General features: G+C 64.5%; 52 protein-coding genes, 1 rRNA gene, 1 pseudogene and 1 riboswitch (1 of these 55 cut by a window edge). Of the genes and pseudogenes, 22 read left to right on the forward strand and 32 right to left on the reverse strand.

The window, feature by feature from the left end:
- A 16S ribosomal RNA gene (locus tag Q0687_RS32995) occupies positions 1-311 on the reverse strand; the annotation flags it as partial.
- A 1,009-nt stretch (positions 312-1,320) separates the two neighbouring features.
- Here Q0687_RS32995 and Q0687_RS33000 point away from each other — a divergent pair.
- Positions 1,321-3,384, forward strand: a complete 2,064-nt coding sequence (locus Q0687_RS33000) for a M23 family metallopeptidase (RefSeq protein ID WP_298886191.1) — start codon at positions 1,321-1,323, stop codon at positions 3,382-3,384.
- Positions 3,385-3,468: 84 nt separating this feature from the next.
- Here the strand turns inward: Q0687_RS33000 and clpB are convergent, their stop codons facing one another.
- Positions 3,469-6,108 (reverse strand): ATP-dependent chaperone ClpB, encoded by a 2,640-nt coding sequence (clpB, locus tag Q0687_RS33005; protein ID WP_298886194.1) that lies wholly within the window; start codon positions 6,106-6,108, stop codon positions 3,469-3,471.
- 243 nt (positions 6,109-6,351) lie between these two features.
- On the opposite strand from clpB, the gene Q0687_RS33010 reads away from it, so the two are divergent.
- Positions 6,352-7,155: an MOSC domain-containing protein gene (locus Q0687_RS33010; RefSeq protein WP_298886197.1), complete on the forward strand. Its 804-nt coding sequence runs from the start codon at positions 6,352-6,354 to the stop codon at positions 7,153-7,155.
- A gap of 152 nt (positions 7,156-7,307) precedes the next feature.
- On the opposite strand, the gene Q0687_RS33015 is transcribed toward Q0687_RS33010, so the two are convergent.
- Positions 7,308-7,949: a TIGR02594 family protein gene (locus tag Q0687_RS33015; protein ID WP_298886200.1), complete on the reverse strand. Its 642-nt coding sequence runs from the start codon at positions 7,947-7,949 to the stop codon at positions 7,308-7,310.
- 216 nt (positions 7,950-8,165) lie between these two features.
- On the opposite strand from Q0687_RS33015, the gene Q0687_RS33020 reads away from it, so the two are divergent.
- On the forward strand, positions 8,166-9,029 hold the full coding sequence (locus Q0687_RS33020; protein ID WP_298886203.1) for an alpha/beta hydrolase: 864 nt from the start codon (positions 8,166-8,168) through the stop codon (positions 9,027-9,029).
- An 87-nt stretch (positions 9,030-9,116) separates the two neighbouring features.
- Here Q0687_RS33020 and metW read toward each other — a convergent pair whose 3' ends face one another.
- Complete coding sequence (gene metW, locus Q0687_RS33025; protein ID WP_200471627.1) at positions 9,117-9,779, reverse strand: methionine biosynthesis protein MetW; 663 nt, start codon at positions 9,777-9,779, stop codon at positions 9,117-9,119.
- A gap of 2 nt (positions 9,780-9,781) precedes the next feature.
- Positions 9,782-10,999, reverse strand: coding sequence for a homoserine O-acetyltransferase (locus Q0687_RS33030; protein WP_298886216.1), 1,218 nt, complete (start codon positions 10,997-10,999; stop codon positions 9,782-9,784).
- Positions 11,000-11,092: 93 nt separating this feature from the next.
- Positions 11,093-11,172: riboswitch (SAM riboswitch) on the reverse strand.
- Positions 11,173-11,365: 193 nt separating this feature from the next.
- On the opposite strand from Q0687_RS33030, the gene Q0687_RS33035 reads away from it, so the two are divergent.
- From Q0687_RS33035 to Q0687_RS33045, 3 genes are read left to right on the forward strand one after another with little or no spacing between them, the layout of a single operon-like run.
- A complete protein-coding gene (locus tag Q0687_RS33035) occupies positions 11,366-12,214 on the forward strand; it encodes a chorismate mutase (RefSeq protein WP_298886219.1) in 849 nt (282 codons plus the stop codon).
- A gap of 35 nt (positions 12,215-12,249) precedes the next feature.
- Complete coding sequence (hisC, locus tag Q0687_RS33040) at positions 12,250-13,344, forward strand: histidinol-phosphate transaminase (RefSeq protein WP_298886221.1); 1,095 nt, start codon at positions 12,250-12,252, stop codon at positions 13,342-13,344.
- On the forward strand, positions 13,341-14,282 hold the full coding sequence (locus Q0687_RS33045; RefSeq protein ID WP_298886224.1) for a prephenate/arogenate dehydrogenase family protein: 942 nt from the start codon (positions 13,341-13,343) through the stop codon (positions 14,280-14,282). The genes hisC and Q0687_RS33045 overlap by 4 nt, the downstream gene beginning before the upstream one ends.
- Here the strand turns inward: Q0687_RS33045 and Q0687_RS33050 are convergent.
- Positions 14,279-14,722 carry a hypothetical protein gene (locus Q0687_RS33050; protein WP_298886227.1) on the reverse strand — a complete coding sequence of 148 codons (444 nt, stop codon included), beginning with the start codon at positions 14,720-14,722 and terminating at the stop codon, positions 14,279-14,281. The genes Q0687_RS33045 and Q0687_RS33050 overlap by 4 nt on opposite strands.
- Positions 14,723-14,739: 17 nt before the next feature.
- Positions 14,740-16,311: a hypothetical protein gene (locus Q0687_RS33055; protein ID WP_298886230.1), complete on the reverse strand. Its 1,572-nt coding sequence runs from the start codon at positions 16,309-16,311 to the stop codon at positions 14,740-14,742.
- Between the two features lie 52 nt (positions 16,312-16,363).
- Here Q0687_RS33055 and Q0687_RS33060 point away from each other — a divergent pair, with 52 nt between their 5' ends.
- Entirely contained in the window at positions 16,364-16,804 is a 441-nt protein-coding gene (locus tag Q0687_RS33060; RefSeq protein WP_298886233.1) for a hypothetical protein, read from the forward strand.
- 140 nt (positions 16,805-16,944) lie between these two features.
- Here the strand turns inward: Q0687_RS33060 and Q0687_RS33065 are convergent, their stop codons facing one another.
- A complete protein-coding gene (locus tag Q0687_RS33065) occupies positions 16,945-18,132 on the reverse strand; it encodes a DUF2125 domain-containing protein (RefSeq protein WP_298886236.1) in 1,188 nt (395 codons plus the stop codon).
- A 110-nt stretch (positions 18,133-18,242) separates the two neighbouring features.
- Here Q0687_RS33065 and Q0687_RS33070 point away from each other — a divergent pair, with 110 nt between their 5' ends.
- The gene (locus tag Q0687_RS33070) at positions 18,243-18,854 is read left to right on the forward strand and encodes a gamma-glutamylcyclotransferase (RefSeq protein WP_298886239.1); all 612 of its coding nucleotides are present in this window, start codon (positions 18,243-18,245) and stop codon (positions 18,852-18,854) included.
- On the opposite strand, the gene Q0687_RS33075 is transcribed toward Q0687_RS33070, so the two are convergent.
- The 4 genes from Q0687_RS33075 to ftsE all read right to left on the reverse strand — a co-directional run bounded on the left by Q0687_RS33075 (position 18,851) and on the right by ftsE (position 22,197).
- Complete coding sequence (locus Q0687_RS33075) at positions 18,851-19,624, reverse strand: lysophospholipid acyltransferase family protein (protein WP_298886242.1); 774 nt, start codon at positions 19,622-19,624, stop codon at positions 18,851-18,853. The genes Q0687_RS33070 and Q0687_RS33075 overlap by 4 nt on opposite strands.
- Before the next feature lie 11 nt (positions 19,625-19,635).
- Complete coding sequence (locus tag Q0687_RS33080; RefSeq protein WP_298886244.1) at positions 19,636-20,340, reverse strand: YdcF family protein; 705 nt, start codon at positions 20,338-20,340, stop codon at positions 19,636-19,638.
- Between the two features lie 236 nt (positions 20,341-20,576).
- Positions 20,577-21,545, reverse strand: coding sequence for an ABC transporter permease (locus Q0687_RS33085; protein ID WP_298886247.1), 969 nt, complete (start codon positions 21,543-21,545; stop codon positions 20,577-20,579).
- Positions 21,538-22,197: a cell division ATP-binding protein FtsE gene (gene ftsE / locus Q0687_RS33090; protein WP_128954174.1), complete on the reverse strand. Its 660-nt coding sequence runs from the start codon at positions 22,195-22,197 to the stop codon at positions 21,538-21,540. Before ftsE ends, Q0687_RS33085 begins: the two co-directional genes overlap by 8 nt.
- 197 nt (positions 22,198-22,394) lie before the next feature.
- On the opposite strand from ftsE, the gene Q0687_RS33095 reads away from it, so the two are divergent.
- Positions 22,395-23,273 carry an MJ0042-type zinc finger domain-containing protein gene (locus tag Q0687_RS33095; protein WP_298886252.1) on the forward strand — a complete coding sequence of 293 codons (879 nt, stop codon included), beginning with the start codon at positions 22,395-22,397 and terminating at the stop codon, positions 23,271-23,273.
- 36 nt (positions 23,274-23,309) lie between these two features.
- Positions 23,310-23,684 (forward strand): response regulator, encoded by a 375-nt coding sequence (locus Q0687_RS33100; RefSeq protein ID WP_128954176.1) that lies wholly within the window; start codon positions 23,310-23,312, stop codon positions 23,682-23,684.
- A 240-nt stretch (positions 23,685-23,924) separates the two neighbouring features.
- Here the strand turns inward: Q0687_RS33100 and Q0687_RS33105 are convergent, their stop codons facing one another.
- Positions 23,925-26,567, reverse strand: coding sequence for a TIGR02302 family protein (locus Q0687_RS33105; protein WP_298886262.1), 2,643 nt, complete (start codon positions 26,565-26,567; stop codon positions 23,925-23,927).
- Between the two features lie 168 nt (positions 26,568-26,735).
- On the opposite strand from Q0687_RS33105, the gene Q0687_RS33110 reads away from it, so the two are divergent.
- The 3 genes from Q0687_RS33110 to Q0687_RS33120 all read left to right on the forward strand — a co-directional run bounded on the left by Q0687_RS33110 (position 26,736) and on the right by Q0687_RS33120 (position 30,103).
- Positions 26,736-27,119, forward strand: coding sequence for a carboxymuconolactone decarboxylase family protein (locus Q0687_RS33110; RefSeq protein WP_014491654.1), 384 nt, complete (start codon positions 26,736-26,738; stop codon positions 27,117-27,119).
- A gap of 224 nt (positions 27,120-27,343) precedes the next feature.
- Positions 27,344-28,252: an NAD(P)-dependent oxidoreductase gene (locus Q0687_RS33115; protein ID WP_298886277.1), complete on the forward strand. Its 909-nt coding sequence runs from the start codon at positions 27,344-27,346 to the stop codon at positions 28,250-28,252.
- A 126-nt stretch (positions 28,253-28,378) separates the two neighbouring features.
- The gene (locus tag Q0687_RS33120; RefSeq protein WP_298886279.1) at positions 28,379-30,103 is read left to right on the forward strand and encodes a tannase/feruloyl esterase family alpha/beta hydrolase; all 1,725 of its coding nucleotides are present in this window, start codon (positions 28,379-28,381) and stop codon (positions 30,101-30,103) included.
- Between the two features lie 39 nt (positions 30,104-30,142).
- Here Q0687_RS33120 and lysA read toward each other — a convergent pair whose 3' ends face one another.
- The 3 genes from lysA to argH form a co-directional block, all read right to left on the reverse strand.
- Complete coding sequence (gene lysA, locus Q0687_RS33125) at positions 30,143-31,408, reverse strand: diaminopimelate decarboxylase (protein WP_298886283.1); 1,266 nt, start codon at positions 31,406-31,408, stop codon at positions 30,143-30,145.
- Between the two features lie 26 nt (positions 31,409-31,434).
- Positions 31,435-31,719 carry a lipoprotein gene (locus tag Q0687_RS33130; RefSeq protein WP_298886286.1) on the reverse strand — a complete coding sequence of 95 codons (285 nt, stop codon included), beginning with the start codon at positions 31,717-31,719 and terminating at the stop codon, positions 31,435-31,437.
- 93 nt (positions 31,720-31,812) lie between these two features.
- Positions 31,813-33,210, reverse strand: a complete 1,398-nt coding sequence (gene argH, locus Q0687_RS33135) for an argininosuccinate lyase (protein WP_298886289.1) — start codon at positions 33,208-33,210, stop codon at positions 31,813-31,815.
- A gap of 101 nt (positions 33,211-33,311) precedes the next feature.
- Here argH and Q0687_RS33140 point away from each other — a divergent pair, with 101 nt between their 5' ends.
- The gene (locus Q0687_RS33140) at positions 33,312-33,977 is read left to right on the forward strand and encodes a TlpA disulfide reductase family protein (protein ID WP_298886292.1); all 666 of its coding nucleotides are present in this window, start codon (positions 33,312-33,314) and stop codon (positions 33,975-33,977) included.
- Here Q0687_RS33140 and Q0687_RS33145 read toward each other — a convergent pair.
- From Q0687_RS33145 to Q0687_RS33170, 6 genes are all read right to left on the reverse strand, one after another.
- Positions 33,974-34,168, reverse strand: a complete 195-nt coding sequence (locus Q0687_RS33145) for a putative motility protein (RefSeq protein ID WP_212234002.1) — start codon at positions 34,166-34,168, stop codon at positions 33,974-33,976. The genes Q0687_RS33140 and Q0687_RS33145 overlap by 4 nt on opposite strands.
- Before the next feature lie 88 nt (positions 34,169-34,256).
- Positions 34,257-35,138, reverse strand: coding sequence for a 3-hydroxybutyryl-CoA dehydrogenase (locus tag Q0687_RS33150; protein WP_298886302.1), 882 nt, complete (start codon positions 35,136-35,138; stop codon positions 34,257-34,259).
- Positions 35,139-35,347: 209 nt separating this feature from the next.
- Positions 35,348-36,298, reverse strand: a complete 951-nt coding sequence (locus tag Q0687_RS33155) for an FAD-binding protein (RefSeq protein ID WP_298886305.1) — start codon at positions 36,296-36,298, stop codon at positions 35,348-35,350.
- Positions 36,298-37,047, reverse strand: coding sequence for an electron transfer flavoprotein subunit beta/FixA family protein (locus Q0687_RS33160; RefSeq protein ID WP_188099936.1), 750 nt, complete (start codon positions 37,045-37,047; stop codon positions 36,298-36,300). The genes Q0687_RS33155 and Q0687_RS33160 overlap by 1 nt, the downstream gene beginning before the upstream one ends.
- Positions 37,048-37,190: 143 nt before the next feature.
- The gene (locus tag Q0687_RS33165) at positions 37,191-37,763 is read right to left on the reverse strand and encodes a cob(I)yrinic acid a,c-diamide adenosyltransferase (protein ID WP_298886310.1); all 573 of its coding nucleotides are present in this window, start codon (positions 37,761-37,763) and stop codon (positions 37,191-37,193) included.
- Between the two features lies 1 nt (position 37,764).
- Complete coding sequence (locus Q0687_RS33170; protein ID WP_057746671.1) at positions 37,765-37,959, reverse strand: twin transmembrane helix small protein; 195 nt, start codon at positions 37,957-37,959, stop codon at positions 37,765-37,767.
- 172 nt (positions 37,960-38,131) lie between these two features.
- Between Q0687_RS33170 and Q0687_RS33175 the strand changes: the two genes are divergently transcribed.
- Positions 38,132-39,025, forward strand: a complete 894-nt coding sequence (locus tag Q0687_RS33175) for a YihY/virulence factor BrkB family protein (protein ID WP_298886329.1) — start codon at positions 38,132-38,134, stop codon at positions 39,023-39,025.
- Here Q0687_RS33175 and Q0687_RS33180 read toward each other — a convergent pair.
- A complete protein-coding gene (locus tag Q0687_RS33180) occupies positions 38,952-40,247 on the reverse strand; it encodes an ATP-binding protein (RefSeq protein WP_298886332.1) in 1,296 nt (431 codons plus the stop codon). The two genes, Q0687_RS33175 and Q0687_RS33180, sit on opposite strands and share 74 nt — an antisense overlap.
- 90 nt (positions 40,248-40,337) lie before the next feature.
- On the reverse strand, positions 40,338-41,210 hold the full coding sequence (gene gluQRS / locus Q0687_RS33185) for a tRNA glutamyl-Q(34) synthetase GluQRS (RefSeq protein WP_298886335.1): 873 nt from the start codon (positions 41,208-41,210) through the stop codon (positions 40,338-40,340).
- A gap of 169 nt (positions 41,211-41,379) precedes the next feature.
- Between gluQRS and Q0687_RS33190 the strand changes: the two genes are divergently transcribed.
- The 5 genes from Q0687_RS33190 (at position 41,380) to Q0687_RS33210 (ending at position 46,789) form a co-directional block, all read left to right on the forward strand.
- On the forward strand, positions 41,380-42,117 hold the full coding sequence (locus Q0687_RS33190; RefSeq protein ID WP_298886337.1) for a DNA-3-methyladenine glycosylase: 738 nt from the start codon (positions 41,380-41,382) through the stop codon (positions 42,115-42,117).
- Positions 42,114-43,199 carry a DUF2855 family protein gene (locus tag Q0687_RS33195; protein ID WP_298886340.1) on the forward strand — a complete coding sequence of 362 codons (1,086 nt, stop codon included), beginning with the start codon at positions 42,114-42,116 and terminating at the stop codon, positions 43,197-43,199. Before Q0687_RS33190 ends, Q0687_RS33195 begins: the two co-directional genes overlap by 4 nt.
- Before the next feature lie 55 nt (positions 43,200-43,254).
- A complete protein-coding gene (locus Q0687_RS33200; RefSeq protein WP_298886342.1) occupies positions 43,255-45,024 on the forward strand; it encodes an NAD(P)/FAD-dependent oxidoreductase in 1,770 nt (589 codons plus the stop codon).
- Between the two features lie 16 nt (positions 45,025-45,040).
- The gene (locus Q0687_RS33205) at positions 45,041-46,018 is read left to right on the forward strand and encodes a peptidyl-alpha-hydroxyglycine alpha-amidating lyase family protein (protein WP_298886345.1); all 978 of its coding nucleotides are present in this window, start codon (positions 45,041-45,043) and stop codon (positions 46,016-46,018) included.
- A gap of 213 nt (positions 46,019-46,231) precedes the next feature.
- Complete coding sequence (locus tag Q0687_RS33210) at positions 46,232-46,789, forward strand: HNH endonuclease (protein ID WP_271599034.1); 558 nt, start codon at positions 46,232-46,234, stop codon at positions 46,787-46,789.
- Positions 46,790-46,802: 13 nt separating this feature from the next.
- Here the strand turns inward: Q0687_RS33210 and Q0687_RS33215 are convergent, their stop codons facing one another.
- Complete coding sequence (locus tag Q0687_RS33215; protein WP_298886355.1) at positions 46,803-48,284, reverse strand: GH1 family beta-glucosidase; 1,482 nt, start codon at positions 48,282-48,284, stop codon at positions 46,803-46,805.
- Positions 48,285-48,286: 2 nt separating this feature from the next.
- Positions 48,287-49,288: a glycoside hydrolase family 16 protein gene (locus Q0687_RS33220; protein WP_298886582.1), complete on the reverse strand. Its 1,002-nt coding sequence runs from the start codon at positions 49,286-49,288 to the stop codon at positions 48,287-48,289.
- 323 nt (positions 49,289-49,611) lie between these two features.
- On the opposite strand from Q0687_RS33220, the gene Q0687_RS33225 reads away from it, so the two are divergent.
- Entirely contained in the window at positions 49,612-50,868 is a 1,257-nt protein-coding gene (locus Q0687_RS33225) for a glycosyltransferase family 87 protein (RefSeq protein WP_298886358.1), read from the forward strand.
- Positions 50,869-51,005: 137 nt separating this feature from the next.
- Positions 51,006-51,227, forward strand: a complete 222-nt coding sequence (locus tag Q0687_RS33230) for a dodecin (protein ID WP_298886361.1) — start codon at positions 51,006-51,008, stop codon at positions 51,225-51,227.
- A gap of 47 nt (positions 51,228-51,274) precedes the next feature.
- On the opposite strand, the gene Q0687_RS33235 is transcribed toward Q0687_RS33230, so the two are convergent.
- The 6 genes and pseudogenes from Q0687_RS33235 to Q0687_RS33260 form a co-directional block, all read right to left on the reverse strand.
- Positions 51,275-52,522 carry an MFS transporter gene (locus Q0687_RS33235; RefSeq protein WP_298886364.1) on the reverse strand — a complete coding sequence of 416 codons (1,248 nt, stop codon included), beginning with the start codon at positions 52,520-52,522 and terminating at the stop codon, positions 51,275-51,277.
- A 64-nt stretch (positions 52,523-52,586) separates the two neighbouring features.
- Entirely contained in the window at positions 52,587-53,555 is a 969-nt protein-coding gene (locus Q0687_RS33240; protein WP_298886367.1) for a dipeptide ABC transporter ATP-binding protein, read from the reverse strand.
- Positions 53,552-54,547: an ABC transporter ATP-binding protein gene (locus Q0687_RS33245; RefSeq protein ID WP_298886370.1), complete on the reverse strand. Its 996-nt coding sequence runs from the start codon at positions 54,545-54,547 to the stop codon at positions 53,552-53,554. The genes Q0687_RS33240 and Q0687_RS33245 overlap by 4 nt, the downstream gene beginning before the upstream one ends.
- On the reverse strand, positions 54,547-55,464 hold the full coding sequence (locus tag Q0687_RS33250; protein WP_298886373.1) for an ABC transporter permease: 918 nt from the start codon (positions 55,462-55,464) through the stop codon (positions 54,547-54,549). Before Q0687_RS33250 ends, Q0687_RS33245 begins: the two co-directional genes overlap by 1 nt.
- Positions 55,430-56,389 carry an ABC transporter permease gene (locus tag Q0687_RS33255; protein ID WP_298886376.1) on the reverse strand — a complete coding sequence of 320 codons (960 nt, stop codon included), beginning with the start codon at positions 56,387-56,389 and terminating at the stop codon, positions 55,430-55,432. Before Q0687_RS33255 ends, Q0687_RS33250 begins: the two co-directional genes overlap by 35 nt.
- 29 nt (positions 56,390-56,418) lie before the next feature.
- Positions 56,419-56,452 (reverse strand): annotated as a pseudogene (locus Q0687_RS33260) (peptide ABC transporter substrate-binding protein); it runs 1,758 nt beyond the window's last position.

Below are 56,452 nucleotides of genomic sequence, written 5' to 3' on the forward strand. Positions count from 1 at the left end.
GAGTTTGGGCCGTGTCTCAGTCCCAATGTGGCTGATCATCCTCTCAGACCAGCTACTGATCGTCGCCTTGGTAGGCCATTACCCTACCAACTAGCTAATCAGACGCGGGCCGATCTTTCGGCGATAAATCTTTCCCCGTAAGGGCTTATCCGGTATTAGCACAAGTTTCCCTGTGTTGTTCCGAACCAAAAGGTACGTTCCCACGCGTTACTCACCCGTCTGCCGCTGACGTATTGCTACGCCCGCTCGACTTGCATGTGTTAAGCCTGCCGCCAGCGTTCGCTCTGAGCCAGGATCAAACTCTCAAGTTGGACTTGAACTTTGAACCGGCTGATCACAACGTTTGACGAGGTCCCACCATTGTCGACCGAAATCGACTTGCTGCCTGCGATTCACATCGCGGACAACGATGGTGTTTCCTTTGAAACGTGTACCGCCGAAGTCTTTCGTCCTCTCTCAGTACTTAAAAGCCGAAGCTCTCAAGTGGTCCGAGAGGCGCAAGGACTCCGCCGTCCACGTTTCTCTTTCTTCATCTTCACTTGTCAAACAGCCCGGGACCGTGGAGGCCCCAACCTTCCAGAGTGGAAGGGTTCCGACACCCTTACCGACGTCGAATGACTCCAACCGATTGTGTCGGCTGTTGTGTCACTCAACAAGGTGAGGAGCATCAGTGGCGCGTTCGCTCGCCTTGGTCAGTGACCCGGCGGCGCCGCGCTCAGTGGTTGGGGTTATAGGCCCCACCTTCCGGGCTGTCAACGCCAATCGTCAACAAATCGTCGCACAGCGGATTGTCGTAAAAAATCTAGCAATTACAGCTGATTAGAAGAGCGCTGGGCGCGCCATGCGGCGCAGCTCGGTAAAAAATCTGAAAAAAAGTTTGGGCCCAAGCGGGCTCCTGAGGGGCTCGGAAGGGGCTCCCGGGGGGCGCCGGAAGCGGCTTCGGGCGCCCTTCGACCCAAGGCCCCCGCGCCGGGCTGTTCAGGAAACTTTTTCGATGCCGGGTGCCGTACTAGAGCCACAATCCCGCGGCGTTCTGGTATGACACAAGCTTGAATCGCCGGGATGCCAGTGGGGGCTGCCGGCGATGTTCATGGGGTTCAGAGAAGGCGATCTGACGATGACGCGGCCTTCTTCGGACATTCGAAAGACATCGAGAGATCTTCACCTGCCTAGCTGTTCGTAATTTCGGCCGGGCCTCATCCGGGGCCTTCTGAGTGCGAGCGCCTGTGCGATAAGGCTTTTGCCGCGATGCCCCTGCAAGAGGGCAACCGGGGAAAGTTCGAAGCGAAGGTTTTCGGGTCGTTGATTGGGGGACTTGGGTTGAACCAGAGGACGTCACGCGGCGCTTACGGGCGTGAGACCGGGATCATCGATCTCGGCCACGAGCCGCCGCTGTCCGTCGATGGTTCCGAAGCCGCCGTCATCGATCGCCGCAGAGTCTCGGTGCAATGGTTCAGCGGCACAATTCTGACCGGACTGTGCGGCGCAGCCCTGATCGGCGGCGCCGTTTTCGCATCTCTCGACGGCGAAATGACCTTCGCCAAGGTTCCTGAGCGGGTCGAAGGCGCGCTGCGCGGCGCATTCGGCGCTGGCGATCGCACCGCGACGCTGCACAAGAGCGATCGCCTGCCGCCGCCCAGCGACTCGACCGCCTCGCGCAACATCGTCCGCGTCTCGACGGTCGCCCGCGTCGGCAACCGCGACGTGATGCGGGTGCGCCCCTTCATCCGGATCGCCGGCAATCTGTCGATGACGACGAGCGATCTGTCGGCGAAGATTCCGCCGTTCAACGCGCAGCGCATGCTCACCGACGTCGGCTCCGATCCGAAGACCGCGACCGACGATCCGAACAATCCTGAAGCCGTCGAGCCCGACGCCGAGGTCTCCTTCGTCACCAAGGACCTCTCGCCGGTGCTGCCGAAGGCCAAGATTTCCGCCGTGGTGGCGCTCGACGACATCCTGATGCGGGTGCGCGATGCCGCCAATTGGCGCGGCAATGGCGGGGTGCGCTATGCCTCGCTCGCCAACGCGACCGCCGACGTCTCCGGCGCGGCCGGCGCATCCGACATGAAGATGGCCTACGCCACCGAAGCCTCGTCGTCCGATCCCTATGCCGGTTTCGAAACGCGCGTGGTGCCGGAGAACGTGACGCTGCTGCCGAAGACCAAGGAGCAGATCACCGGCGGCAATCCCAACGGCGAACGCGTCCATGTCGTCAAGAAGGGCGACAGCATCGGCTCGGTGCTGCGCGATCTCGGCGCCAAGGCCGAGGAGATCAAGGCGATCGCTGCAACGCTCGGCCCCCGCGGGCGCGACGGCGGCCTGAAGGAAGGCGAAAAGCTTCGCATCCTGATGGCGCCCGCAAGCCCCGGCGCAAGGCTGCAGCCCTACCGCGTCGTCGTCGCCAACGACACCGTGGTCGAGGCGATCGCGGCCCTGTCGGATCTCGGCAAATACGTCGCGGTCGACGTCTCCAGCATGAACACCGTCGCCGACGCCACGGCCAACGCCAACAGCGAAGACGATGACGACGATGACGGCAGCGGCGTGCGGCTCTACCAGAGCATCTACGAGACGGCGATGCGCAACAAAGTGCCGATGCCGGTCATCGACGACATGATCAAGATCTACTCCTACGACGTCGACTTCCAGCGCAAGGTCGCGCCGGGCGACTCGTTCGACGTGTTCTACGCCGGCGAAGACGAGGGCTCGAACGCGGCCGACAAGAGCGAAGTGCTGTTCGCCTCGCTCACCGTCGGCGGCGAAACCAAGAAATATTATCGCTATCAGAGCCCCGATGACGGTGTCGTCGACTACTACGACGAGACCGGCAAGAGCGCGAAGAAGTTTCTGGTCCGCAAGCCCGTCAACACCGCCATCATGCGCTCCGGCTTCGGCGGCCGCCGCCATCCGATCCTCGGCTACGTGAAGATGCACACCGGCGTCGACTGGGCCACCGCCTACGGCACGCCGATCTTCGCCGCCGGCAACGGCGTGATCGAAAAGGCCCAGCTCGAAGGCGGCTACGGCAAATACGTCCGCATCAAGCACAACAACGGCTACGAGACCGCCTACGGCCACATGTCGGCCTTCGCCAAGGGCATGGAGCCCGGCAAGAAGGTGCGGCAGGGCCAGGTCATCGGCTTCGTCGGCTCGACCGGCCAGTCGACTGGCCCGCACGTGCACTACGAAATCCTCGTCAACGGCCGCTTCGTCGACCCGATGCGCGTGAAACTGCCGCGCGGCCGTTCGCTCGAGGGACCGATGCTCGCCGGCTTCGAGAAGGAACGCGACCGCCTCGACGCCATGATGAGCGGCCGGGCCGGCGCGATTGCGCGGATGTCGGATGCGACGGGTGGACCGTTGCAGGTCAGCAACCGCTGATTTTTCGGATTAGACGTCAAAAGAAACGCCCCGGAGAGGACAATCTCTCCGGGGCGCTTTCATTTTGGGATGAACGCCGTTCGCTCAGTTCAGCTTGCGCTTCGACACCGGCGCCTCGAACTGGGCGATCTCCGCGGTCTGCGGCGCCTTACCGTTGAACGTCAGCACGTTGCCTTCTGACGAGATCGCGACACTGTCGCCATCCCTGACGTCGCCGGCCAAGATCATCTCGGCGAGCGGATCCTGAACGTAGCGCTGGATCACCCGCTTGAGCGGCCGGGCGCCGTAGGCGGGATCCCAGCCCTTGGCGGCGAGCCAGTCACGGCCGGCAGTATCGAGCGTCAGCACGATCTTGCGATCGGTCAGGAGCTTCTGCAGCCGCGCGAACTGGATCTCGACGATCCGGCCCATCTCGCTGCGCTGCAGGCGGTGGAACAGGATGATCTCGTCGACACGGTTCAGGAACTCAGGCCTGAAATGTCCCCGGACCATGCCCATCACCTGATCGCGCACGGCAGAGGTGTCTTCGCCCTCGGGTTGATTCACCAGGAACTCCGAACCGAGGTTCGAGGTCATGATGATCAGCGTGTTACGGAAATCGACGGTACGGCCCTGGCCATCGGTCAGCCGGCCGTCGTCGAGCACCTGCAACAGGACGTTGAAGACGTCAGGATGCGCCTTCTCGATCTCGTCGAACAGCACCACTTGGTAAGGCCGGCGCCGGACCGCTTCGGTCAGCGCGCCGCCCTCGTCATAACCGACATAGCCCGGAGGCGCGCCGATCAGCCGCGAGACCGAGTGCTTCTCCATGTACTCGGACATGTCGAGGCGAACCATCGCGGTCTCGTCGTTGAAGAGATACTCGGCCAAGGCTTTCGTCAGCTCGGTCTTGCCAACGCCGGTCGGCCCCAGGAACATGAACGAGCCCGTGGGGCGGTGCGGGTCCTGCAGGCCTGCACGCGAGCGGCGCACGGCGGTCGCGACCGCACGCACGGCCTCGGCCTGGCCGACGACGCGCTGTCCGAGCTGCTCCTCCATCTTCAGAAGCTTTTCCTTCTCGCCCTCCAGCATCTTGTCGACGGGCACGCCGGTCCAGCGCGAGACCACCTGCGCGATGTGGTTGGCGGTGACAGCCTCCTCCATCATCTCGCCTGAACCTTCACGGGCCTCGATGTCGGCGAGCTGCTTCTCGAGCTGCGGGATCCGGCCATAGGCCAGCTCGCCCGCCTTCTGGAATTCGCCGCGCCGCTGCGCGTCGGCCAGATCGACGCGCAGGGCGTCGAGCTCCGACTTCAGCTTCTGGGCGTTGGAGAGCTTGTTCTTCTCCGCGCTCCAGCGCGCCGTGAGCGCCGCAGATTTCTCCTCGAGCTCGGCGAGCTCCTTCTGGAGCGACTCCAGACGGGATTTCGAGCCGAGATCGCTTTCCTTCTTGAGCGCCTCCTGCTCGATCTTGAGCCGGATGATCTCACGGTCGAGCGAATCCAGCTCTTCCGGCTTGGAATCGACCTGCATCTTCAGCCGCGCCGCGGCCTCGTCCATGAGGTCGATCGCCTTGTCGGGCAGGAAGCGGTCGGTGATGTAGCGATTGGACAAGGTCGTGGCGGCCACGAGCGCGGAATCGGTGATCCGCACGCCATGGTGCTGCTCGTACTTGTCCTTCAACCCGCGCAGGATCGAGATCGTATCCTCGACCGAGGGTTCGCTGACGAAGATCGGCTGGAAGCGCCGCGCCAGCGCCGCATCCTTCTCGACGTGCTTCTGATACTCGTCGAGCGTGGTCGCGCCGATGCAGTGCAGCTCGCCGCGGGCGAGCGCCGGCTTGAGCAGGTTGGACGCGTCCATCGCGCCGTCGCCCTTGCCCGCGCCGATCAGCGTGTGCATCTCGTCGATGAACAGGATGAAGGCGCCCTCGCTGGCGGTGACCTCCTGCAGCACGGCCTTCAACCGCTCCTCGAACTCGCCGCGGTATTTTGCACCGGCGATCAGCGCGCCGAGGTCAAGCGACAGCAGCTTTTTGTCCTTGAGGCTCTCGGGCACATCGCCGTTGACGATGCGCAGCGCGAGGCCCTCGGCGATAGCAGTCTTGCCGACGCCGGGCTCGCCGATCAGGACGGGATTGTTCTTGGTCCGGCGCGACAGCACCTGGATCGTGCGGCGGATCTCCTCGTCACGGCCGATGACCGGATCGAGCTTGCCGTCGCGCGCGGCCTGGGTCAGGTCGCGGGCATATTTCTTCAGCGCGTCATAGGCGTTCTCGGCCGTCGCGGAATCCGCGGTGCGGCCCTTGCGCAGTGCCTCGATCGCCGCGTTGAGATTTTGCGGGGTAACGCCGCCCTTGGCGAGGATCGTTCCGGCCTCGCTGGTCTTCTCCAGCGTGAGGCCGAGCAGGAGCCGCTCGACGGTGACAAAGCTGTCGCCGGCCTTCTCGCCGGCCTTTTCGGCCGCGTCGAAGGTGCGCGCGAGCTCGGGCGCGAGATAGATCTGGCCGGCACCGCCGCCGGACACCTTCGGCACCTTGCTAAGGGCGTCCTCGGTCGCCTTCAGAATTGCACGGGAATTGCCGCCGGCGCGGTCGATCAGGCCGGCTGCCAGCCCGTCGGTGTCGTCGAGCAGCACCTTCAGGACGTGGAGCGTCGAAAACTGCTGATGCCCCTCGCGCACCGCAAGCGACTGCGCGGACTGGATGAAGCCCCTCGAGCGTTCGGTATATTTGTCGATGTTCATGGTCTTTTCTGTCCCTCGGCCTGCCCTCGGGGCCCTCTAAGGCACCCCAAACGGCATCTTCATTGGGTTTCCGCCTGATGCGTTGACGTTCCTCAACCAGCAGGCGGTCGTTATCAGCCGACGCTGGCGCCGACCTGACCCAGATGTGGGAAGCATGGCTTCGGATCGGAAGAGGCGCGTTCACAATTTCGTGCGCGGATCAGCCGGCTTGGCGGGTGCAGGTCGAATCCCCTAAGTAGGCCCATGAACTTCAGCTCAGAGCAGGTCGGCCAGACCGCCGAAATCACCGGCCTTTACCGCTACCCGATCAAGGGCCTGACGCCGGAGGCCCTGCTCCGGGTGCCCTTGCGGTCAGGCCAGACCCTGCCCGCCGACCGCCGCTACGCCATCGAGAACGGACCCAGCGGGTTCGACCCGGAGGCGCCCGAGTGGAAGCCGAAAATCCAGTTCCTGATGCTGGCGCGCAATGAGCGGCTGGCCTCCCTCGACAGCCGTTTCGAGGACACGACCAATCGCCTGACCATCCGCAAGGACGGCCAGATCGTCGCCAGCGGCGATCTCGAGACGGCAGCAGGGCGCGCCGCGATCGAGAACTACTTCACCGAGAACTTCCAGGTGGAGCTGAAGGGCCCGCCAAAGGTGCTGTCCGGCCGGGACCACAGCTTCTCCGATGTCGCGCGCAAGGTCGTGTCCATCATCAATCTCAACAGCGTCCACGCCATCGAGACCATGCTCGGCGGCGTTACCGTCAATCCGCTGCGCTTTCGCGCCAATCTCTACGTCAAGGGCTGGCCGGCCTGGTCCGAGCTCGACCTTGTCGGCCAGACGCTGGCGATCGGGCAGGCCCGGCTGAAGGTGGTCAAGCGCATCGTCCGCTGTCCGGCCACCAATGTGGACCCGGTCACGGCGCAGCGCGATCTCGAGATACCGCCGACGCTCTCGCGCCATCTCGGCCACATGGATTGCGGCATCTATGCCGAGGTGATCGCCGACGGCGAGATCGGCGTGGGTGATACGATTGCGGTGGAGCAGCCGAGACTGGTTTGAGCCCACGCCGGCTCAACACACTCCGTCATTGCGAGCGCAGCGAAGCAATCCAGGAATGCATCCGCGGAGACAGTCTGGATTGCTTCGTCGCACCAGCGCAAAATTGCCTAGCAATTTTGTCGCGGGCTCCTCGCAATGACGAGGCAGTGACTTCAATTCGGCATCACATACGCATAGATCCGGCCGCGCGAGATCGGGGCTTCGCGAACGCGGTTGCCGTTGTTGCCGGAGATCATGATCGGATTGCCCTGCGCATCGATGCCGGTGATGATGCCGACATGACCGCCGCGACCGCCGCGCGACATCACGGCGATGGCGCCGACCTGCGGGCCGGAGACGCGCGTGCCGTAGTGCGCGAACGAATTCGCCATATCCGAGCCGGTGCCGTGATGTCCGGTTTTTTCAAGCACCATGTTCATGAAACGCGCGCACCACAGGCTGCCGCGCCCCGTGGGGTTGCCGCCGAGATAGCGCCGCGCCTCGGACACGAGACCCGATCCGCCACCGAAACCACCGCTCATGCCCGCGCCGGCATTCGTGTTCGGATCATAGCTGGCCTGCGTGTTGGCAAATTGGCTCGCCTGCAACTGCTCCGCGCTGCGCTCGAAGCGCGAGATGCGGGCATGATGGCGATAGCGATGATGTCGGGCGTGATGCACGTAAGCGTGCCGTTCAGCGCTGTGACGATGATGTGGCCGCGCTGAGGCCGGAGAAACGAACGCAGCAACCGCTGCAAGAACAATCGCCAGCGCGACAACACAACGCGACAGGCGAGACGCAAACAACTCAACCATTCTTCATCCTCGTTGACACCCCCACTTCTCAAGTCGGCCCGTGCGATGGCCAACATCGATGAGGCCGTTAAGCCGTCCGATGTGGCGAGAAAAAGACGCAGGTCCTGCGAATAGCTGCGATGATTTTGCGGCAATGCTCAGATGGAGCTGCCTTATTGCGGACATCTGCATTAACTGCGATCCTGAAGCAGCGGCTTGAAGAGAGGGAAACGGTTAATGCCCCACGCCACGACCAGGGATGACGTCCGCATCTATTTCGAGGAAGCGGGTCAGGGAACGCCGATCATTTTTCTTCACGAATTCGCGGCCGACTACACCAATTGGGAGCCGCAGATGCGCTACTTCTCGCGCGGCCACCGTTGCATCACCTATTCCGCACGCGGCTACACGCCGTCCGACGTGCCTGACGGCGAGGTCTACGGCTTCGAGCATTTCTACACCGACGCGCTCGCGGTGCTCGATCATCTCGGAATCGAACGCGCGCATCTCGTCGGTCTGTCGATGGGCGCGTACTCGTCGCTCCAGATCGGATTGAACGCGCCGCAGCGCGCGCTGTCGATGACGCTCGCCGGCGTCGGCTCGGGCTCGGAGCTCGAAAATTTAGAGGCCTGGAGCAAGCAGTGCCGCGCCAATGCCGAGCAATTCGAGACCTTGGGTTCGAGTGAAGTCGCCAAGGTCACGCGCGAGGCGCCGAGCCGGATTCCCTTCCTGGTGAAAGACCCGCGCGGGCATGCCGATTTCTATGCCGCACTGGCGCGGCACGATTCCAAGGGGTCGGCGAACACGATGCGCGGCTTCCAGGGCGGCCGGCCCTCGATCTACACGCTGACGGAAGCGATCAGGAACACGGCAACGCCGGCGCTGATCATCTGCGGCGATGAGGATGACCCGTGCATCGGAGCGAGCCTGTTCCTGAAGAAGCATCTGCCCGCCGCGGGCCTTGCGATGTTTCCAAAGTCCGGCCACGTGCTCAATCTCGAGGAGCCCACGCTGTTCAACGAGAGCGTGGAGCGGTTCGTGACGCTGGTGGAAGCGGGGCGGTGGCCGGTGCGTGATCCAAGGTCCGTGGCTCATGGCTAGTCGTTCCGGGGCGCTCGAAGAGCGAACCCGGAACCTCGAGATTCCGGGTTCGATGCTTTGCGTCGCCCCGGAATGACGCCTACGGCGTCACTTCCCCTGCCCGCGGCTGAGCAGAAACACGCCCTGCTCGCCGAACAGATTCCACACCCACCATGGCAGGCGCAGCCGTAAGGGACGGCCGTAGAGATCGAGCGCTTCGGCGCGCTCCATCTTGACGTGGATCTCGTCGCAGAGCTCGACGAAGTCCTTGATGGTGCAGAAATGGATGTTGGCGGTGTCGTACCAACTTGCCGGCAGATTCTCCGTACGCGGCATGTGACCGCCGACCAGGAGCTGCAGCCGCATCCGCCAGAATCCGAAATTGGGGAACGAGACGATGGCGCGGCGGCCGATGCGCAGGAGATTTTCCAGCACGACCTTTGGCTGGCGCGTCGCCTGCAGCGTCTGCGACAGGATCACGTAGTCGAAGGCATCGTCTGGATAATTCACGAGGTCGGTATCGGCATCGCCCTGCACCACAGCGAGGCCCTTGGCGACGCAGCGATTGACGCCCTCGCGCGACAGCTCGATGCCGCGGCCGTCGATGCCGCGGGTCTCCAGCAGCTGAAGCAAATCGCCCTCGCCGCAGCCGACGTCGAGCACCTTCGAGCCCGGCTTGACCATCTCGGCGACCAGCAGATGGTCGGCGCGAAACGGGCCGGATTGCTCTGAGGCAAGGCCGTTGAGCGGCAGCACTTCCTGTACAGACATCGCTAGCCGTCCTTAGCCGTGAGCCCGCGCGCCTTGCCTGCCGACTGCAGGAAGGCGCGGGAGATGTCGAAGAACTCGGGCACGTCGAGCAGGAAGGCGTCATGGCCGCGATCGGTCTCGATCTCGGCGAAAGACACCCGCGCGCTCGACGCGTTCAGCGCGTGCACCAGCGCGCGCGATTCCGAGGTGGGAAATAGCCAGTCGCTGGTGAAGGAGACCACGCAGAACCGCGTCTCGATCCCGGCGAACGCTTTCGCCAGCACGCCGTCGTGGTCACCGGCGATGTCGAAATAGTCCATCGCGCGGGTCAGATAGAGATAGGAGTTGGCGTCGAAACGCTCGACGAAGGACGAGCCCTGGTAGCGCAGATAGGACTCGACCTGGAAGTCGGCGTCGAACGAGAAGGTCGGCAGCTCGCGGTCCTGCATGCGACGACCGAACTTGCGATGCAGCGCCGCGTCCGACAGGTAAGTGATGTGCGCGGCCATGCGTGCGACCGCGAGGCCGCGATGCGGATGGATGCCCTGATCGGCATAGGCGCCGTTGTGCCAGTCGGGATCGGCCATCACGGCCTGGCGGCCGAGCTCGTGGAAGGCGATGTTCTGCGCCGAGTGCCGCGTCGCGCAGGCGATCGCGAGCGCGGAGTAGACGCGCGCAGGGTACGCCGCGGTCCATTGCAGCACCTGCATGCCGCCCATCGAGCCGCCGACGACGGCGAACAGCGTGTCGATGCCGAGGCGGTCGATCAGCATCGCCTGCGCGCGCACCATGTCGGGGATGGTGATGACGGGGAAATCCAGCCCCCACACCTTGCCGGTGGCGGGATTGATCGAGGCAGGCCCGGTCGAGCCCATGCAGCCGCCGATCACGTTGGAGCAGATGATGAAGTACCTGGTGGGGTCGAGCGGCCGGCCGGGACCGACCAGCGTCTCCCACCAGCCGGGCTTGCCGGTGACGGGGTGCACATTGGCGACGTGCTGATCGCCGGTCAGCGCATGGCAGATCAGCACCGCGTTGGAGCGATCGGCATTGAGCTCGCCATAGGTCTTGTAGGCGATCTGGAACGGGGTGAGATCGACGCCGCAATCGAGCCGCAACGGCTGATCGGCGCCGAACAGCGCGACCTCCGAGCTCGGATGATCGACCTCATGCGACCGATCGTCGGCACTGATCGCAGGACTTGGGATCGTAGGACTTGGGACAGACTTGACGCCAACCATCTCTGACCATCGACCTCGTTTGCGATCGGACTTCAGATCGCGACTGACATCAGGCCATGAAAAACCCGGCCTGAACGATAGGTTCGGCCGGGATCGGAAGCGTCCCCGGCCTGTTTAGCGAGTTTTTTAACGTGGCTGCAAGCCGGCCGGCTCAAATGACCACGGAACAGGCAAAAACCTACTGGCTTGGGCCGATTTCGTCAAGTCGCGGTCCGGATTAGCCAAAATCGTCTCTCACCCGGCAGCCTTGCGGGGCGTCATTTCTCTTTGCTTTCGCCGTCCCGACTGCCTAATCAGGACGTTGACCGCAGCGGATCCGGCCTGCCCGTTCCGCATTGGAATGCCTCTCAACAGCTCCAGTCAGATATGTCCCAACGTCCGCCCGCGCCACCATCGCTCCAGGAATTGCGCAAGGAGATCGACGCGATCGACGAGGCCATGCATCGCCTCCTGATGCAGCGCGGCGACATCATCGACCGCCTGATCCAGGTGAAGCAGACCCAGGAGGTCGGCTCGGCGTTCCGGCCCGCACGCGAGGCCTCAATGATGCGCGAGATCGTGCAACGCCATCGCGGCATCCTGCCGCTCGACACGGTCGAGAGCATCTGGCGCGTCATCATCTCGACCTTCACCTATGTCCAGGCGCCGTTCTCCGTGCATGCCGACATCTCGGTGAGCGAGCCGGCGATGCGCGATTCCGTGCGCTTCCATTTCGGCTTCACGGTGCCTTACGTCGCGCATTTCAGCGCGCAGGCGGCGGTGGAGGCGGTCGCGAAATCCAAGGGTGATCTCGCGTTGGTCTCGGCGACCTCGAGCCGCACACCATGGTGGCTGGAGCTGGAAGCGAACGGCGCACCGAAGATCATCGCGCGCATGCCCTTCGTCGAGCGGGCCGATCATCCGGCGTCACTGCCGGTGTTCGCGATCTCGCGCGTCGCCGACAGCGCCGTGGTGACCGAGGTCGAGACCTTCAGCGTGCGCGTCTCCGGGTGGAACGCCGAGGTCGCGCGCGCGCTGTCGCCGCTCGCCGACATCGTGGCGGTGCCCGATACCGCCTTCGACGGCGCCGCGCTGCTGGTCTCGGTCACGTCAGACACCAGCATCGACAAGATCAGGGCTGCCCTGATCGAGGCAGGGGCCTCGGTGCGCTCCACGGCCCTCGTCGGCAGCCACGCAACGCGCTATACGGTGCCCCCGACCGGGCCAAAATCGTAGATCGCGCGCCGCCCAAAGCCTATCCGGAGTTGAAGATGTCCCGCCCCGTGCCGAATCCCGGCATTCTCGATATTGCGCCCTACACGCCCGGCAAGACCCCGGTGCCGGAGCCGGGCCGCAAGGTGTTCAAGCTCTCGGCCAACGAGACGCCGTTCGGACCCTCGCCCAAGGCGATCGAGGCCTTCAAGCACGTCGCCGATCATCTGGAGGACTATCCCGAGGGAACCTCGCGGGTGCTGCGCGAGGCGATCGGCCGCCACTACGGGCTCGATCCCAACCGCATCATCTGCGGCGCCGGCTCGGACGAGATCCTCAATCTGCTCGCCCACACCTATCTCAGCCATGGCGATGAGGCGATCTCGACCACGCACGGCTTCCTGGTCTATCCGATCGCGACCATGGCGGTGGGCGCCAAGAATGTCATTGCGGCCGAGAACAACCTCACCTGCGACGTCGACGCGATCCTGAAAGCCGTGACGCCGAAGACGAAGCTGGTCTGGCTCGCCAACCCCAACAACCCGACCGGCACCTATATCCCGTTCGACGAGGTCAAGCGCCTGCGCGCCGGTCTGCCCTCGCACGTCCTGCTGGTGCTGGACGCCGCCTATTGCGACTACGTGTCCCGTAACGACTATGAGATGGGGATCGAGCTGGTCGCCACCACCGAGAATACGGTGGTGACGCACACCTTCTCCAAGATCCACGGTCTTGCGGCGCTGCGCGTCGGCTGGATGTTCGGCCCCGAGCACATCATCGACGCCGTCAACCGCATCCGCGGTCCCTTCAACGTGTCGACGCCGGCGATGTATGCCGCGGTCGCCGCGATCGAGGACACGGCGCATCAGACGATGTCGAAGCAATTCACCGAGACCTGGCGCAACTGGCTCACGGATGAGATCACCAAGCTCGGGCTGAAGGTGACGCCCGGCGTCGCCAATTTCGTGCTGATCCACTTTCCGCAAGAAGGCAAGACCTCGGATGCGGCCGATGCCTATCTCACCAAACGCGGTCTCGTGCTGCGCGCGTTGAAGAACTATGGCCTGCATCATCAGCTACGCATGACCATCGGCACCGAGGAGGCCAACCGCCTCGTCGTCGAGGGCTTGCGCGACTTCATGGCCGGCAAATGAGCGTGGACCCGCACTTCCAGCGCGTTGCCCTGATCGGCTTCGGCCTGATCGGCGGCTCGATCGCGCGCGCTGCGAAGCTTCAAGGGATCGCCGGCGAGATCGTCACCACCGCGCGCTCGGAGAAAACGCGCGCGCGGGTGCTCGAGCTCGGCATCGTCGACGAGGTCGTGGCGACCAATGCGGAAGCGGTGAAGGATGCCGATCTCGTCATTCTCTGCATTCCCGTCGGCGCCTGCGGCCCCGTGGCGCATGAGATTGCCGCGCATCTGAAACCCGGCGCCATCATCTCCGACGTCGGCTCGGTCAAAGGCGCTGTTGTCAAGGACATGGCGCCGCATCTGCCCAGGAACGTTCACTTCGTGCCGGCGCACCCCGTGGCAGGCACCGAGCATTCGGGACCTGACTCCGGGTTTGCCGAGCTGTTCATCAACCGCTGGTGCATCCTCACGCCACCTGATGGCACCGACCCTGATGCCACCGCGCATTTGCGCGCGTTCTGGGCGGCGATGGGCGCCAAGGTCGAGGTGATGACGCCGGATCATCATGATCTCGTGCTCGCGATCACCAGCCATCTGCCGCATCTGATTGCCTACACCATCGTCGGCACCGCCGACGAATTGCAGCAGGTGACGGAATCGGAAGTGATCAAATTCTCCGCGGGCGGCTTCCGCGACTTCACGCGCATCGCGGCGTCCGACCCGACCATGTGGCGCGATGTCTTCCTCGCCAACAAGGACGCGGTGCTGGAGATGCTCGGCACCTTCACCGAGGATCTGGCAAAACTCACCCGTGCGATCCGGCGCGGCGACGGCGAGGCGCTGTTCGAGCATTTCACCCGCACCCGCGCCATCCGCCGCGGCATCGTCGAGATCGGCCAGGATTCGGCCGCACCCGACTTCGGCCGCCGGCACGGGCAGCTCGACAAGAAAACGGGCTAGCTCCGGTCGTTGACCTCCGCTACGCGGCGCCGGCCGGCAAGACCGGCGCCTATCTGCAGGCACACGCCCAGCATCCAGGTCGCGCCGAACAAGAGATTGCCGGCGGGATCGGAGGTCTCGTCGACGACAAAGGCATAGAGCGCGAGCAGGCCCGACCCGGCCGCAAGGAACGTGCCGGTCGCGCTGGCAAGACCGATCAACGGCGATCGATGTACCGGCCCTGCCCGAAGCTGCGGCCAGCGCGGGAGATCGATCCCGAGATAGGCGCCGATCATTCCGAGCACGATCAGAAGTACTGTGAATTCGACGGTGTCGAACCAGGGCAGCTCGGCCCGCATCAGCAACGCGGCGACGAAGGTGGCGCCGACCGCGCCCGTCATCGCCAGGCCAAGCCGGGCGACGATTTGCGCGAGCCGAAGGATCAGAAGACCGTCGGACAATTGCGGCGCTCTGAGGATTAGAACGGATAGTACCGGACCTGGGTCATGACGATGTTGTCGTCGGTCTTGGGCGCGCCGCCGACACCGGCGAAGGCGAAGCGCTGCGTGTAGGAATACTGCACGCCGGCTTTGAGCGTGCCGTAATTGCCCTGGTAGATGGTGTCGTAGATGCCGGCGGTGACCTGCCGGACTTCCCTTGTGTTGCCGTTGCAGGTCGCGGCCGGCGTGTTCTCGGTGAAACAGCCGGTGTTGTTGTAGAGCGGATTGCCGTAACCGAACGGCACCGTGCCGACATTGGCGAAATTCGCGTTGGCCTTTTCCAGACCCGCATAGGAATAGACGTCGAGAGTCGGCATCGCATGCCAGACCAGGCCGACCGTGGCTGCCGTGATCGTTAGCGGGAGGATGGTGCCGTCCTGCGCCAGCGCCGCATCCGGGAACGGCGTCTGTGTGAAACGTCCGAGCACGCCGTGCGAGCCGTAGAGCTGGAGGTCGAGCGTTTTCGGAATCAACTCGGCAAACACGTGGCCGCCGAAGCTGCCGGTATCGTAGGCGTGGTTGGCACCGTTGAAGCGATCAAACAGCTGGCGATAAAGCGCCCAAGCTTCGACATGCAGCTTGTAAGGTCCGAGCCGCGGGTCCCAGGCCGCTTTCACCGTGACGTCGGGCACCTGATTCAAGCTGACATTGTTGAGGCTGTTGAAGAAGCTGCCGCCCGGTCCCGTCAGATTGACCTGAAGGTTCGGATTGAGCACGCCCTGCGGTCCGACAGCGGGCGTGCCCACGGCCGGGACGTTGCCGCCAAAGAACGAGGTCTGGGCATTCTCGACGGAGGCAGCCAGCTTGAACTCGGGTCCGATGTCCTGCCAGACGCGCAGGCCCGGCTGTCGCGCCGAGATGAAGCCCGGGACGGATTCGAAGTCGATCACACCGGGCGCATCGACGCCGCGCGGATCGATGCCCGCCTTGCTCGGCGAGTTCAGCGACCAGGACTGGCCGGCGAGGAAGTGGAAACCGAGATCCCTGCGATAGACCTCGAGGCTGAGCTGCCGCATGCGGGGATTGAACGAGTTGGTCGCGGTCGAACTCGCCGTCTGCGCCGCGCCTTCGAAGTCGATTTCGCCGTAACCCGCAAGATGCGTGTCGGGATCGGCATTGCCTTCGGCGAGCACCGAGAAGCGGCTCTGGCGCGCCGAGAAGCGCGTCTCCGGTACGAAGAAATTGTGAGCCTGCTGATAGGGAATGAAATTGTAGACCGAGCCGGTGTCGGAGGCGATGTTGCGGGAACGGTAGATCCCGGTGAGATCGACCCAGCCGCCGAACGTCAGCGTGATGCCCTTGTAGCAGATCTTGCCGGCTGCGCAGGGATCGACGGGCAGCGCCTTGTAGGTTGCCGGCATCGGCACGACCTTCGACTGCGCCGCTTCGACCTGGCGCGTCTTACGCGCCTCCGAATCCACCTTCTGCTGCAGCTCTTTCAGCTTCGCCTTCAGCGCCTGAATTTCTGACGCGACATTGTCGTCGGCACGCGCCTGTCCCGAACAGGCAGCGAGTAGTCCCAGCATCAGTCCGCGAGTGATGATCCGCACGTAAGCCTCCCTCCACTTGGGAAGCAGGTTCTGGTCGTCGCGCCCCCGGCGCGTGCGTGCTTCCCTGGTGTGGAGTGATGCGCGTGGGCGGGTTGTTATTCGCTGGCTCGTGCATCTTCTGCATCACGTTTTCCTGACGATCATGTTCGGAATATTCCTGGCGCTTGCGCGATCCGCACGCGCGCGACGATTTGCGCGCCAACGCCGCGCGCATTGGGCCCGGCCGGACATGGCCGGGCCCAACTTCCGCGACGCGCAAAATCTCAAGGGGGATGGCGGCTATTGGCCCTTGGTCGCGCGGATCACCGTGGGACGCGGTGATGTCGCAGAAGGCGCGCTGGCCGTCGTGTTGCGTGTTTCAGGGCTCGCCGGATTGCGATCGACGGCGGACGGCGACCGCCACTGCGCGAACGCAGGCGTCGCGAACGCGGCGGTGACGGCGATGGCGGCAACGAACAGCTTGGACTTGGTCAAGAAAATCTCTCCTGCCTGAGCGGCCCGCTGCATCGTGGGGCGACATGGAGAGAGATCGGGCGTTACGGCTCCGCATTCCCGATGCGGCGCCGCTTGGTCATCACAATGGCGCGAAGGCGACGTGACCGCGGATCACGCGAAGGCGCCGTGACCGCGGGATCAGAACAGCGGCGGAATCTGGCCGACCTTGAACGGGCCGAGCAGCACGGCGCCGTCGGCGAATTTCAGCGGGAAGCTGCGCGCCTTCTTGCCCTCGAGCGTGCTCTCGGTGCCGATCGAATTGATGCCCGCGGCAACACCGGCATTGGCGTTCTGCTTGATGACCTTGCCGAGGCCGGGTACGGCACGGTCGAGCGCGCCGAACAGATTGTTGAGATCCTGCGTCTTCACGCCGGGCGCAACGCGATCGAGCGTTGCCTGGGGCACGCCCTCCTCCAGCATCTTCTCGATGCCGAGTGCCGGGATGACGCGTTCGAGGCCGGTCACCGTCATCTGCAATTCGCCGTCCAATCGGCCATTGGCCGACAGGCCCAGCGTACCGGCCGCGACCGCGATCATCTCGCCCTGCTGGATGCGCGACTGCACGATCTCGATATGGCCGCCGGCGGCCTGGATCTCGCGGAAGCGCTGCGGCCATGGTTTTGGCGTCAGATCCGACAGACCGGTGATCTTCGCGCGCGTGTCCGCTTCGAACGGCTCGGCAAGCAGGGGATGAACGCCTTGGATGCTGCCTTGCGAGACCTGGAGCACGGTCTCGATCACCGGATGAGCCGGCGTCGATCCGTCTGCGAGACGACCATGCAGCTCGATCTGCTTGGCGCGCGCGAGCGGCACCTGCACGCTGCCGTCAAGCCTGTTGAGGCTGGGATCGTCGAACACGATGGAAGCGCGCTCCGGCACCGCCGGCAGGCCGATCACGCTGCTGCGGCCCTTGCTCCAGTTCGCCACGAAAGTATTTTGCGTGACGCCGTCGACCAGCGTTGCCGGCGCGGAGAACTCGGCGATGACGTGCTTGGGATCGTAGACCTGGCCCACGACCAGGATGTTGTCGAGCTTGGCCGTGAACGGCGTCTTGCTCGCATTCTGCGAGACCAGGGCGACGCTGGCGCCGGAGCACTGCACCTCGAAGCGGAACGGGAAGCCCGCGATCGAGCGCTTGGCGCAATCATAGATGCGGCCAGCCTTGGCCTCCTGCGCGCGCCAGGCATCGACAGCGGTTGCGGCCTGCGAGGCCGCATAGAACCAGAAGCCACTCCAGGCGGCTGCAAGGATCAGGAGGAGGACGGGGGCAATGAAGATGCCCCAACGGGAGCGGCGGCGGCCGGCGGCAATGGTCATATCGGACATGCGGCGACCCTTTGGCCCCAGATTTTGTCAAATGTAAGCGAGGCTGGCCCCCGATAAAAGGCGGAGAATTCGCTTCGCTTGGGGCCTACCTTCTGGTAGCCGTGCCCGAAATGTCGGAAATCACCGTTCCCACCGTCACGACCGCCAAGGGCGACCTCTGGGTGTTCGGCTATGGCTCGCTGATGTGGCGGCCGGGCTTCGCATTCGAGCAGCGCGTCCCGGCGCGGCTGGTCGGCGAGCATCGCGCGCTCTGCGTCTATTCCTTCGTCCATCGCGGCACGCCGGAGCAGCCGGGCCTGGTGCTGGGGCTCGACCGCGGCGGCGCCTGCCGCGGCATCGCCTTCCGCGTCGCTGAGAAGAACCGTGCCGAGGTCGTCGCCTATTTGCGGGCGCGCGAGCAGGTGACCTCGGTCTATCGCGAGGTGATGCGCTCGGTGTGGCTGGAGAACGAAGCGCGCGAGCGCGTTAGTGCCCTCGCCTATGTCGTCGACCGCGGTCACGTGCAATATGCCGGACGGCTGTCGCTCGCCGACCAGCGCCGCCACGTGCTGCAGGGCCACGGCCAGTCCGGTGCCAACCGCGACTATGTGACGGCGACCGTGAAGGCGATCGAAGCCGAAGGCTTTCGCGACACGCAATTGCATCAGCTCGCGGTGATGCTGCATGGCGAGGCGCATTCGCTGCACGTTCAGGCTCCCGACGAGAACAAGGACAGCCGCTAGCTTCCCGACGGAGCATAGCTCGGCGAGGCGCCGATCAACTGCTCCTGCTCTTTCCGACCGGCCTCGATAATACGGCTGGTCTCATCCTCGATCGCTGACTGCACGCGCGTCAGAAACTCGTCCTTGGGCAGGCCCGGCGGCAGCGGATCGAGGAACTCGACGACCAGCGTGCCGGGATAGCGCATGAAGGTGCGGCGCGGCCAGAACAGGCCGGAATTGAGCGCGACGGGTAGGCACTGCACGCCGCAGGATGAATAGATCTGCGCAAAGCCGGTCTTGTAGTCCGGCGGCGCCCCCGGCGCGCGGCGCGTGCCCTCAGGAAAAATGACGAGCTGGCCGCCGCCGCGCACCGCCTCGCGCGCACGCCGTGTCATGTCCAGCAGCGCCTTCACGCCGGCATTGCGGTCGATCGCGATCATGCCTGTCTTGACCAGGAACTGACCGAACACTGGAATCTGCATCAGCTGGCGCTTGAGGATGAAGATCGGGCGATGGAAGAAGCCCGGCAGCACGAAGGTCTCCCAGAACGACTGGTGCTTCGCGACGATCACCAGCGGCCCTTGCGGAATCTTCTCGACCCCGCGGAATTCGACCTTGATGTTGCACACCACGCGCATCAGGAAAATCGTCGCCTTCGCCCACCAATCGGCCACCGTCAGCATGGCGCGCGGCGGCATCGCGAAGGTCGGCAGCGCCACGATCGCAAGGCACACCAGCACGGCATAGAACAGCACGTTGAACAGCAGCGAGCGCAGGAAAATCAGGAACATCAAGAATCCGATCAATTGACCTGTGCGGTGGCGGGCCGCCTGGATTGCAGGCCGAGAGGCTGCTCCGACATCTCGGGCGAAAGGTCAATCCCGAAATCTTCCAGCCGCACCCTCAGCTCGGCGGCGATGTACTTGACATATTCGGACAACAGCAGCCGCAGCGTGGAGGCCGAGGTCCACCACGGCTCCTCGCGCCATTTGTCACCGACCACCGCGAAAGGAACGAGTGTCGTCTCCGGCATCGCATGCGAGAATTCCACCAATGCGCGCGGCATGTGATAGTTCGACGTGACCACGATCAGCGATTTGAAGCCGCGGCGCTCGGCCCAGCGCCGCGCCTCCGCCGCGTTGCCGCGGGTCGTGAGCGCGGTGCGGTCGAGATCGACGCAGCAGGCCATGAAGGACTGGTTCTCCGGCAGCGTGCGGGAAATATCGCTCGCCGTCGAGGTCGGATGCACGCCCGATATCAACAGCCTCTTGCCGTAACCTGCCGCGAGCAGCTCCATGGCGTCCGAGACCCGCGAGGAGCCGCCGGTGAGGACCACGATGCCATCGGCCTTGCGGCTAGGCGCGATCTCGGCGCCGCGCAATTGCGACAGGAAGGCGACGAAGCCCGCTGCCGCACCGACAAGGGCGAACGCAATCGTCGACATCACGGTCGCGCGGAACCAGCCGCGCGGCAGTTTCGGCGATCGATCGTCGGTCGGCGAGGTCATGTGATGTCGGTGATCCCTTCCCCGGATGATTTTAAGACGTTTTGAGGCGATGTGGAGTCCGGTTTCTTCACCCTCTCCCCTTGTGGGAGAGGGAGAGGGTGGCTTTGCGAAGCAAAGCCGGGTGAGGGGTGTCTCTCCGCGAATTCATCTCACGATTGGCTTGCGCCGAGACATACCCCTCATCCGGCGCTTCGCGCCACCTTCTCCCACAAGGGGAGAAGGAAGACGAAGAAACTTCAATCCACGTCATTCAGCGTCGCGAACAGGGTCTGGCGCGAGGCGACCGCGGTGATGGCGCCGATCAGCACGGCCTGCACCGCGAGCACGACATAGCCCGAAGGCCGCAACGAGAACGTGCCGAGCAGCGCCGCAAACTGGTCGCCGACGGGGGTGCCGGAAAACCAGCCGGCGATCGACTCGGAGAAGCCGAACAGCAGCATGGCGACGCCGCCGCCGATGACGCCGCCCTCGAGACCGAGCCGGAGGAAGTGCCGCAGGAAGTGGTTGGCGATGTAGCGGTCGCCGGCACCGACGAAATGCAGCACTTCGACGATCGGGCGGTTCGCCGCCATCGCGCCGCGCGTCGCGAACGAGACCGAGATGATGGTTGCGACGATGACGAGTGCGAGGATGCCGATGCCAGCGAACACGGTGGCATTGGTCATCGAGCGCATCCGTTCGATCCAGGCTCGGTGATCGTCGACGCTCGCGCTCGGCGCCACTTGCGTCACACGGGCGCGCAAGCTCCCGAGATCGAGCGCCGTGCCCGGCTGCACCCGCGCGATGATCATGCGCGGCACCGGCAGATCGTCCATCGACAGGCCGGTGCCGAGCCAGGGCTCGAGCAGCTTGCCGCTCTCCTCCTTGGTGAACGGCTTGACCTCGACGATGCCGGCTTGCGCGCGCATCGCCTCGGTGACGGCAGACGTATCTCGCTCGATGTCGCGTCCGGATTGCGGGCGGACCTGAATGGTGATCTCGCTCGCGACATCCGATTGCCATTCGGCGGCCGAAGCGCTCACCAAAAGCACGGTGCCTGTCGTCATCGAGGCGAGGAACGTCATGATGGCGACGACGGCAACCAGCGCGCGGCCGTGGATCGAGGCGCGCGGCACGATCGGCGACAAATTGCGCGCCCTGGCCGGCAGCGGCGGACGCTCCTGTCCGAGATCGACCAATACGCCGCGCTCGTCGGTCCTACTCATAGACGTGCAGCCGTCCCTGATGCAGCACGAAGCGGCGCGCTTCGTACTGGTCCATCAGCGCGATGTCGTGGGTGGCGATGATGACGGCGGTGCCCGACTTGTTGAGCTCGATGAAGAGCCGCAGCAAGCGTCGCCCGAGCGTCGGATCGACGCTGCCGGTCGGCTCGTCCGCGAGCAGGAGCTGCGGCCGCGAGATCACCGCGCGTGCGATCGCCGCGCGCTGCTTCTCGCCGCCCGACAGGATCGGCGGCAGCGCGTCCATGCGGTCACCGAGGCCGACCCAGCGCAAGAGGTCGATGACCTCCTTGCGATAGCTGGATTCGCTGCGACCCATGACGCGAAACGGCAGCGCCACGTTTTCATAGGTCGTCATGTGATCGAGCAGGCGGAAATCCTGCAGCACGATCCCGATTCGCTTGCGCAAATCCGCGATCTCGTCCTTGCCGAGTTGCGAGATGTCATGCCCAAACAGATTGACGAGGCCGCGCGTCGGCCGGTGCGACAGGAACAACAGGCGCAGCAGCGACGTCTTGCCGGCGCCGGACGGGCCGGTGAGGAACTGGAAGGAATGCGCCGGGATCTGGAAACTGAGGTCGCGCAGGATCTCCGGCCCCAGGCCGTAACGCAATCCGACATTTTCGAACCGAACCAAAGCTCAGCTCCGTTCGAGGGGACGTAACGCCGCATCATCAGCGAGGCTTCGCCGCATGCGATCAAGGGGTTGTGCGACCGTTATGGTTTCCGGTTCGTTAACGGTCGCCCTGTAGCATCCCCGGCAGCATCCTTAGAAGTCCCTTCTCGGGAGAACCGGAGGGTTCCCCCGCGGCAAGGTCATCGTCGAGGCCGTCCATGCATATCGTCTGCCCCCATTGTATGACATCCTACGCCATCAAGCTTGCGAGCCTTGGGGCCAATGGGCGGACGGTCCGCTGCTCCCGCTGCAAGAAGACCTGGATCGCCCATCCGGAGGACGCCATCGAGGAGGCCGCCGTGCCGGCCATGGCCGCGGCCAGCCAGGCCGACGACCAGTCCGACCTCGCCGAGCAGTGGAATACCTACGCCAAGGACGATAGCGCCACCGAGACGCCTGTGGTCGACAGCCCCTCGATCGCGAGCGATTGGCCGACCGAGGATGCCACGGAGGCTGAGGACGAATGGTCCGCAGCGGCCCGGGCTGCGGAAGAAGAAGTCGTCGGTGTCCAGCACCAATCCTGGTTCCGCGGCCTGTTCAGCCGTCGCGGCGCCAAGGTGAGCCGGCCGAAGCCCGCCGCCCCCCCGCGCAAATCCTATTACGGCCTGCCAATCGCCTGCGCCGCCATGGGCGCGCTGGTGCTGGCGCTGGTGATCTGGCGCGGCGACATGGTCCGCCTGCTGCCGCAGACCGCGGCCTTCTACAAGCTGGTCGGGCTGGACGTGAACCTGCGCGGGCTCGCCTTCAAGGACGTCAAGCTCTCGACCGAGACCGTGGACGGTAAGCAGGTGCTGGTGATCGAGGGCGTGATCGTCGGCCAGGGCAAGAAGCCGCTCGATATTCCCAGGCTCCGTTTTGCGGTGCGCGACGCGCAGGGCGCCGAGATCTACGCTTGGAATTCCGTGCTGGAGCAGACCGTGCTGCAACCCGGCGAACGCGCCTTCTTCCGCTCGCGCCTCGCCTCGCCGCCGCCGGAGGGGCGCAATATCGACGTTCGCTTCTTCAACCGGCGCGACATCGCCGGCGGCAGCGTATAATCAGCCTGTAGAGTCCCGCACGGGAAGGTTGGTCCCATGCCAAAAGTGTTGATCGCCGACGACGAGGATTCGATGCGCCAGCTGGTGGCGCGCGCCATCGCCATGGACGGTCACGAGACCGTCACCGCACAGGACGGCGCCGAGGCGCTGGAGATCCTGACCCGCGAGGACGGCGCGTTCGATCTGTTGCTCACCGATATCCAGATGCCCGTGATGGACGGCATCGCGCTCGCGCTCTCCGCCGCGCGCGATTTTCCCGATCTGACGATTTTGCTGATGACGGGCTTTGCCGACCAGCGCGAGCGCGCCTCGAACTTGAATGCGCTGGTGCATGACGTCGTAACCAAGCCGTTCTCGGTGGCGGACATCCGTACGGCGGTGGCCGATGCGCTTGCGGCGAAGAAGGGGTGAGGCCGTAAGCAGCGCAAGCTCGTGATCCGTCATCCTGAGGCGCGAGGAGCGTAGTGCGATCAGCACTGCGCTCAGAGCCTCGAAGGATGAACGGCCGAGATGCAGACGGGCCGTCGCCCTTCGAGGGCCGCTGAAGAAGCGGCCACCTCAGGGTGACGGTGATGGAATCTCTCCGCGAAGGGATTCTGGATTGCTTCGCTGCGTTCGCAATGACAGAGGGCGCGGCTTAGAGCGTAGCCCTCAAAAGTCCTTCAGCAGCCGCTCGATATAATCGAGCTCGATCTGCGGGCGCGAGGGGTCGCCGAGGCGGCGGCGGAGCTCTTCGAGGATGCGGCGGACGCGCTGGACATCGATCTCCCCGGGGATCTTGACCGTGTAATCGTCGCCGAATTCGTGGCCATGCAGCGGGCGGCCGAGCGGGTCGGTCTGGTTGCCGCCGCTCTGCTGACGACCGGCGCGGTTGCCGGGACCATCGCCCTGACCGTCGCCGTCACCCTGCTGCATCGCCTCGGCCATCTTCTGCGCACCCTTGCGCATCGCCTCTAGCGCCTTGCCCTGGGAATCCACCGCGCCGTCGGCATTGCCGTCGCCGAGCTTCGAGCCCGCATCGCCCATGGCGTTGTCGGCGGAATCGAGCCCGCCGTCATCATCACCCTGGTCGGCATCCTGGTCGCCGTCCTGACCTGATTGCGCCTGGTCGCCTTGCTGACCCTCCTGGCCCTTCTGTCCCTGTTGGCCTTTCTGGCCCTTCTGCGAGAGGCCGCGCTTGGCCATTTCGTCCTGGAGCTTCTTCAGGCGATCGCGCAGGGCCTGCTGGTCCTGCTGCAGGTCCGACATCGACTGGTCGCCCTGCTGCTGCTTGCCGCGCATGCGATCGCGCCGGGAATCCTGGCCCTGCTTGTAGGTCTTGTCGCGCAATTGCTGCTGCTTGCGGATCATGTCGCCGAGCTCGTTGAGCGCCTGCTCCATGTCGCTCTCGCCGGACTGTCCCGGCTGCGCCATCTGAAGGCCCTCCAGCATCTGCTGGAGCTGGTCGAGCAGCTGCTTGGCCGCATCCTTGTCGCCCGAGCGCGACAGGCGCTCCATGCGGTCGATCATGTTCTGCAGGTCCTGCTGCCGCAGGATCTTGGTGTTGGGATCGAGCGGCCGCGCCAGATTCTGCGCGTCCTTGTTGTTGCGGAACTGCTCGGCGAGCTGACGCATGAAATTGTCCAGCGCCGCCCGCAGATCCTGCGTGAGCTTCTTGATCTCCTCGTCGCTGGCGCCGCGGTCCAGCGCCTGCTTCAGCGCGTCCTGCGCTGCGCGGAGCGCCTTTTCGACGTCGGAGATGTTGCCATCCTCGATTGTCACCGCGAGCGCCCACATGCTCGCCACGACCTCACGCAGCGCATCGTCGGTTCGTGCCGCCTCGAGCTGGCGGGTGACGCTGTAGAGACCGAGATACTGCCCCGTCTCCTGCGTGAACAGTTCCGGCGCGATCATCAGGGCGTCGAGCGCGGTGTAGACGTCGGAATTCTTGTTGGCGTCGAGCGCGAGGATGCGGCGCTGCTCGATCAACGCGCGGGCGAGTGGCTTGGTGAACAGCCGCTCGGGCAGGCGCATGTTAAACGGTTCGCTGCGAGCCTCGTTGCCGGCCTCGTCCTTGGCGGTGAGCGTCAGCGTGACATCGGCACCGGCATAGGGATCCTCGCTGAGATCCTTCACCGTCTGGCCGACACCGTTACGGGTGCGGGCGTTGGGCAGCACCAGAGGAAATTGCGGCGGCTGGAACAGCGGCCGTGCTGCAGTCTTGGTGTCGCCCTTGTTGCCGCTTTTGGCTTCGCCGTCCTTGCCGGCATCATTGCTGCGCGCCGCAACTTGGGCTTCGGCACCGGTGACGCCGTAATCATCTTCGATCTTATAGACGAGCTGGAGCGCGCCGCGTGCCTGGCGCTCCGGATCCTTCGCGAGCGCGATCGTCGGCGGGCGGTCCGGCGTCGCGGCAAAGGCCCATTGCGGCTGACCCGACGGCGCACGGACATGCGCGGTGCCATCGCCGGTGATGGTGAAATGCTTTTCGTTGGTGCCCTTGGGCGCTGCTTCCTTCGGCTCAGCCTCCTTGAGGCCGCCGGAGACCACGACGTCCAGGCTGCCGCCGGACGAGCGCACGATCAGGGTCGAACCGGCCGGAACGGCAAGCGGGCCGGAGGCGGGAAGCGCCGCAGCCTCCTTGTTGGCGGCCGACAGGATCACCGGCGGCTTTCCGGTGTAGAGCGGTGGCGTGACCCAGGCGTCGACGCGGATATTGGTCGGCGCCAGCACGCCGTTCCAGTCGAACGCCGCGCCGAGCCGCAATCCGCGCTCGTCGCCGGCCGCAAAGAAGGTCGCGACCAGCATCACCATCACCAGCGCGCGCAGCGCCCAGGGATCGTGGATGGCGAGGCGCGGGTGCGGCAAACCGGCACGGATGCGCTTGAGCGAGGCCAGCGTGCGCTCGCGTTGCGCCTGCCAGAGCGCCAGCGCCACCGGATCCTGCGAGGTCAGCGTGTCCGTCAGCGTGGTGGCAGGACGATGGCGAATGCCCGAACCGCGGTCGAGCCGGGCGAGCGCCTCCTCGCGGCTCGGCCAGCGAAACCGAATCAGCGGGAACAGGGCGGCAACCGCTACCGCTGCAAAAATAACGAGGCCGATGGCACGGGCGACAAAGGGCAGCGCCAGCCAGAGACCGGCCCAGGACACCACCAGAAACAGGCCGGCAACGGTCAGAACACGCGCCAGACCGGGCCAGGCACGCTCCCACGCGATGGCATAGGTGGACCGCTCGAGGGCCTGCGTCAGCTTCAACCGCGACAGAGCATCGCCAGCGCGGGTCGGGTCTGACGGGTCGGGGGTGACGCCGTTCAATCAACTCTCCAGGTTGCCCGGTGGAGCGAAGCGTACCACAACGGCAGCACTGAGGCATCCGTTCCTGTACGGGAGACACCCCTTTTCCCGCATAACACGAGGACGTGACTGGCGAGGGGCAACCCCGTAATTTCCGCGCATCCCAAGAGGAAAGAACAAGGAAACACCATGGACAAGAAGATGCACGACAAGGGCCTAGAAGTCCGCAAAGCGGTACTGGGCGAGGCCTATGTCAACAACGCGCTCAAGAACGTCGACGATTTCAACCGTCCGTTCCAGGAGATGCTCAACGAATATTGCTGGGGCACAGTGTGGGGCCGCGAGGAGCTGCCGCGCAAGACCCGCAGCATGCTCAACATCGCGATGATCGCGATCCTGAACCGCCAGCATGAATTCCGCGCGCACCTGAAGGGCGCGCTCACCAACGGTGTCAGCCGCGATGAAATTCGCGAGATCCTGATGCAGGTGGCGATCTATGGCGGCATGCCAGCCGCCGTCGACAGCTTCCGCATCGCGCGCGAGGTGTTCGCGGAGATTGACGGGAAGGCGTGAGGGGTACGCCAATCTCCGCTGTCATCCCGGACAAGCGCAGCGCCGATCCGGGATCCATAACCACAGGGAGATGTGGTTATGGAGACTCGGAGTGACCGCCTTCGCACAATGACCCCTCCCTGTGGTTATGGATCCCGGATCTGCGCGCGCTTGAGGCGCGCTTGTCCGGGACGACAGCGGGGATGGAGCAATTCACAACAAGAAACAAGAAAGCAGGAAACACCATGGACATCGGATTCATCGGCCTCGGCAACATGGGCTTCCCGATGGCGCGGCGGCTGATTGAGGCGGGCCACAAGCTCGTCGTGTTCGACACCCGCAAGGAAGCCGTCGACCAGCTCGTCGCGCGCGGCGCGCGTGCTGCGACGTCGCCAAAGGACGTTGCCGACAAGGTCGAGACCGTGATGGCGAGCCTGCCCTCGCTAAAGTCTTCGCTCGAGGTCGCCACCGGCGCGAACGGCGTGATCGAGGGCAGCCGCGTAAAACGCTTCATCGATCTCTCGACGGTCGGCTCGGCGATGGCGGCGAAGATTCACGGCCTCCTGGCCAAGCGCAACATCGTGCAGATCGACTGCCCGGTGTCGGGCGGCGTCGGCGGCGCCGAGAAGGGCACGCTGGCGGTGATGGTCTCGGGGCCAAAGGCTGAGTTCGAACTGCTCAAGCCTGTTCTCGACGTGATCGGAAAGGTGTTCTTCATCGGCGAGAAGCCGGGCGCCGCGCAGACCATGAAGCTCGCCAACAATTTCCTTTCGGCGACCGCCATGGTGGCGACGTCGGAAGCCGTGGTGATGGGCGTGAAGGCGGGGCTCGATCCCGCCGTCATGATCGACGTGATCAACGCGGGCTCGGGCATGAACACCGCGAGCCGCGACAAGTTTCCGCGCGCGGTGCTGCCGCGCAGCTTCGACTTCGGCTTCGCCACCGGGCTGATGGTGAAGGACGTCCGGCTGGCGCTGGAGGAGATGAAGCAGCTCGGCCTGTCGATGGAGGTCGCGGACGCGGTCGGACGTCTCTGGGAGACCGTGATCGCAGTGGAAGGCGCCGAGTCCGATTTCACCGCGGCGATCAAGCCGATCGAGAAGAAGGCCGGCGTCGTGGTCGGCGGCAAGACGGGGGGATTGGCGGGGAAGTAATCACGCCATCACAACCAAGGCGCGCGCTCGTCGTTTTTACTCGGGGCATCGCTTCATCCTTGAGTTGCAATCCTTGTAAGCTATCCTGTCCTCGCTACAAGCCTGCAAAAAATCAGGGAGGACGGAATGAAGCGTCATCGACACCTGCTTGTCGGTGCGACCACGGCCCTGTTTGCCTGTGTCGCACTCGCCAGTTCGCCAGCAACGGCGAGCCAGTGCACCAATCTTCTATCGCTACAATTCCAGCATACGGTGATCAATTCGGCGGAAGACAACACGACCGGCACCTTCGTGCCGCCTGGCGCGAGCCCGATCACCGGCCTTCCCGCGTTCTGCCGCGTCACCGCAACGCTGATCCCCAGTTCGGACTCCGCGATCAAGATCGAGGTCTGGCTGCCCGAGACCACCTGGAATGGCAGGTTCCTCGGCACCGGCGGCGGCGGTTTCCAGGGCGTGATCACCTATAACGAGCTCGCCATCGGCATCCAGGCCGGCTTTGCCGCGACCAACAGCGATCTCGGCACCGGAACGTCAGGATGCAATCCGCTGTTCTGCGGTTCCGCAGGCAACATGGGCAACCTACTCGCCACCGAATTCGGCGATCCGACGACGCCGTCGACCGGCCTGTTCGGGCATCCCGAGCGGATCAAGGATTTTGGCTACCGGGCGATCCATTTGATGACGGAGCGAGGCAAGGAGATCGCGAGCGCGTTCTATGGCCATCGATCGCAACGCGCCTATTTCGCCGGCTGTTCCACCGGTGGCCAGAACGCCCTGATGGAGGCGCAGCGGTTCCCCAACGATTATGACGGCATCCTCGCTGGTGCTCCCGCCTTCAATCGCACCCACCTGCATATGGCCGGACTCTATGGCTGGCAGAACGCACATGCGAGCCCCGCGCGGGCCATCCAGCCCGGCCAGATGACGCTGATCAACCAGGCCGTGCTCAAGCAATGCGTCGGGCAGGACGGCGGCGCCAAGACGGATCAGTTCCTGACCGATCCGCGCGACTGTCATTTCGATCCAAAGATCCTGCTCTGCACCGGCGGCAACGCGCCGCCTGCCTGCCTGACCTCCGATCAGGTCACGACCATGCAGCGCTATTACGCCGGCACGATCGATCCGGTGAACGGGCAACTCGTCAATCCGGGCTCCGAGCGCGGCAACGAGACCGACGACATCCTCGCCCTCGGCCTCGCCTTCCAGGAGCAACTGCCCGAGCCGGCTTTCGACGGCCTGTTCTACTGGGTGTTCGGCCCGAGCTTCGGCTATCCCTCGAGCGCGACCAACTATGCCAATTTCGATTTCCACCACGACATCGACAAGGTCGATGACAAGCTCGCCGCGGTGCTGAACGCGACCAGCACCGATCTCGGCGACTTCCGGGCACATGGCGGCAAGCTCTTGATGTACCACGGCTGGGCCGACCCGCTGATCCCGTCGCAGAGCAGCATCAACTACTTCCTCGCACTGGTCGGGAACGAGGGTCAGGGCGTGCAGCCGGTCGGCTTCTTCGGTGGCAATCCGGCGCTGCGACGCACGCAGAGCTACGCGCGGCTGTTCATGGTACCCGGAATGTATCACTGCTCTGGCGGACCCGGCCCCAACACGTTCGATGCGCTCACGCCGCTGGTCAAATGGGTCGAGGGCGGCATCGCGCCGCAGACGATTCTCGCCACGAAATTCGTGGCCGATACGCCTCCGGCGGTGCAGATGACCCGGCCGCTCTGCGTCTTCCCTGAAGTCGCGAAGTACAACGGCAGCGGCGACGCCAACAACGCCGCGAACTTCACCTGCGTTACCGACGAAAACGACTTCAACCAGAAGCCGGCTCCGAAATACGGACCGTGACGCGACGTGGCGTCGGCGAGTTCAAGCTCGCCGACGTCCTCACAGCCACGGTGCCGGCGTGTCCATCGCGATCAGCTGCTCGACCTCGATGCGCGGGCGCACCACCGCATATTGATCGCCCTTCACCAGCACCTCAGGCACCAGCGGCCGCGTGTTGTAAGTGCCGGCCTGCACGGCGCCGTAGGCGCCTGCGGTCATGATGGCGATGAGATCGCCCGGCTTCGGCGCCGGCAGCGTGCGGTCGAGCGCGAGATAGTCCCCGGTCTCGCAGACCGGGCCGACCACGTCGGCCATGATCGTCGCCGCGCCCTGTGCCGGCTGCGTCACCGGCAGGATGTCGTGATGCGCCTCGTACAGCGTCGGGCGGATCAGGTCGTTCATGGCGGCGTCGATGATGACGAAATTCTTGCCGTCGCCGTGCTTCACATAGATCACCTTGGCGACGAGGATGCCGGCATTGCCGACGATCATGCGGCCGGGCTCGAACATCAGCGTGCAGCCGAGATTGTGGCTGACGCGCTTGACCATCGCGGCATAGGCGTCCGGCGCCGGCGGCGCCTCGCGATCCATGTAATAGGGAATGCCGAGCCCGCCGCCGAAATCGACGTGGCTGATATTGTGGCCATCGCTACGCAGCGTCTGCACGAATTCGGAGAGGATGCGGAACGCCGTCTCCATCTTGGAGAGGTCGGTGATCTGGCTGCCGATATGAACGTCGGTGCCTGTGACCGCGATGCCGGGCAGCTTCGCTGCGCGGGCGTAGACTTCGCGGGCGTGTACGATGGGAATGCCGAACTTGTTCTCGGACTTGCCGGTCGAGATTTTTGCATGCGTGCCGGCGTCGACGTCGGGATTGACGCGGATGGAAATCCGCGCGGTCTTGCCCATCTCGGTTGCGAGGCGCGACAGCAGTTGGAGTTCGGGCTCGGATTCGACGTTGAGGCAGAGGATGTCGGCGGCGAGCGCGGCGCGCAGTTCGCCTTCCGTCTTGCCGACGCCGGAGAACACGATCTTGCTGGCGGGAATGCCGGCGGCGAGCGCGCGCTTCAGCTCACCACCGGAAACGACGTCGGCGCCGGCCCCCAGCTTCGCCAGCGTGCGCAGCACCGACTGGTTGGAATTCGCCTTCATGGCATAGCAGACCAGCACCTTCTCGCCGGCAAAGGCATCGGCGAAGACGCGGTAGTGCCGCTCCAGCGTCGCGGTCGAATAGCAGTAGAACGGCGTGCCGACCGTTGCGGCCAGCTCGGACAGGTTCACCGCCTCGGCGTGCAGCACGCCGTTGCGGTAGTCGAAATGGTTCATGGCGTTGGCTCAGCTATGCCGGCGTATTACCTGCGTTCGTCCAGGAGCGGATCGAGGATAAACGATTTCTTCCTGCCCTTGGTCGCCGCCGGCGGCGCGTCCGCGCCATAGGTCGGATTGAACACGCTCGGCGTCTTCTGGGCTTCGGTCTCGGTGTCGGTGGGCGCGGCGACGTTGGCCGTGGACGCGCTGGAGGCGGTCGGCGGCAGGTCGAGCGGGCCCCTTCGGCCGCAGCCGGCGAGCGCAAGCGCCGTCAGGCTAAGGACAATGATGGCCCACCCCGAGCCGGCCGGGCGAAACTTTGACGTCACGACGAAATCCCCACGATGCGGCCGCACCATACAGAGGTTGTCCTCCTCTGGCGAGTGCCGGAAGGCCACGGAAGGCCGGCGAAATTTCGGCCCTCAGCCCAATTTTCGCTCTTTTTCCAGCCGCTTGGCCCAGGCCTTGGCCTGCGCCGTCACGTTCTTCGGCGCGGTGCCGCCGAAGCTGGTGCGGCTCTTGACCGAGGATTCGACCGAGAGCACGCCGAGCACCTCTTTGGTGATCCTGGGCTCGATTGCCTGCATCTCCTTCAGCGGCAGCTCATGCAGCGCCACGCCACCCTCAGCCGCTTTTGCGACGATGCGGCCGGTGACATGGTGGGCCTCGCGGAACGGCATTTTCAGCGTCCGCACCAGCCAATCGGCGAGATCGGTGGCGGTGGCGTAGCCCTCGCCCGCAGCAGCCTTCATCTTGGCTTCGTCGGGCACGAGATCGCGGACCATGCCGGTCATGGCGCGGATCGCCAGCGACAGCGCGGCAAAGCCTTCCATGGCGCCCTGCTTGTCCTCCTGCATGTCCTTTTGATAGGCGAGCGGCAGGCCCTTCATGACGATCAACAGGCCGTTGAGCGCGCCGATGACGCGGCCGGTCTTGGCGCGCACCAGCTCAGCAGCATCAGGATTGCGCTTCTGCGGCATGATTGAGGAGCCGGTGGTGAACTTGTCGCTGAGGCGGATCAGGCCGACCAGCGGCGAGGTCCAGATCACGATTTCCTCGGCAAAACGCGACATGTGCACGGCGCAGATCGAGGCCGCCGACAAGGTCTCCAGCACGAAGTCGCGATCAGAGACCGCATCCAGCGAATTCGCCATCGGGCGATCGAAGGCCAGCGCCTTCGCGGTGGCGTGACGGTCGATCGGGAACGAGGTCCCGGCGAGGGCAGCGGCCCCGAGCGGGGATTCATTGAGCCGCTTGCGCGCATCCTGGAAACGGCCGCGATCGCGCGCGGCCATCTCGACATAGGCGAGCAGGTGATGGCCGAACGTGACGGGCTGCGCGGTCTGCAGGTGCGTGAAGCCGGGCATAACGGTTCCGGCATGCTCCAGCGCGCGCGCCACCAGCGCCTGCTGGAACGCAGCGAGCGCCGCATCGGTCTCGTCGACGATGTCGCGGACATAAAGGCGGAAATCGGTCGCGACCTGGTCGTTGCGCGAGCGCGCGGTGTGCAGGCGGCCGGCGGCCGGGCCGATCAGCTCCGACAGGCGGCTCTCGACATTCATGTGAATGTCCTCGAGCGCGCGCTTGAACTCGAAACCACCCTTGCCGATCTCTAACAAAATCGTGTCTAGACCCTTGCCGATATTTTTCGCATCAAAGGCCGTGATGATGCCGTTCGCGGCAAGCATCGCGGCGTGGGCCTTGGACGCGGCAATGTCCTGGGCGAAGAGGTGACGATCGACGTCGATGGAGACGTTGATCTCTTCCATGATCTCATCGGGACGCTCCGAGAACCGGCCGCCCCACATCTTGTTGCTCATGATCCCCTGCTCACGCCTTGCTTTGCCGCATGTTTGCTGGCGAGGGCCAGCCGTATTAAGAGGCCCCTGATAGCCATATCTGCGACCGGATGACAAACGATATGCTCGACCAGAAGCCCTCCGCCACGCGCCGCATCCCCATCGTCATCGCCACCGTGGTGGTCGGTGGGCTGGCCGGCTTTGCCGCGCTGTATGGGCTCGGCCTGAGCCGGGCCCCGTCGGGCGATCCGGCCTGCCGGGCGGCGGTGGCCACGGCCCAGAAGATTGCCCCGCTCGCCCATGGCGAGGTGGCAGCGCTGACCATGGCCAGCGCCCCCCTGAAGCTGCCGGACCTCACCTTCGAGGACGCCGACGGCAAGCCGAGGAAGCTGTCGGATTTCCGCGGCAAGACCCTGCTCGTCAACCTCTGGGCCACCTGGTGCGTGCCCTGCCGGAAAGAGATGCCGGCGCTGGACCAGCTCCAGGCTAAGCTATCGGGCCCAAATTTCGAGGTGGTGGCGATCAATATCGACACCCGCGACCCCGAGAAGCCGAAGAATTTCCTGAAAGACGGCAATTTGACTAGGCTTGGCTATTTCACCGACCAAAAAGCCAAGGTTTTCCAAGATCTTAAATCGATAGGTCGGGCCCTAGGCATGCCGACGTCGGTGCTGGTCGACCCACAGGGATGCGAGATTGCGACCATTGCGGGGCCGGCGGAATGGGCGAGCGATGACGCGCTCAAGCTGCTCCGCGCCGCGCTGGGCCCGGCTGCTGCGTCGCTTTAGGCCGAGATATTGAGATTGCCGCCGACGCCCGGGCCGACATTGGCGAGCGAGGGTTGACCGGCGCCGAGCAGCGTCAGGACGGCGGATTTCTCCGCATCAGCGTTCTGCTTCATCAGCGTCGCCGAAATGTTCGACTGCAGCGCGCCCTGCTGAGAGGCCAGCATGGTGCTGACCATCGCCATCGTGTCCATTACGCAAACCCTCGTATCGGCGGCAGCCTAGGCGCGGATGGGTTAACGCGACATGAATTGTCGCACGGCCAAGGTGCCGCACCGCGCCTTAGCGCGTCGGAACCGGCTTGGCGCCCCGATAGTCGTAGAAGCCGCGCTGAGTCTTGCGGCCGAGCCAGCCGGCCTCGACATATTTCACCAGCAGCGGGCACGGCCGGTACTTCGAGTCCGCGAGCCCTTCATGCAGCACCTGCATGATCGACAGGCAGGTATCGAGGCCGATGAAATCGGCCAGCTCCAGCGGCCCCATCGGATGGTGCGCACCAAGCTTCATCGCCGCATCGATTGCCTCGACATTGCCGACGCCTTCATACAGCGTGTAGATCGCCTCGTTGATCATCGGCAGCAGGATGCGGTTGACGATGAAGGCCGGGAAATCCTCGGAGACAGCGACCTGCTTGCCCAGCTTGGCGACGAATTCCTTGGACGCCTCGAAGGTGGAATCGTCGGTGGCGATGCCGCGGATCAGCTCCACCAGCTCCATCAGCGGCACCGGATTCATGAAGTGAATGCCGATGAACCGCTCGGGCCGGTCGGTGGCGGCGGCAAGGCGGGTAATCGAGATCGAGGACGTGTCGGAGGCGACGATCGCCTCCGGCTTCAAGATCGCGCAGAGGTCGTGGAAGATCTTGCGCTTGACCTCTTCCTTCTCGACCGCGGTCTCGATCACGAGGTCGCAATCGGCGAGATCATCAAGCTTCTCGGCGAGCGAGATGCGCGCCATCGCCTTGTTCTTGTCGTCCTCGGTGACGCCCTTCTTGGAGACCTGGCGCGCCAGATTGCCATTGATGGTGGCCATGCCTGACTTCAGGCGGTCGGCCGAGACATCGTTGAGCACCACATCGAAGCCGGCCAGGGCGGCGACATGCGCGATGCCGTTGCCCATCTGACCCGCGCCGATCACGCCGACCTTCTTGATTACTGCCGCCATAATGTCATCCACCGGAACGGCGCGCATATCGCGCCCTGCCTATCCCCTGAGCCGGGAGGTCTGATTTGACCAGGAGCCCGATTTAATCAGAACCCGGGCTCGAAACCTAGATTGGATCGCTTCGAAGGCGTGCCCCACGCCAAAGAAAACGCCTCAGAAATGAAACACCGGCCGGAGTTTATACCTCCGGCCGGTGTTTTTATCGCGTTTTACTTGCCGAGCTTGCCGAGTTCGTCGGTCAGCTCCGGAACCGCCTGGTAGAGGTCGGCGACAAGGCCGTAATCGGCCACCTGGAAGATCGGCGCGTCCTCGTCCTTGTTGATCGCGACGATCACCTTGGAGTCCTTCATGCCGGCCAGATGCTGGATGGCGCCGGAAATGCCCACCGCGACGTAAAGCTCGGGGGCCACGACCTTGCCGGTCTGGCCGACCTGCCAATCGTTCGGCGCATAGCCGGCGTCGACCGCCGCGCGCGAGGCACCGACACCGGCGCCGAGCTTGTCGGCGAGCGGCTCGATGTACTTGGCGAAGTTCTCGCGGCTCTGCATGGCGCGGCCACCGGAAACGATGATCTTCGCCGAGGTCAGCTCGGGACGATCGCTCTTGGCGACCTCCTCACCAACGAAGGTCGACAGGCCGGGATCGGCCGCAGCAGCGACACTCTCGATCGGCGCGCTGCCGCCGGCAGCTGCCGCCGCGAAGGTCGAGGTACGGACCGTGATGACCTTCTTGGCGTCCTTCGACTTCACCGTCTGGATGGCGTTGCCGGCATAGATCGGACGCTCATAGGTGTCGGGCGCGACCACCTTGATGATCTCCGAGACCTGCATGACGTCGAGCAGCGCAGCGACGCGCGGCATCACATTCTTGAAGCGCGAGGTCGCGGGCGCGACGATCGCGTCATAGGACGGGGCCAGCGAGACGATCAGCGCGGCCAGCGGCTCGGCGAGATCGTGAGCATAGGCCTCGCCTTCGGCGACCAGCACCTTGGCGACACCAGCGAGCTTCGAGGCCGCCTCGGCCGCAGCCTTGGTGCCCTGCCCGCCGCCGGCGACCAGCACGTGGACGTCTCCGCCGAGCTGGGAGGCCGCCGTCAGCGCCTTGTTGGTGGAGTCCTTGAGGACTTCGTGTTCGTGTTCGGCAATCAACAGCGCAGTCATCAGAGCACCCCGGCTTCGTTCTTGAGCTTCGACACCAGCTCGGCGACGTCCTTCACCTTGACGCCGGCCTTGCGGCCCGCGGGCTCAGTCGTCTTCAGAACTTCGAGGCGCGCAGTGACGTCGACGCCGTAATCGGCGACGGCTTTGTCCGCGATCGGCTTCTTCTTGGCCTTCATGATGTTGGGCAGCGATGCATAGCGCGGCTCATTGAGACGCAGATCGGTGGTGACGATCGCCGGTCCCTTGAGCTTGACGGTTTGCAGGCCGCCGTCGACTTCGCGGGTGACCTTGAAGTCCGAACCTTCGACCTCGAGCTTCGAGGCAAACGTCGCCTGCGACCAGCCGAGCAGCGCAGCCAGCATCTGGCCGGTCTGATTGCTGTCGTCGTCGATCGCCTGCTTGCCGAGAATGATCAGGCCGGGTTGCTCTTCTTCAGCAACCTTCTTGAGGATCTTGGCGACGGCGAGCGGCTCGACGGTGCCTTCGGCCTTCACCAGGATGCCGCGATCGGCGCCCATGGCAAGACCGGTGCGGATCGTCTCCGACGCCTGCGCCGGTCCAATGGAGACCACCACGACTTCGGTCGCCTTGCCGGCTTCCTTCAGACGCAGAGCTTCCTCGACCGCGATTTCGTCGAAGGGGTTCATCGACATCTTGACGTTGGCGAGTTCAACGCCCGATCCATCGCCCTTGACGCGGACCTTGACGTTGTAATCGACCACCCGCTTTACCGGCACTAAGACCTTCATCGATCCTCTTTCACTCAATTTGGGAGGGGGGTATTCAACTGGCGCGGAACCTAAAGGCCTGATCAGGCCCGGTCAACGCGCGACAGGGCCAAATTTTAGCCCCCTGAAATGCTGATCTCAATGGGGTCCGCGCCCCCTCGGGGTCAGCGATTCTGGCCCGGAACCCAGAGCACATCGCCGGCGCCGTTCTGGTTGGTGGCGCGGCTGGCCACGAACAGCAGGTCCGACAGGCGATTCATATACTGGATACCAGCGGCGCCGACCGGCTCGCCGGGCTGGGCCGCCAGTTCCACCATCACGCGTTCCGCCCTGCGGCAAATCGTGCGCGCGACGTGGAGGTAGGCTGCGGCCGGCGTGCCCCCGGGGAGCACGAACGAGGTGAGCGGCGCGAGCTTGTCGTTGAGCGCGTCGATGTCGTGCTCAAGCCGCTCGACCTGGCTCGCCACCACCCGGAGCCGTTCTGCCTTGCCTTCACGTTCGGGCACCGCGAGATCGGCGCCGAGGTCGAACAGATCGTTCTGGATGCGGCCGAGCATTGCGTCGAGCTCGGGCGCATCCTTGGTGTGAAGCCGCACCACGCCGATCGCGGCATTGGTCTCATCGACGGTGCCATAGGCTGCGATGCGCAGATCGTATTTCGGACGGCGCTCGCCTGACCCGAGCGCTGTCGTGCCGTCGTCACCGGTCTTCGTATAGATGCGGTTCAATACGACCATGTCAGCGCCCCATCGCCCAGACGGCGACCATAGCAATGACGATCGCGATGAACTGAAGCAGCACGCGCCAGCGCATCAATTTCTGCGAGGTGTTGGGCGAGCCGCCGCGCATCATGTTGACGAGACCGAGCAGCAACACCACCGCAACGGCGGCCACGGCGATCGGCAGGATGAAAGTACTGAGGAGAGATGCCATTTGAGGGTGATAACACCGAGTGCGGCGCTCCGCCATGGCGTTCCCAATCTGGCTTTTGCGCCGAGAATATCAGATGGTAGCCGGATGATTTCCGATCTGCGTTCATCGCCGGCTTTCTTTGCCTCTCCCCGCGTGCGGGGAGAGGGAGCCGCAGCAACGACGTAGGTGGCCCGTGAAAGCCATCCGCACCATCTACGTCATCGTGGAAGACGCCTTCTACACGTTCCTTGCCGACGACGGCTGGGCGATCTCGAGCCATATCGCGCTGTCGACGCTGATGGCGCTGTTCCCGTTCCTGATCGTGCTGACCTCGCTGGCCGGCTTCTTCGGCTCCAAGGAGCTCGCCGACCAGGCAGCCGGGCTGATGCTCGAAGTCTGGCCGAAACAAGTGGCCGACTCGCTGTCCGGTGAGATCCATGACGTGCTGACCACCACCCGCACCGGCGTGCTGACGATCGGCGCGGTGCTATCGGTCTATTTCGCCTCGAACGGCGTCGAGGCACTCAGGGTCGCGCTCAACCGCGCCTACGCGGTGGTGGAGATGCGGCGCTGGTACTGGCTGCGGCTGGAATCGATCGGCTATACGCTGGTTGCGGCCTTCACCGCACTCGCCATGGCGTTCCTGATCGTGCTCGGCCCGCTCTTCATCGAAGCTGCGCGGCGCCACATTCCGCTATTCGTCGAATCCAACGAAAGCATCCTCACCTGGCTGCGCTACGGCATCACCATCGGCGCGCTGGTGGTGGCGCTGTTCATCCTGCATGCCTGGCTGCCGTCGGGACGGCGCAGCTTCTTCCAGATCCTGCCCGGCATCGTCTTCACCATGGTGGCGTCGCTGATCTCGGGCATCGTGTTCGGCCAATATCTGGCGCGCTTCGCCAACAATTACGTGACGATGTATGCGGGGCTCGCCTCCGTGATCATCGCGCTGGTGTTTCTGTATTTCATTGCCGCGATCTTCGTCTTCGGCGGCGAGCTCAACGCCGCGATCATCAAGTCGCGACTTCCTCACGGCGTGTCGCTTCAAGCAGCGCAGTCGCTAAAGCCCGAGGGGACACAGGCTTGACGAGGAAGGCGTCGGCGCCGGCCTCCCGCGAGGCCGCCTCGTCCTCGCCACGACCGGACACGCCGATGATCGGGATCCGGGCCAGCGGCGTCTGCATGGCGCGGATTCGCCTGATGGCCTCGACACCGTCGATGCCCGGCAACACCATGTCCATCAGCACCGCATCAAAGCCGCCCTGCGCGAGCCGGCTCACCGCGTCCTCGCCGCGCCCGATGAACTCGGCATGATGCCCGAGCTCGGTCAGGATCGTGTTGAGCACGACGCGGCCGAATGGATTGTCCTCGACGCTGAGCACGCGCAGCGCCGCCAGCGCCTCCGTCCCGCCGGCTTCGGTCTTGCGCGACTTCGCCGGCCCTGCCGCATCGAGCGTAACGGTCAGGGTGAAGGTGGCGCCGCCGCCACGCCGCGGCGCGACCGTGATGTCCCCGCCCATCGCGCGCGCCAATTGCTTGACCGAGGACAGACCAAGCCCGGCGCCACCAAAGCGCGAGGCGATGGTGACATTGGCCTGGGTGAACGGACGGAACAGCCGCTTGATCTCGGCCATGGTCAGGCCAATGCCGCTGTCGGAGACCGAGAAGGCGACGCCGACCCGGCGCTTGCCCTTTTCTTTGCCCTTGTCTTTGCCCTTGCCGCCAGCCTTGCCCTTGGCGGGACGCCATAGCGCGGCCGAGATCGCGACGCCGCCGTGCTCGGTGAACTTGACCGCATTGTCGATCAGATTCTCGAGTGCGGCGCGAAGGCGAACGGGATCGCCGACCACGAGGCCCGGGAGCTTGTCGGAGATATCGACCTCGGCCTGAAGGCCCTTGGCAGCGGCGCGACCGGCGAGCGAATCGCCGGTGCTGCGGGCGAGCGCGCGCAGATCAAACAGATCCTGCCGTAGCGTGCCGCCGCTCTTGCCAGCGCCGTTGCCGGTCCTGGCGGCATCGACGAACAGCGTGGCGAGGTTCGCCAGATGCTCGGCACCGGCCTTGATTGTGTCGGCCCAACGCCGCTCCCGCTCGCCAAGGTCGGAGGTCGAAAGCAGATCGCTGATCGCCAGAATGCCGGTCAGGGGGGTGCGGACCTCGTGGGCGAAGGCTGCGAGCGCCGCCTGGATCACGTCAGGCGCGACATCCCCCGTGCTGCGCTTGCGCACTTTGCCGACCGCCCCGGACCGCTTCCGAGGCGGTTGCCTGGACTTTCGCGTGGTGCGCGCTGCGCGCGTTGTCGCCGCCATAAACCTCTTCGAACCCCCGGGCTCAAAGGCGAGCATGGCACGGCGGCCACCCCGGAGTCACGGCGCTGCTGTGCTAACCCCCAGAGAAACTTAGCCTAATCCCACAGCCGTGCGGACACCGGCAGGCGAGGTGCCGGCCGTACGCAACTCCCGCAGGCCGGTCGAGCGATCCGATTTCGAGAGCTTCCGGCCATCGGTGCCGCGAATCAGGCCGTGATGGCGGTAGATGGGCTCGGTCAGGCCGAGCAAAGCCTGAAGCAGGCGGTGAACCGAGGTGGCGTGAAACAGGTCCTGGCCACGCACGATCTCGGTCACGCCCTGCAGCGCGTCGTCGACCACCACGGACAAATGATAGCTGGTCGGCGTCTCCTTGCGGGCCAGGATCACATCGCCCCACGCCTCGGGGCGCGCGAGGACCCGCCCTTGCTCGCCGTCAGGCCCCTCACCCAGCTCGTTCCAAGTCAGACCGGAGACCTGCCGGCAGGCCGCCGCCATGTCGAGGCGCAAGGCGTAAGGCGCGCCGCTGTCGATCAGCTGCGCCCGCTGCCCCGCGGACAGTGATTTGGCATTGCCGGGATAAAGCGGCGCGCCGTCGGGATCACGTGGCCATGGCCCATCCGCCTCGCGCGCGGCGACCAGCTTTGCGATCTCGGCGCGGCTTTCGAAGGATGGATAGACGAGACCCAGCGCGGAGAGCTTTTCCAGCGCGGCGCTATAGTCGGCCAGATGCGCGGACTGCCGCCGCACTGGCGCCTCCCATGCGATCCCGAGCCAGGCGAGGTCTTGGTAGATCGCAGCCTCGAACTCCGGCCGGCAACGCGTCGCGTCGATATCCTCGATGCGCAGCAACAGCCGTCCGCCGGTCTCTCGCGCGCGGTCAAAGTTCAGCAGCGCGGAATAAGCGTGGCCGAGATGCAGGTAGCCGTTCGGGCTGGGGGCAAATCGGAAAACGGGTGGCGGCATTGGCAAAGATCTCGTCATGGCCAGGCTCGGCGACCTGTCATTCCGGGGCGGTCCGCAGGGCCGAACCCGGAATCTCGAGATTCCGGGTTCGATGCTTCGCATCGCCCCGGAATGACGGAGTAAGATATTCGCTACTGGGTCAAGCCCGCGCATGACAAGTTGAGCAACAATGACCATCCACCTCGAAACCCAATCCGACCTCGAAGAGGCGATCCACGCCTTGGTCAAGCGCGATCCGCGCCTCAAGCCCGTGCTCGAGATCGCCGGCATGCCGGCGTTGCGGCGACGCGAGCCGGGCTTTGCAGGATTGGCGCATATCGTCTGCGGGCAACAGTTGTCGACCGCGAGCGCGGCGGCGATCTGGGGACGGCTGTCCACGGCCTTCGATCCGTTCGACCATGAGGCGGTGCGCCGCGCCCGCACCGACCGGCTGGGACGCCTCGGCCTGTCCGCGGCCAAGATCAAGACCCTGAAACATCTCGCGCGCGAGATCATCGACGAGCGGCTGAACCTCGACGTGCTCGCCGAGGAAGATGCCGATGCCGCGCATCACACGCTGATCTCGCTGCCGGGCATCGGGCCGTGGACGGCCGACGTCTATCTCTTGTTTTGCCTCGGCCATGGCGATGCCTGGCCCGCTGGCGACCTCGCCGTGCAGGAGGGCATCAAGATCGGCCTCGGCCTGAATGCGCGGCCGACGGAAAAGCAGATGGCGCCGCTCGCCGAACCCTGGCGTCCCCTGCGTGGCGCAGCCGCACATCTGTGGTGGAGCTATTACCGCGCGGTGAAGAAGCGCGAGGGCGTCATCGCCGGCGAAGCGAACGCCGTTTCAAACAATGTTGCTGTTGCAAAGCGCGCAGCCGTCAAGAAGATGCCGGCACGGAAAAAACCGGGACCGTCACCATGACATCCACCGACTTCGTCGTCGCACGCAACGATCTCGAGCAATGCAAGCTGATCGAGACCGCCCTTCCAGATGCAGCACACTTGCCCGCGGATGCGCTCCTGGTGAAGGTCGAGCGCTTCGCGTTCACCGCCAACAACATCACCTATGCGGTGATGGGCGACGAGCTGAAATATTGGCAGATCTTTCCGGCGCCGCAGGGATTTGGCAACATCCCGGTGTGGGGTTTCGGCGAGGTCATCGCCTCGCAACATCCAGGCGTCGCCGTGGGCGAACGGCTGTTTGGCTATTTCCCGATGGCGACGCATCTCGTCATCGAAGCCGCAGATGTCAGCAAGCGTGCACTTCGCGACGGCGCCGAACATCGCAAGCAGGTCTCGCCGGTCTATAATCTGTATACGCGCGTCACCGGCGATCCCGCCTTTGCCGGACATCAGGGCGATCTTCAGGCGCTGCTGCGGCCGCTGTTCATGCTGTCGTTCCTGGTCGACGATTTCCTCGCGGAGAACGACGATTTCGGCGCACGCAGCGTGCTGCTGTCGAGTGCATCGAGCAAGACCGCGTTCGGGCTCGCTCATCTCCTGCACAGCCGCGGCCGCAAGGTGATCGGGCTGACCTCAGCGAACAATGTCGGATTCGTCCGCTCGCTGCCCTGTTACGACGACGTCGTCACCTATGACCGCGTCAATTCGCTACCGACCGACAAGCCGGTTGCGTTCGTCGACATGGCCGGCAGCAGCGCGTTGCGGGCCAAGCTGCACAACCATTTCGGCGCGCAGATGGCTTGCTCGGTGCGCGTCGGCCTGACGCATCGCGCCACCGACGCAGACGAAGGTGCCTTGCCCGGCGCAAAGCCGCGCTGGTTCTTCGCGCCAGACCACATCCGCAAGCGCGCCAAGGATTGGGGTCCCGGCGGCATCGAGCAGCGTTTTGGCGCGGCATGGTCGGGCTTCGCGCCGCTAGTGGAGCGATGCCTGAGCGTGGTCGAGAGCCGCGGCCCCGACGCCGTGCGGCAGGTCTATCTCGACACGTTGAAGGGGCGCATTCCGCCGGAGCAGGGCCACATGCTCTCGCTGCTCGGGTAAAGCGCTTTTGACATGGTCTGATCCGGTATAGCGTTCCTCTCAAGGGAGGTCATGCATGCTGGATCGCACGAAGGACATCGCCGTCTGCGCGCGGGACTGGCTCGACGAGTTCGAGCGCGCGCTTGGCCAGCCTGATCGCGCCGCGCTGGACCGCCTCTTCCTCGCTGACTGCTTTTGGCGCGATGTGCTAGCGCTGAGCTGGAACCTGCAAACGCTCGCGAGCCGCGATTCAGTCGTACAGGCACTGAGTGTGCTCGCGCCCAAGGCGGCGCCGGCGACCTTCGAGATCGCGCCGAACCGTGCAGCGCCACGCTGGGTGACACGCGCAGGCACCAACAATATCGAGGCCATCTTCAGATTCGAGACCGCGCTCGGCCGCGGCAGCGGCATCGTGCGCCTTGTTCCCGATCCTGCCGATGGCGATCGCCTGAAGGCGTGGACACTGCTGACCGCGCTCGAGGAGCTCAAAGGCTTCGAGGAGCAGCTCGGCATCTCACGACCGCGCGGGCAGACCTATTCGCGCGACTTCCGTGGTCCGAACTGGCTCGATCTGCGCAACGCCTCGCGCGACTATGCCGATCGCGACCCCGTCGTGCTGGTGGTTGGCGGGGGCCAGGCTGGGCTTGCGATCGCGGCGCGGCTGAAGCAGTTGCAGGTCGACACGCTGATCGTCGATCGCGGCGCGCGGATCGGCGACGTCTGGCGGAAGCGCTACCACGCGCTGACCCTGCACAATCAGGTGCAGGTCAATCACATGCCCTACATGCCGTTTCCCCCGAACTGGCCGACCTACATCCCCAAGGACAAGCTCGCCAACTGGTTCGAGGCTTACGTCGACGCGATGGAGCTGAATTTATGGACCGGCACCGAGTTCGGGGGCGGCGACTATGACGAGACCGGGGGACGCTGGACGGTGACGCTGCGCCGCGCCGACGGCAGCGAGCGCACCATGCATCCGCGCCACGTCATCATGGCGACCGGCGTGAGCGGCATCGCCAACATTCCCGAGATTCCGACGCTCGATCGTTTCAAGGGCACGCTGCTGCATTCCAGCCGTTACGAGGACGGCGAAACCTGGGCGGGCAAGCGCGCCATCGTCATCGGCACCGGCAACAGCGGCCACGACATCGCGCAGGATCTTTATTCCAGCGGCGCGGAGGTGACGCTGGTGCAGCGGTCGCCGACGCTGGTCACGAATATCGAGCCGTCGGCGCAGCTGGCGTATGCGACCTACAACGAGGGCACGCTCGAGGACAACGATCTGATCGCGGCGTCAATGCCGACGCCGCTGGCGAAAAAGACCCATGTGATGTTGACCGAGCAGTCGAAAGAGCTCGACAAGGAGCTGCTCGACGGCCTTCGCGGCGTCGGTTTCAAGCTCGATTTCGGCGAGGCCGGCACCGGCTGGCAATTCAAATACCTCACCCGCGGCGGCGGATATTATTTCAACGTCGGCTGCTCCAACCTGATCGTCGAAGGCGCGATCAAGCTGAAGCAGTTCGACGACATCGAGAGCTTCACGACCGATGGCGCGCGGATGAAGGACGGCACGACCGTCACGGCCGATCTGATCGTCCTCTCCACCGGCTACAAGCCGCAGGAATATCTGGTGCGAAAGCTGTTCGGCGATGTCATCGCCGACCGGGTCGGCCCGATCTGGGGCTTTGGCGATGGCTTTGAGCTCCGCAACATGTATGCGCGCACGAAGCAGCCCGGCCTGTGGTTCATCGCCGGCAGTCTCGCGCAGTGCCGGATCAACTCGAAATTCCTCGCGCTCCAGATCAAGGCGATCGAGACAGGGATGTTGGGGCGCAAGGCGGAATAACCAGAGGACAGAGCCAATGTCAGCCATTCTCGGCACAGGCGAGCATCGCTACCGCGTCGTCGAAAATTTCGCGAAACTTCCCGATGGCTGGCAGCTCAGCGACGTCGCCTCGGTCGCCGTCGACAGCAAGGACCGCGTCTATGTCTTCAACCGCGGCGAACATCCGATGGTGGTGCTTGATCGCGAGGGCAATTTCCTGCGCAGCTTTGGCGAAGGCCTGTTCTCGCGCGCGCATGGCCTGCATATCGATGCCGACGACAACCTCTACTGCACCGACGACGGCGACCATACCGTGCGCAAATGCACCACCGACGGCAAGGTGCTGCTGACAATCGGCATCCCCAAAAAACCGGCGCCCTTCATGAGTGGCGAGCCGTTCCATCGCTGCACCCACACTGCGCTGTCGCCGAAGGGCGAAATCTACGTCTCAGACGGCTATGGCAATGCACGCGTGCACAAATACACGCCCGACGGCAAGCTGATCAAAAGCTGGGGCGAGCCGGGCACCGATCCCGGCCAGTTCAATATCGTGCACAATATTGCGACCGATGCCGATGGCTGGGTCTATGTCGCCGACCGCGAGAACCACCGCATTCAGGTGTTCAACGGCGAGGGCAAATACGAGACGCAGTGGAACAATCTGCATCGACCCTGTGCGCTGTGCTGTTGCGGCGGAGCCAAGAGCCCGACCTTCGTGATCGGCGAGCTCGGCCCCGGCCTCGAGGTCAACCGCAATGTGCCCAATCTTGGCCCTCGGCTGTCGATCGTCGATGCCAAGGGAAAGCGCATCGCTCGGCTCGGCGGCGAGGAAGGCCCCGGCATTTCCAGCGGAAAGTTCTTGGCGCCGCATGGCCTCGCACTGGATTCCAGGGGCGACATCTATGTCGGCGAAGTCGGCGTCACCAATTGGAAGGCCAGTTTTGGAGAGCGGGAAATGCCGGCGGAAGTGCGCGCGACGCGGTGCTTGCAGAAGCTGGAGCTGGTGCTGGAGTAATCGCTGCGGCACAGCCCCGACAGAAGGGCTGTTCCGCGCCAGCCCCACGGGCCGCCGTCCCAAAATCACGGCGTTTCTGGGTGTTTGCCACCCTGCCGCCGCATTGCATGCACCTGAATAAGTCGCTCAACGGGCTTCACAATCCCGTCACGCTGCATGTAGTATGTCAATACATGCTGCTTCGCAGCGTATATTGGAGGCCGGGAGCGTTACTTGAACGCACATGTCTCGCAAGGCAGTTGGCCGGTGCTCGTCCTGAACGCGGACTTCCGGCCGCTGAGTTACTACCCACTGTCTCTGTGGTCGTGGCAGGACGCGATCAAGGCGGTGTTCCTCGACCGCGTCAATATCGTAGCGCATTACGACCAGGCGGTTCACAGTCCCACGCTGCAAATGCAGCTGCCGAGCGTGGTTTCGCTCAAGTCCTTCGTCAAGCCGACCACGCATCCTGCCTTTACCCGGTTCAACGTCTTCCTGCGCGATCGTTTCGCCTGCCAATATTGCGGCTCGCCCGACGACCTCACCTTCGATCACATCATCCCGCGCAGCAAAGGCGGCCAGACCACCTGGGAGAACGTGGTCGCGGCGTGCTCGCCCTGTAATTTGCGCAAGGGCAATCTGACGCCGGCGCAAGCAAAAATGTTTCCGCGCCAGAGCGCGTTCGCGCCGACCGTGCATCAGCTTCACCGCAACGGCCGCCTGTTCCCGCCGAACTATCTGCACGACAGCTGGCTGGACTACCTCTACTGGGATACGGAGCTGGATCCGTAGGAGGCGCGCGACCTCACACCGAGATCGCGTTCCTCGCCACCACGTCCCGATAGAACGTCGCGCTCAGCTTCGGTAGCCTCGCCTGCGTCTCGAAGTCGACGCGGTAGAGACCGAACCGCTTGCCGTAGCCGAAGATCCACTCGAAATTGTCCATCAGGCTCCAGAGGAAGTAGCCGCGGATCGGGACGTCCTCTGCGATGGCGCGCTGCATCTGGGTCAGATAGTTGCGCAGGAACATGATGCGGTCGAGGTCGTAGACCTGGCCATCGGCGGAAATCCTGTCCTCGGATGAGGTGCCGTTCTCACTGATGTAGATGTTCTCGATGTTCCATATCTTCGCGGCGAGGCGTGGGGCCCAATAGATCACTTCGGGGCCAACCCGCAGCCATTCCGAATTCATGTGGGGGAACGAGGTCGGGAACGGCAGCACGTGGAAGCCCGGCGCGCGATCGGAGGCGGTGACGTAGAACTGCGGCGCGTAGATGTTGAGCCCGACGAAATCATTCGGCGTGCCGATGATCTTCAGCTCCTCCGCAGTGAATTTTGGCGCGTCCGCGCCGGCATAGGCGAGGAAGCCGTCGGTATATCGGCCCTCCAGCACCACGCCGAGGAATCCGGCGTTGAGCTCTCGCGTTGCGATCTCGGCGGCGCGGATGTTTTCCGGCGTCGCTATCGCCGGCACGCAGGCGGCGATGTTCTCGGCCGCGCCGACACCGGTGCCGGCGCGGCCGGAGGCGCGGATCGCCTGCACGGCGAGCCCGTGCGCCAGCGCGACGTGATGGCGCGCCTGGTTCAGCTGCGCTGTCGGCAGCTTGAGGCCGGGTGCGTCGATGCCCCAGCCATAGCCGAAATTCACGAAGCGTCCGACCTCGTTCACGGTGAAGATGTTCTTCACACGATCGGTCAAGCGCTCCGCGACATAGGCGGCGTAATCGGCAAAGGCCTTTGACGTGTCGCTCGAGGACCAGCCACCGACGCGGTCCTGGAGCGCTTGCGGAAGGTCCCAGTGATACAGCGTCGCATAGGGCTGGATGCCATTTGCGAGCAGTTCGTCGACAAGGCGATTGTAGAAATCAAGACCCTTTGGATTGGGCTGGCCAGTCCCGTCCGGAAAAACACGCGGCCATGCAATCGAGAAGCGGTAGGCTTTGACGCCGAGCGCCCTGATCAGCGCGACGTCTTCCTTGTAACGGTGATAGTGCTCGTTGGCGCGGTCACCGGTGGATCCGTCCTCGATCTTGCCCGGCGTATGGCTGAAAGTGTCCCAGATCGACTTGCCGCGGCCGTCTTCATCGACCGCACCTTCGATCTGGTAGGACGAGGTCGCCGTGCCCCACAAAAACCCCTTCGGGAAAGACCCGCCGCGCTCGACCGATGCGGATGTTTGATTCCCCGCAGCCTTTTCCTGCTCCGCAGCTTTCGCGCCCGTCGCTGCGCCCAGCGCGGCCAGGCCCGCCAGTCTTGCAAAATCGCGCCGCGAGACATCGATCGGCATCGCTATCTCCGCGCCTGCTCCACATCGATCTGATAGGCGGAAATCCGGTCGATCTCGAACGCGACGCGTTGAGGCGATTCCGCATCGACCGGGCTGACCCCGGGAAAGAATTTCGATCCGATCGCCAGGTTGACGATCATGTACATGGGATCGTCGAAGCCGATCGGAACCTTGATGTCGGAAACCGGCCTGCGGTCGATGAAATAGACCAGGCGGTCCTGCTCCCACAGCACACCGTAATTGTGGAATGCGCGCGAAGCATCGCCGACCGCAAAATCGAAGCCGCAGGACTGGATCTTCTGGGTCGACTGAATCCGCCAATGCGTTGTCATGACGAGATCGCCGGGCCGCTCGCCGCGGCCTTCCAGCACATCGACCTCCGGCGGCCAGCCGCCGTCATCCGCTAGCATCCAGAACGCCGGCCACACCGCATGGCCGACCGGCACCTTGGCGCGGATCTCGAAATAGCCGAGCTTCTGTGCGAACGTGCCCTGCGTCGTCAGGATTCCCGAGATGTAATCGTTATTGAACAAAACCTGCTTCAACTCCGGTGGCGTGCGGCTGGCGACGATCGACAGCACACCATTCTCGACCTTGAACGGATCGAGCCCGAGCGGCACCCCCGCACGCCCGGCATAGCGCGGATCGACATAAATCTGCTGCTCGCCATTGGCGCTCGTCTTGCGCTTGAAGTCGGAGCCGTCGCCGCCCCAATAGCGCGCCTCCGGCCAGGCCGCGCCGCCAGCGTAATGCGGCACCCAGCGTCCGCGCGAGAGCGGATGCTCGTCGAAATCGTCGTTGAAGGTCCGACGCAGCGGCAGGAACGCGAGCGAAGAGGGATCGACTGTTTCCAGCTTACGGCACTCGATCGTGGAAGGATCGGTGGTGACTTGCAGCGACAGGCCGCTCGGCGCGTCATGAAGGGCGTCCTGCATGGCACTCGCTGCCGGCAAGGCCGACAAAACGATCGCAACCAGAGCGCCTATCGTCCCACGGTCGATCATCGCCCGCACATCGAACATATCAGGAGAAACTGCACAGACGTTAGCTCGCCCCTCACCGCACCGGCAAGCGCGCCCAACCGACGCGCGCGGGCGATTTCGAAAAGACATTCCCCCCTCACAAGAACCGACCGAAAATCGCGTCGCCACGGCACCAAGCCGGCAACCGACCAGCGCGGATCTGCGGAGTCTCCGCTCCGCCAGTAAGGCGCTACCAGCCGAAATCCTTCCCTATTCGTTACCGTCCCTTAAGCCTCCAATGGCAATTTGGCAGGAATCTGCGGACCCCACGCCGCCAATCCGACAGGTTCGAGGTCGCCGCCACCATGCTCGCCGAAACACTGGAACAGGTTCAGTTCTCGCCGTCGAAGCGGACGATCTATGTGCGCTTCGTGCTGGCAGCGCTGGCGGTGATCGTGGCGTTCAAGACGTTGTGGTTCGCGCGCTGGGGCGGCTGGGCGGCACGCGAACTCGCCGATTTCGACGCCTTCCACATCGTGGCGCAGCGCGTTTGGCGCGGCGACCTCGATCAAGTCTATCATTTCGAGGCGCTGCTGAAGATACAGCTGGAGGCCGCCGGCGGCGCGACCGGCTTCATGCCCTGGACCTATCCGCCGCAATACGCTCTCCTGCTCGCGCCGTTCGCGTTCCTTCCGGTCGGCGTCGGTTATCTCCTGTTCACGACCGCGACACTTGCGCTCTATCTTCTGACGCTGCGCGCGATCTCGGGCGCGAATTTTGCGCTCGCGCTGGTGATCATGTTTCCGGCGCTCGCGATTTCCATCGGCTGCGGGCAGAACGGCTTTCTCACCGGCGCGCTGATCGCGCTGGTCTGCCTCAACGTCGAACGGCGGCAATGGCTCGCCGGCCTCGCGCTCGGCGCCATGGTCATTAAGCCGCACCTTGCAATTGCAGTCGGCATCTATCTGCTGGCGACGCGGCGATGGCTCGCGCTCGCGACCGCAGCCGCCGTTGTGGCGGCGAGCTCGCTGATCTGCACATTCCTGTTCGGCTGGCAGATCTGGATCGGATGGCTAGGGGCAATCAGGGAATCGGCGAGCTTTCTCGAGCAGGGCTTCTATCCGATGTTTCGTATGATCTCGGCTTATGCCGCACTCTACAAGGCCGGCTTTCCGGCGAGCGCCGCCTTCTGGGGACAGGTTGTCGTCGGCGGCTTGGCCCTCCTCGCTGTCGTCGTCGGCGCGGGCCGCGGCCTATCGTCGAAATTCGCACTCGGCATCACCGTGATGGTGTCCGTGATGATCAGCCCCTATGCCTATGATTACGACCTGCCCATCCTCGGGATCGGCCTTGCGCTGGCGCTGCCCGATCTCGTCAGGATGGCGAGCCCGCGCGAGCGCGACGCGGCGTACGGGCTGATCCTGTTCGCAGGCGCCTATGGGTTGATGCAGTCGGGGCGGCTCGCCGTTCAATTCGGACAGAAGGCAGACCCCAACCAACATTTCGCACCGGCCCTCGGCGGCTTCGCGCTGATGGCATTGCTGATTCTGCTGTTGCGGCTGCTGTGGCACGGGACGCAGCCCGTGCCAGCCCTGCCGCGGGTCGCGCCCGTCACCAAATAGATTTTCGCGATCGGCGAAGCGGATCATCGCATTTGACGGAACCGGAAAGGTCGACACCCGTTCAATTGGGAGCGATGCGGCAAGCGCGCGCAGGCATACGCCCGCGCCTGCCACGGCGCAACCAAGGGAGGCACGCCATGGCCACAGCCGAGAAAGATCACGTCTACAAGATCCTGGAACTGGTCGGATCCTCGGAAACATCGATCGAGGACGCCATCAAGAGCGCGGTCAGCCGCGCCTCGAAAACCATCCGCGAGATGAAATGGTTCGAGGTGGTGCAGACTCGCGGCCATATCGAGAACGGTACGGTGCGCCATTACCAGGTGACGCTGCGCGTCGGGTTTACGCTGGAAGGGTGAGCCGGGCTTGCGCGCGGTAGTGGCCTTTTCGCCAGCAGTGAACGAGGTCAGGCGAGATCCACGCCGCGCCGCTCCGGGATCAGCACGAGCAACGCCACGATGTCGACGAGATAGAGCAGCGCAAGACCTGCGATCGCTGTTGGAAAGCCGTAGGCGGCACTGACGATGCCGACCACCAGCGGGCCGAAGCCGGCCACCGCGCGGCCGATGTTGAAGAACACGTTCTGCGCCGTGGCGCGCGCGGCGGTCGGATAAAGCTCGCTCATCAGCGCGCCGTAGCCGCCGAGCATGCCGTTGACGAAGAAGCCCATCACCGCTCCGCCGATCAGCAGCGCACCGGCGGTCGTGAGTTGCGAATAGACCACCACCATGATGGCTGCGCCGAGCATGTAGGTCAGGAACGCCGCACGGCGGCCGAAACGATCGGCTGCATGGCCGAACAGGAAGATACCAAGCGCCATGCCGGCGATGGTGACCGATGTCCAGAGCGCCGATTGCGTCAGGCCATAGCCGAACCGCGTCGAGAGATAATTCGGCAGCCAGATCATGATGCCGTAGTAGCCGAAATTCTGCACCGAGCAGAGAATGATCATGCCGATGCCGATCCGCCTCGTCTCCGGATCGGCCACGAGCGCGCGAAGTGACGAGCCGGCGTCTGCCGCCTTTGCCTGATGCGCGACGAAGACGTCAGGTTCGTGCAGCCTGCGGCGGATCGCGTAAGCGATCACGGCCGGAAACACGCCGAGCGCAAACATCCCGCGCCAGCCGATGATCGGCAACAGGACCGGTGTCACCAGGGCCGCCATGAGCACGCCGAACTGCCAGCCGAGCCCCACATAGGACGTGGCCCGCGCGCGCTTGCTCGCAGGCCAGGCCTCCGCCACCAGCGCCATGCCGATGCCGAACTCGCCGCCGAGACCGATCCCGGCAATGGCCCGGTAAGCCAGAAGGTCCCAATAGCCCTGCGCCAGCGCGCAGAGGCCGGTGAAGATCGCGAACAGGACGATGCTCCAGGTCAGAACCCTGACACGGCCAAGCCGGTCCGACAGCATGCCGAAGACAACGCCGCCGACCATCGCGCCGACCAGAGTGCCAGTCACCAGCGAGGCCGCCTGCGGCTGGGTGAGATGAAGGTCTTTCGAAATCGCCGCGAGCATAAAGCCGAGGATGAGGAGGTCGAACCCATCCATGGCGTAACCGAGCGCGGATCCCCACAGCGCCCGGCGCGCCTCTGCATCACGATCGGCCGCGGCCGTACCGATTGCGCCGAGAGTTACGTCCTGTACCTGGCTCATACGTCCCCCTACGCCAGCCGGTCCCTCGCGATCAAGGCCTGCGAGGACCTATGCACCGCACAACTCAGGCCAGGTGACACGCCACGAAATGCCCGCCCGCGCCTTCCTTCAGCTCCGGCGCGCTTTCCGCGCAGCGCGGCTGGGCAATCGGGCAGCGGGTGTGGAAGTGACAGCCTGACGGAGGCTTCATCGGGCTCGGCACGTCGCCCTTGAGACGGATGCGGTTGCGCTTGAGCTTGGGATCCGGCACTGGCACGGCGGAGAGCAGCGCCTTGGTATAGGGATGCTGCGGATTGCGATAGAGATCGCTCGCCTTCGCCAGTTCGACGATGCGTCCGAGATACATCACCGCGACGCGGTCGGAGATGTGCTCGACCACCGACAGGTCGTGCGCCACGAACAGGTAGGTGAGATTCAGCTCGGCCTGGAGATCTTCCAGCAGATTGATGACCTGCGCCTGGATCGAGACGTCGAGCGCGGACACCGGCTCGTCGCAGACGATCAGCTTCGGCTCGACCGCGAGAGCGCGCGCGATCACGATGCGCTGGCGCTGGCCGCCGGAGAATTCGTGGGGGTAGCGGCGCATGTGCTCGGCCTTGAGGCCGACCTTGACCAGCAGTGCCGCAACGCGCTCCTCGCGCTCCCTGGCGTTGGAGGCGAGGTTGTGGATGGTGAAGGCTTCGCCGAGGATCGAGCCGACCGTCATGCGCGGATTGAGCGAGGCGAACGGATCCTGGAACACGAGCTGCATGTTCCGCCGCATCGCACGCAGATCGTTGCCACCAAGCTGGCGCACGTCCTGGCCGTCGAACACCACCTCGCCATCGGTTGGCTCGATCAGGCGCAGCACGCAGCGCCCCGTCGTCGACTTGCCGCAGCCGGATTCGCCAACGAGACCGAGCGTCTCGCCGCGATTGACCGAGAACGACACGCCGTCGACCGCATAGACGGTGGCGAGCTGGCGCGACAGCAGGCCACCGAGCACGGGGAAATATTTCTTCAGGCCGCTGACGCGGAGCAAGGGCTCGCTCATGCCGCGCCTCCGACCTGCGGATCGCCGAGGTGACAGGCCATCCGATGGCCAGGCGCGATCTCGCGCAGCAGCGGCTCCTTCTCGGTGCAGACGTTCATGGCGAACTTGCAGCGCGGCGCGAAACGGCAGCCCACCGGCGGATCGATCAGGATCGGCACCGTGCCGCCGATCGCCTCGAGCCGGGTCTTGTGCTCGCTGTCGAGATCGATGCGCGGGATCGAGCGGATCAGGCCTTGCGTATAAGGATGGCGCGGATCGGCGAAAAGAGCGTCGACGCCGGCCTCCTCCACCACCTTGCCGGCATACATCACCACGACGCGCTGGGCCGTTTCGGCAACGACGCCCATGGCATGAGTGATGAGCATCACTGCCATGCCGAAGCGCTCTTTCATGTCCTGGAGCAAGTCGAGGATCTGCGCCTGGATGGTGACGTCCAGCGCGGTGGTCGGCTCGTCGGCGATGATCAGTTTGGGCTTGCAGGCCAGCGCCATCGCGATCATCACGCGCTGGCGCATACCGCCGGAGAACTGGTGCGGATAGTTGTGCACGCGGCCTTCGGCGTTGGGGATCTGCACCAGCTTCAGCATCTCGATGGTGCGCTCGAGCGCCTGCTTCCTGGTGACCTTCTCATGGCGACGCAGGCTCTCGGCGATCTGCTCACCGACAGTGAGCACCGGGTTGAGCGAAGTCATCGGCTCCTGGAAAATGAAACCGATCTCCTTGGCCCTGATGTCGTCGAGCTGGTTGCTCGTCAACGGCACCAGATCGCGGCCCTCAAAGATGATCTCCCCTGCCGCGATGCGGCCCGGCGGCATTGCGATCAGCTTCAGGATCGACATTGCAGTCACGGTCTTGCCGCAGCCTGACTCGCCGACGACGCAGAGCGTCTCTCCCTTGTTGATGGTAATGTCGACGCCATCGACGGCTTGGAGGATGCCATCATCCGTGGAGAAGTGGGTCTTGAGACCCTTGATCTCGAGCAGCGGCACCATCAGATCACCCGTCGCGCATCGAGCGCATCGCGCAGGCCGTCGCCGATGAAGTTGATGGCGACCACCGCGATGAAGATCGCGCCGCCCGGAAACAAAGCCCAGTGCGGGCCGATATCGAGGAAATCCTTGGCGTCGAACAGCAGCCGGCCCCAGGTCGGGGTATCAGGCGGGAAGCCGAGACCGAGGAAGGACAGCGTCGACTCCGCAATGATGGCGGCGGCGACGTCGATGGTGCCGGCGATGATCACCGGGCCGAGCGCATTGGGCAGAATGTGCTTCACCACCTGCCGCACCGGGCTGGCGCCGAGCGCACGCGCGGCCTCGACGAACTCCTTCTCGCGGATCGACAGGAACTGTGCGCGAACGAGACGCGCCACCGGCATCCAGCGCAGGCCGCCGATCACGAGCACGATCAGGATGAAGATGCCGCCCTCGGGGCCGAACATCGCTTTCAACCCGTCGCGAAACAGATAGATCAGCATCAGCAACAGCGGCAACTGCGGCAGTGACAGAAACAGGTCGGTCAGCCACATCAGACCGTGCCCAAGCGCGCCGCGCGACATGCCGGCGAGCGCGCCGACCAGCGTACCGATGCAGACCGAGACCAGCATCGCGGCGAGCCCGACGGCCAGCGAGATGCGGCCGCCGTAAATCATGCGCGCCAGGATGTCCTGGCCGAGATCATCGGTGCCGAAGGGATGGGCGAGTGACGGCCCCTGCAGGCCGGCGACGATATCGATGTCGTCGATCCTGACCCGCCAGACGAAGGGACCGGCCACCACCGCAAGGATCAGAATGAGGAGCAGAAACGCACTGACCACGGCAAGCCTGTGACGGCTGAAGCGCCGCCACGTCTCGCGCCAGGGCGAGTAAACGCGCCGCTCAGCGGAGCGAGATGCGAGGGTCAAGCCAGCCATAAAGGACGTCCGCGATGAGATTGAACAGCACCACAAGGCACGCGAAGACGAAAGTGACGGCCATCACCACCGGCGTGTCGTTGGAAAGGATGGAGGAGATCAACAGCGATCCGATGCCGGGAATGCGGAAGATCTGCTCGGTGACGATGGCGCCGCCGAACACCGCAGGCATCTGAAGCGCGATCAACGTGACCACCGGGATCATGGCGTTGCGCATCACGTGCTTGATGATGACCTTGGCCTGGCCGAGGCCCTTGGCGCGCGCCGTCGTGACATAGTCGAGCCTGATGACGTCGAGCATCGCCGAACGGACGAAGCGCGTCATCGATGCCGCCTGGAACAGGCCGAGCACGGCAACCGGCATGATCGCCTGCCGGATCATTTCCAGTACATAGTGGATGCCGGTGGCTTTGATGTCGGTGGTGTAGACGAACGGCAGCCAGTCCAGCGTGACCGAGAAGATGAGGATGAACAGGATGCCGGTGAAGAAGGTCGGCAGCGAGAAGCCGACGAAAGCGAGCGTGTTCGCGATCTGGTCGAACAGCGAATAGGGCTTCGTGGCGGCATAGACGCCGACGGGGATTGCGATGAGGAGCGCCAGTACCTGCGCCGAGCCGATCACATAGAGCGTGGCCGGCAGGCGCTGGAGGATCAGTGTGTCGACGTCCATCCTGCTGACGAAGGAGAAGCCCCAATCGCCATGCGCCATGGCAGAAAGCCAGTGCAGGTAGCGGAGATAGATCGGATCGTCGAGGCCGAACCTGGCCCGAAGTGCAGCCTGCACTTCGGGTGGCACGTTCGGATTGGTCGCCAACTCCGAAAACGGATCGCCGGGCGCGAGAGCCAGCACGAAGAACAGGACCGCCGAGATGCCGAGCAGGCTCGGAATAGCGATCAGGAGGCGACGCAGGACATACTGGCTCATGGGGAAGAATCCCGTCTATGCCCGCGCGATCAAGCCCCCCGATACCAGTCCTGGATGTTGTCG

It is taken from the genome of uncultured Bradyrhizobium sp. (genome assembly GCF_936928535.1).
GTDB lineage: Bacteria > Pseudomonadota > Alphaproteobacteria > Rhizobiales > Xanthobacteraceae > Bradyrhizobium.

Excerpts from the sequence above, each read along its gene's own strand:
- clpB (WP_298886194.1), bottom strand. The coding sequence starts at position 6,108 with ATGAACATCGACAAATATACCGAACGCTCGAGGGGCTTCATCCAGTCC.
- Q0687_RS33010 (WP_298886197.1), top strand. The coding sequence starts at position 6,352 with ATGAACTTCAGCTCAGAGCAGGTCGGCCAGACCGCCGAAATCACCGGC.
- Q0687_RS33015 (WP_298886200.1), bottom strand. The coding sequence starts at position 7,949 with ATGGTTGAGTTGTTTGCGTCTCGCCTGTCGCGTTGTGTTGTCGCGCTG.
- Q0687_RS33020 (WP_298886203.1), top strand. The coding sequence starts at position 8,166 with ATGCCCCACGCCACGACCAGGGATGACGTCCGCATCTATTTCGAGGAA.
- metW (WP_200471627.1), bottom strand. The coding sequence starts at position 9,779 with ATGTCTGTACAGGAAGTGCTGCCGCTCAACGGCCTTGCCTCAGAGCAA.
- Q0687_RS33030 (WP_298886216.1), bottom strand. The coding sequence starts at position 10,999 with ATGGTTGGCGTCAAGTCTGTCCCAAGTCCTACGATCCCAAGTCCTGCG.
- Q0687_RS33035 (WP_298886219.1), top strand. The coding sequence starts at position 11,366 with ATGTCCCAACGTCCGCCCGCGCCACCATCGCTCCAGGAATTGCGCAAG.
- hisC (WP_298886221.1), top strand. The coding sequence starts at position 12,250 with ATGTCCCGCCCCGTGCCGAATCCCGGCATTCTCGATATTGCGCCCTAC.
- Q0687_RS33045 (WP_298886224.1), top strand. The coding sequence starts at position 13,341 with ATGAGCGTGGACCCGCACTTCCAGCGCGTTGCCCTGATCGGCTTCGGC.
- Q0687_RS33065 (WP_298886236.1), bottom strand. The coding sequence starts at position 18,132 with ATGTCCGATATGACCATTGCCGCCGGCCGCCGCCGCTCCCGTTGGGGC.
- Q0687_RS33070 (WP_298886239.1), top strand. The coding sequence starts at position 18,243 with ATGTCGGAAATCACCGTTCCCACCGTCACGACCGCCAAGGGCGACCTC.
- Q0687_RS33075 (WP_298886242.1), bottom strand. The coding sequence starts at position 19,624 with ATGTTCCTGATTTTCCTGCGCTCGCTGCTGTTCAACGTGCTGTTCTAT.
- Q0687_RS33080 (WP_298886244.1), bottom strand. The coding sequence starts at position 20,340 with ATGACCTCGCCGACCGACGATCGATCGCCGAAACTGCCGCGCGGCTGG.
- Q0687_RS33085 (WP_298886247.1), bottom strand. The coding sequence starts at position 21,545 with ATGAGTAGGACCGACGAGCGCGGCGTATTGGTCGATCTCGGACAGGAG.
- Q0687_RS33095 (WP_298886252.1), top strand. The coding sequence starts at position 22,395 with ATGCATATCGTCTGCCCCCATTGTATGACATCCTACGCCATCAAGCTT.
- Q0687_RS33100 (WP_128954176.1), top strand. The coding sequence starts at position 23,310 with ATGCCAAAAGTGTTGATCGCCGACGACGAGGATTCGATGCGCCAGCTG.
- Q0687_RS33110 (WP_014491654.1), top strand. The coding sequence starts at position 26,736 with ATGGACAAGAAGATGCACGACAAGGGCCTAGAAGTCCGCAAAGCGGTA.
- Q0687_RS33115 (WP_298886277.1), top strand. The coding sequence starts at position 27,344 with ATGGACATCGGATTCATCGGCCTCGGCAACATGGGCTTCCCGATGGCG.
- Q0687_RS33120 (WP_298886279.1), top strand. The coding sequence starts at position 28,379 with ATGAAGCGTCATCGACACCTGCTTGTCGGTGCGACCACGGCCCTGTTT.
- lysA (WP_298886283.1), bottom strand. The coding sequence starts at position 31,408 with ATGAACCATTTCGACTACCGCAACGGCGTGCTGCACGCCGAGGCGGTG.
- argH (WP_298886289.1), bottom strand. The coding sequence starts at position 33,210 with ATGAGCAACAAGATGTGGGGCGGCCGGTTCTCGGAGCGTCCCGATGAG.
- Q0687_RS33140 (WP_298886292.1), top strand. The coding sequence starts at position 33,312 with ATGCTCGACCAGAAGCCCTCCGCCACGCGCCGCATCCCCATCGTCATC.
- Q0687_RS33145 (WP_212234002.1), bottom strand. The coding sequence starts at position 34,168 with ATGGACACGATGGCGATGGTCAGCACCATGCTGGCCTCTCAGCAGGGC.
- Q0687_RS33150 (WP_298886302.1), bottom strand. The coding sequence starts at position 35,138 with ATGGCGGCAGTAATCAAGAAGGTCGGCGTGATCGGCGCGGGTCAGATG.
- Q0687_RS33155 (WP_298886305.1), bottom strand. The coding sequence starts at position 36,298 with ATGACTGCGCTGTTGATTGCCGAACACGAACACGAAGTCCTCAAGGAC.
- Q0687_RS33160 (WP_188099936.1), bottom strand. The coding sequence starts at position 37,047 with ATGAAGGTCTTAGTGCCGGTAAAGCGGGTGGTCGATTACAACGTCAAG.
- Q0687_RS33165 (WP_298886310.1), bottom strand. The coding sequence starts at position 37,763 with ATGGTCGTATTGAACCGCATCTATACGAAGACCGGTGACGACGGCACG.
- Q0687_RS33170 (WP_057746671.1), bottom strand. The coding sequence starts at position 37,959 with ATGGCATCTCTCCTCAGTACTTTCATCCTGCCGATCGCCGTGGCCGCC.
- Q0687_RS33180 (WP_298886332.1), bottom strand. The coding sequence starts at position 40,247 with ATGGCGGCGACAACGCGCGCAGCGCGCACCACGCGAAAGTCCAGGCAA.
- gluQRS (WP_298886335.1), bottom strand. The coding sequence starts at position 41,210 with ATGCCGCCACCCGTTTTCCGATTTGCCCCCAGCCCGAACGGCTACCTG.
- Q0687_RS33190 (WP_298886337.1), top strand. The coding sequence starts at position 41,380 with ATGACCATCCACCTCGAAACCCAATCCGACCTCGAAGAGGCGATCCAC.
- Q0687_RS33195 (WP_298886340.1), top strand. The coding sequence starts at position 42,114 with ATGACATCCACCGACTTCGTCGTCGCACGCAACGATCTCGAGCAATGC.
- Q0687_RS33200 (WP_298886342.1), top strand. The coding sequence starts at position 43,255 with ATGCTGGATCGCACGAAGGACATCGCCGTCTGCGCGCGGGACTGGCTC.
- Q0687_RS33205 (WP_298886345.1), top strand. The coding sequence starts at position 45,041 with ATGTCAGCCATTCTCGGCACAGGCGAGCATCGCTACCGCGTCGTCGAA.
- Q0687_RS33215 (WP_298886355.1), bottom strand. The coding sequence starts at position 48,284 with ATGCCGATCGATGTCTCGCGGCGCGATTTTGCAAGACTGGCGGGCCTG.
- Q0687_RS33220 (WP_298886582.1), bottom strand. The coding sequence starts at position 49,288 with ATGATCGACCGTGGGACGATAGGCGCTCTGGTTGCGATCGTTTTGTCG.
- Q0687_RS33225 (WP_298886358.1), top strand. The coding sequence starts at position 49,612 with ATGCTCGCCGAAACACTGGAACAGGTTCAGTTCTCGCCGTCGAAGCGG.
- Q0687_RS33230 (WP_298886361.1), top strand. The coding sequence starts at position 51,006 with ATGGCCACAGCCGAGAAAGATCACGTCTACAAGATCCTGGAACTGGTC.
- Q0687_RS33235 (WP_298886364.1), bottom strand. The coding sequence starts at position 52,522 with ATGAGCCAGGTACAGGACGTAACTCTCGGCGCAATCGGTACGGCCGCG.
- Q0687_RS33240 (WP_298886367.1), bottom strand. The coding sequence starts at position 53,555 with ATGAGCGAGCCCTTGCTCCGCGTCAGCGGCCTGAAGAAATATTTCCCC.
- Q0687_RS33245 (WP_298886370.1), bottom strand. The coding sequence starts at position 54,547 with ATGGTGCCGCTGCTCGAGATCAAGGGTCTCAAGACCCACTTCTCCACG.
- Q0687_RS33250 (WP_298886373.1), bottom strand. The coding sequence starts at position 55,464 with ATGGCTGGCTTGACCCTCGCATCTCGCTCCGCTGAGCGGCGCGTTTAC.
- Q0687_RS33255 (WP_298886376.1), bottom strand. The coding sequence starts at position 56,389 with ATGAGCCAGTATGTCCTGCGTCGCCTCCTGATCGCTATTCCGAGCCTG.